51 protein-coding genes and 2 riboswitches (1 of these 53 cut by a window edge) are annotated in these 56,303 nt (G+C 73.0%); of the genes, 33 read left to right on the top strand and 18 right to left on the bottom strand.

Going from position 1 to position 56,303, the window contains the following annotated elements; all coding sequences use genetic code 11:
- Positions 1–247: 247 nt before the first annotated feature.
- The gene (locus J5Y04_RS06825; protein WP_209410913.1) at positions 248–853 is read left to right on the top strand and encodes a DUF1326 domain-containing protein; all 606 of its coding nucleotides are present in this window, start codon (positions 248–250) and stop codon (positions 851–853) included.
- Positions 853–1,626, top strand: a complete 774-nt coding sequence (locus J5Y04_RS06820) for a DUF2182 domain-containing protein (RefSeq protein WP_209410912.1) — start codon at positions 853–855, stop codon at positions 1,624–1,626. The genes J5Y04_RS06825 and J5Y04_RS06820 overlap by 1 nt, the downstream gene beginning before the upstream one ends.
- Before the next feature lie 248 nt (positions 1,627–1,874).
- On the opposite strand, the gene J5Y04_RS06815 is transcribed toward J5Y04_RS06820, so the two are convergent.
- Complete coding sequence (locus J5Y04_RS06815; protein ID WP_209410911.1) at positions 1,875–2,261, bottom strand: VOC family protein; 387 nt, start codon at positions 2,259–2,261, stop codon at positions 1,875–1,877.
- Positions 2,262–2,801: 540 nt separating this feature from the next.
- Here J5Y04_RS06815 and J5Y04_RS06810 point away from each other — a divergent pair.
- Entirely contained in the window at positions 2,802–3,527 is a 726-nt protein-coding gene (locus tag J5Y04_RS06810) for a dienelactone hydrolase family protein (protein ID WP_209410910.1), read from the top strand.
- Between the two features lie 165 nt (positions 3,528–3,692).
- On the opposite strand, the gene J5Y04_RS06805 is transcribed toward J5Y04_RS06810, so the two are convergent.
- From J5Y04_RS06805 to J5Y04_RS06785, 5 genes are all read right to left on the bottom strand, one after another.
- Positions 3,693–4,694 (bottom strand): STM4011 family radical SAM protein, encoded by a 1,002-nt coding sequence (locus J5Y04_RS06805; protein ID WP_245204377.1) that lies wholly within the window; start codon positions 4,692–4,694, stop codon positions 3,693–3,695.
- A complete protein-coding gene (locus J5Y04_RS06800; RefSeq protein WP_209410909.1) occupies positions 4,691–6,025 on the bottom strand; it encodes an STM4012 family radical SAM protein in 1,335 nt (444 codons plus the stop codon). Before J5Y04_RS06800 ends, J5Y04_RS06805 begins: the two co-directional genes overlap by 4 nt.
- On the bottom strand, positions 6,022–6,954 hold the full coding sequence (locus tag J5Y04_RS06795; protein ID WP_209410908.1) for an STM4013/SEN3800 family hydrolase: 933 nt from the start codon (positions 6,952–6,954) through the stop codon (positions 6,022–6,024). Before J5Y04_RS06795 ends, J5Y04_RS06800 begins: the two co-directional genes overlap by 4 nt.
- 86 nt (positions 6,955–7,040) lie before the next feature.
- On the bottom strand, positions 7,041–8,273 hold the full coding sequence (locus J5Y04_RS06790; RefSeq protein ID WP_209411095.1) for an STM4014 family protein: 1,233 nt from the start codon (positions 8,271–8,273) through the stop codon (positions 7,041–7,043).
- A gap of 181 nt (positions 8,274–8,454) precedes the next feature.
- Positions 8,455–9,408, bottom strand: a complete 954-nt coding sequence (locus J5Y04_RS06785; RefSeq protein WP_209410907.1) for an STM4015 family protein — start codon at positions 9,406–9,408, stop codon at positions 8,455–8,457.
- Positions 9,409–9,808: 400 nt separating this feature from the next.
- On the opposite strand from J5Y04_RS06785, the gene J5Y04_RS06780 reads away from it, so the two are divergent.
- Both J5Y04_RS06780 and J5Y04_RS06775 read left to right on the top strand, forming a co-directional pair.
- Positions 9,809–10,639, top strand: coding sequence for a MerR family transcriptional regulator (locus J5Y04_RS06780; protein WP_209410906.1), 831 nt, complete (start codon positions 9,809–9,811; stop codon positions 10,637–10,639).
- Positions 10,636–11,880 (top strand): glycosyltransferase, encoded by a 1,245-nt coding sequence (locus tag J5Y04_RS06775; RefSeq protein ID WP_209410905.1) that lies wholly within the window; start codon positions 10,636–10,638, stop codon positions 11,878–11,880. Before J5Y04_RS06780 ends, J5Y04_RS06775 begins: the two co-directional genes overlap by 4 nt.
- Before the next feature lie 311 nt (positions 11,881–12,191).
- Here the strand turns inward: J5Y04_RS06775 and J5Y04_RS06770 are convergent, their stop codons facing one another.
- A complete protein-coding gene (locus J5Y04_RS06770) occupies positions 12,192–12,401 on the bottom strand; it encodes a hypothetical protein (RefSeq protein ID WP_209410904.1) in 210 nt (69 codons plus the stop codon).
- 221 nt (positions 12,402–12,622) lie between these two features.
- On the opposite strand from J5Y04_RS06770, the gene J5Y04_RS06765 reads away from it, so the two are divergent.
- On the top strand, positions 12,623–13,381 hold the full coding sequence (locus tag J5Y04_RS06765; protein ID WP_209410903.1) for a class I SAM-dependent methyltransferase: 759 nt from the start codon (positions 12,623–12,625) through the stop codon (positions 13,379–13,381).
- A 96-nt stretch (positions 13,382–13,477) separates the two neighbouring features.
- Here J5Y04_RS06765 and J5Y04_RS06760 read toward each other — a convergent pair whose 3' ends face one another.
- Positions 13,478–14,002: a winged helix-turn-helix domain-containing protein gene (locus J5Y04_RS06760; protein WP_307852969.1), complete on the bottom strand. Its 525-nt coding sequence runs from the start codon at positions 14,000–14,002 to the stop codon at positions 13,478–13,480.
- Between the two features lie 57 nt (positions 14,003–14,059).
- Between J5Y04_RS06760 and J5Y04_RS06755 the strand changes: the two genes are divergently transcribed.
- The gene (locus J5Y04_RS06755) at positions 14,060–14,974 is read left to right on the top strand and encodes a S41 family peptidase (RefSeq protein WP_209410902.1); all 915 of its coding nucleotides are present in this window, start codon (positions 14,060–14,062) and stop codon (positions 14,972–14,974) included.
- Positions 14,975–15,322: 348 nt separating this feature from the next.
- Here J5Y04_RS06755 and J5Y04_RS06750 read toward each other — a convergent pair whose 3' ends face one another.
- A complete protein-coding gene (locus J5Y04_RS06750) occupies positions 15,323–17,059 on the bottom strand; it encodes an amidase (protein WP_209410901.1) in 1,737 nt (578 codons plus the stop codon).
- Positions 17,060–17,201: 142 nt separating this feature from the next.
- Here J5Y04_RS06750 and J5Y04_RS06745 point away from each other — a divergent pair, with 142 nt between their 5' ends.
- The 7 genes from J5Y04_RS06745 (at position 17,202) to metE (ending at position 27,273) form a co-directional block, all read left to right on the top strand.
- Positions 17,202–17,924 carry a TetR/AcrR family transcriptional regulator gene (locus J5Y04_RS06745; protein ID WP_209410900.1) on the top strand — a complete coding sequence of 241 codons (723 nt, stop codon included), beginning with the start codon at positions 17,202–17,204 and terminating at the stop codon, positions 17,922–17,924.
- A gap of 391 nt (positions 17,925–18,315) precedes the next feature.
- Positions 18,316–18,507, top strand: a riboswitch (cobalamin riboswitch).
- A 201-nt stretch (positions 18,508–18,708) separates the two neighbouring features.
- Positions 18,709–20,208, top strand: coding sequence for a CoA-acylating methylmalonate-semialdehyde dehydrogenase (locus J5Y04_RS06740; RefSeq protein ID WP_209410899.1), 1,500 nt, complete (start codon positions 18,709–18,711; stop codon positions 20,206–20,208).
- The gene (locus tag J5Y04_RS06735) at positions 20,205–21,353 is read left to right on the top strand and encodes an acyl-CoA dehydrogenase family protein (RefSeq protein WP_209410898.1); all 1,149 of its coding nucleotides are present in this window, start codon (positions 20,205–20,207) and stop codon (positions 21,351–21,353) included. Before J5Y04_RS06740 ends, J5Y04_RS06735 begins: the two co-directional genes overlap by 4 nt.
- A complete protein-coding gene (locus J5Y04_RS06730; RefSeq protein ID WP_209410897.1) occupies positions 21,353–22,426 on the top strand; it encodes an enoyl-CoA hydratase/isomerase family protein in 1,074 nt (357 codons plus the stop codon). The genes J5Y04_RS06735 and J5Y04_RS06730 overlap by 1 nt, the downstream gene beginning before the upstream one ends.
- Positions 22,423–23,307, top strand: coding sequence for a 3-hydroxyisobutyrate dehydrogenase (gene mmsB / locus J5Y04_RS06725; RefSeq protein WP_209410896.1), 885 nt, complete (start codon positions 22,423–22,425; stop codon positions 23,305–23,307). The genes J5Y04_RS06730 and mmsB overlap by 4 nt, the downstream gene beginning before the upstream one ends.
- Positions 23,304–24,077, top strand: coding sequence for an enoyl-CoA hydratase (locus tag J5Y04_RS06720; protein ID WP_209410895.1), 774 nt, complete (start codon positions 23,304–23,306; stop codon positions 24,075–24,077). The genes mmsB and J5Y04_RS06720 overlap by 4 nt, the downstream gene beginning before the upstream one ends.
- 494 nt (positions 24,078–24,571) lie before the next feature.
- Positions 24,572–24,793: riboswitch (cobalamin riboswitch) on the top strand.
- A gap of 164 nt (positions 24,794–24,957) precedes the next feature.
- Positions 24,958–27,273: a 5-methyltetrahydropteroyltriglutamate--homocysteine S-methyltransferase gene (gene metE, locus J5Y04_RS06715; RefSeq protein WP_209410894.1), complete on the top strand. Its 2,316-nt coding sequence runs from the start codon at positions 24,958–24,960 to the stop codon at positions 27,271–27,273.
- A gap of 119 nt (positions 27,274–27,392) precedes the next feature.
- Here metE and J5Y04_RS06710 read toward each other — a convergent pair whose 3' ends face one another.
- Complete coding sequence (locus tag J5Y04_RS06710; RefSeq protein WP_209410893.1) at positions 27,393–27,650, bottom strand: hypothetical protein; 258 nt, start codon at positions 27,648–27,650, stop codon at positions 27,393–27,395.
- Between J5Y04_RS06710 and J5Y04_RS06705 the strand changes: the two genes are divergently transcribed.
- The 4 genes from J5Y04_RS06705 (at position 27,637) to J5Y04_RS06690 (ending at position 31,282) form a co-directional block, all read left to right on the top strand.
- Positions 27,637–28,146, top strand: a complete 510-nt coding sequence (locus J5Y04_RS06705) for a hypothetical protein (RefSeq protein WP_209410892.1) — start codon at positions 27,637–27,639, stop codon at positions 28,144–28,146. The genes J5Y04_RS06710 and J5Y04_RS06705 overlap by 14 nt on opposite strands.
- A 330-nt stretch (positions 28,147–28,476) precedes the next feature.
- Positions 28,477–29,961, top strand: coding sequence for an APC family permease (locus tag J5Y04_RS06700; protein WP_209410891.1), 1,485 nt, complete (start codon positions 28,477–28,479; stop codon positions 29,959–29,961).
- Complete coding sequence (locus J5Y04_RS06695; RefSeq protein WP_209410890.1) at positions 29,958–30,395, top strand: hypothetical protein; 438 nt, start codon at positions 29,958–29,960, stop codon at positions 30,393–30,395. Before J5Y04_RS06700 ends, J5Y04_RS06695 begins: the two co-directional genes overlap by 4 nt.
- 530 nt (positions 30,396–30,925) lie before the next feature.
- Positions 30,926–31,282 (top strand): STAS/SEC14 domain-containing protein, encoded by a 357-nt coding sequence (locus J5Y04_RS06690; RefSeq protein ID WP_209410889.1) that lies wholly within the window; start codon positions 30,926–30,928, stop codon positions 31,280–31,282.
- Between the two features lie 126 nt (positions 31,283–31,408).
- Here the strand turns inward: J5Y04_RS06690 and J5Y04_RS06685 are convergent, their stop codons facing one another.
- Positions 31,409–31,903 carry a DUF1269 domain-containing protein gene (locus J5Y04_RS06685; protein WP_245204374.1) on the bottom strand — a complete coding sequence of 165 codons (495 nt, stop codon included), beginning with the start codon at positions 31,901–31,903 and terminating at the stop codon, positions 31,409–31,411.
- 231 nt (positions 31,904–32,134) lie between these two features.
- Between J5Y04_RS06685 and J5Y04_RS06680 the strand changes: the two genes are divergently transcribed.
- From J5Y04_RS06680 to J5Y04_RS06650, 7 genes are all read left to right on the top strand, one after another.
- Positions 32,135–33,070, top strand: coding sequence for a RimK family alpha-L-glutamate ligase (locus J5Y04_RS06680; RefSeq protein ID WP_245204373.1), 936 nt, complete (start codon positions 32,135–32,137; stop codon positions 33,068–33,070).
- A 38-nt stretch (positions 33,071–33,108) separates the two neighbouring features.
- Positions 33,109–33,933, top strand: coding sequence for a glutamate racemase (locus J5Y04_RS06675; protein WP_209410888.1), 825 nt, complete (start codon positions 33,109–33,111; stop codon positions 33,931–33,933).
- Positions 33,934–34,709: 776 nt separating this feature from the next.
- Entirely contained in the window at positions 34,710–35,882 is a 1,173-nt protein-coding gene (locus J5Y04_RS06670; RefSeq protein WP_209410887.1) for a magnesium and cobalt transport protein CorA, read from the top strand.
- Positions 35,883–36,300: 418 nt separating this feature from the next.
- Positions 36,301–37,770 carry a hypothetical protein gene (locus J5Y04_RS06665; RefSeq protein WP_209410886.1) on the top strand — a complete coding sequence of 490 codons (1,470 nt, stop codon included), beginning with the start codon at positions 36,301–36,303 and terminating at the stop codon, positions 37,768–37,770.
- A gap of 142 nt (positions 37,771–37,912) precedes the next feature.
- Complete coding sequence (locus tag J5Y04_RS06660; protein ID WP_245204372.1) at positions 37,913–39,364, top strand: MFS transporter; 1,452 nt, start codon at positions 37,913–37,915, stop codon at positions 39,362–39,364.
- A gap of 173 nt (positions 39,365–39,537) precedes the next feature.
- Positions 39,538–40,146 carry a TetR/AcrR family transcriptional regulator gene (locus J5Y04_RS06655; protein ID WP_209410884.1) on the top strand — a complete coding sequence of 203 codons (609 nt, stop codon included), beginning with the start codon at positions 39,538–39,540 and terminating at the stop codon, positions 40,144–40,146.
- A 116-nt stretch (positions 40,147–40,262) separates the two neighbouring features.
- The gene (locus tag J5Y04_RS06650; RefSeq protein WP_209410883.1) at positions 40,263–40,475 is read left to right on the top strand and encodes a hypothetical protein; all 213 of its coding nucleotides are present in this window, start codon (positions 40,263–40,265) and stop codon (positions 40,473–40,475) included.
- A 10-nt stretch (positions 40,476–40,485) separates the two neighbouring features.
- On the opposite strand, the gene J5Y04_RS06645 is transcribed toward J5Y04_RS06650, so the two are convergent.
- Positions 40,486–40,878 (bottom strand): hypothetical protein, encoded by a 393-nt coding sequence (locus J5Y04_RS06645; protein WP_209410882.1) that lies wholly within the window; start codon positions 40,876–40,878, stop codon positions 40,486–40,488.
- 216 nt (positions 40,879–41,094) lie between these two features.
- Here J5Y04_RS06645 and J5Y04_RS06640 point away from each other — a divergent pair, with 216 nt between their 5' ends.
- From J5Y04_RS06640 to lepB, 3 genes are all read left to right on the top strand, one after another.
- Positions 41,095–41,334 carry a hypothetical protein gene (locus J5Y04_RS06640; RefSeq protein ID WP_209410881.1) on the top strand — a complete coding sequence of 80 codons (240 nt, stop codon included), beginning with the start codon at positions 41,095–41,097 and terminating at the stop codon, positions 41,332–41,334.
- A gap of 535 nt (positions 41,335–41,869) precedes the next feature.
- Positions 41,870–42,604, top strand: a complete 735-nt coding sequence (locus J5Y04_RS06635) for a helix-turn-helix domain-containing protein (protein ID WP_209410880.1) — start codon at positions 41,870–41,872, stop codon at positions 42,602–42,604.
- A 53-nt stretch (positions 42,605–42,657) separates the two neighbouring features.
- Positions 42,658–43,677: a signal peptidase I gene (gene lepB, locus J5Y04_RS06630; protein ID WP_209410879.1), complete on the top strand. Its 1,020-nt coding sequence runs from the start codon at positions 42,658–42,660 to the stop codon at positions 43,675–43,677.
- 134 nt (positions 43,678–43,811) lie between these two features.
- Here lepB and J5Y04_RS06625 read toward each other — a convergent pair whose 3' ends face one another.
- Positions 43,812–44,639: an alpha/beta fold hydrolase gene (locus J5Y04_RS06625; protein ID WP_209410878.1), complete on the bottom strand. Its 828-nt coding sequence runs from the start codon at positions 44,637–44,639 to the stop codon at positions 43,812–43,814.
- Between the two features lie 449 nt (positions 44,640–45,088).
- On the opposite strand from J5Y04_RS06625, the gene J5Y04_RS06620 reads away from it, so the two are divergent.
- Positions 45,089–45,355: a hypothetical protein gene (locus tag J5Y04_RS06620; RefSeq protein ID WP_241002314.1), complete on the top strand. Its 267-nt coding sequence runs from the start codon at positions 45,089–45,091 to the stop codon at positions 45,353–45,355.
- A gap of 169 nt (positions 45,356–45,524) precedes the next feature.
- A complete protein-coding gene (locus J5Y04_RS06615; RefSeq protein WP_209410877.1) occupies positions 45,525–45,893 on the top strand; it encodes a hypothetical protein in 369 nt (122 codons plus the stop codon).
- A gap of 248 nt (positions 45,894–46,141) precedes the next feature.
- Here the strand turns inward: J5Y04_RS06615 and J5Y04_RS06610 are convergent, their stop codons facing one another.
- Positions 46,142–46,834: a hypothetical protein gene (locus tag J5Y04_RS06610; protein ID WP_209410876.1), complete on the bottom strand. Its 693-nt coding sequence runs from the start codon at positions 46,832–46,834 to the stop codon at positions 46,142–46,144.
- 333 nt (positions 46,835–47,167) lie between these two features.
- Between J5Y04_RS06610 and J5Y04_RS06605 the strand changes: the two genes are divergently transcribed.
- From J5Y04_RS06605 to J5Y04_RS06595, 3 genes are all read left to right on the top strand, one after another.
- Positions 47,168–48,361 (top strand): PLP-dependent aspartate aminotransferase family protein, encoded by a 1,194-nt coding sequence (locus J5Y04_RS06605; protein ID WP_209410875.1) that lies wholly within the window; start codon positions 47,168–47,170, stop codon positions 48,359–48,361.
- A gap of 624 nt (positions 48,362–48,985) precedes the next feature.
- On the top strand, positions 48,986–50,188 hold the full coding sequence (locus J5Y04_RS06600) for a hypothetical protein (protein ID WP_209410874.1): 1,203 nt from the start codon (positions 48,986–48,988) through the stop codon (positions 50,186–50,188).
- A gap of 51 nt (positions 50,189–50,239) precedes the next feature.
- A complete protein-coding gene (locus tag J5Y04_RS06595; protein ID WP_209410873.1) occupies positions 50,240–52,447 on the top strand; it encodes a tetratricopeptide repeat protein in 2,208 nt (735 codons plus the stop codon).
- A gap of 182 nt (positions 52,448–52,629) precedes the next feature.
- On the opposite strand, the gene J5Y04_RS06590 is transcribed toward J5Y04_RS06595, so the two are convergent.
- From J5Y04_RS06590 to J5Y04_RS06575, 4 genes are all read right to left on the bottom strand, one after another.
- Positions 52,630–53,955 (bottom strand): MAB_1171c family putative transporter, encoded by a 1,326-nt coding sequence (locus tag J5Y04_RS06590; protein WP_209410872.1) that lies wholly within the window; start codon positions 53,953–53,955, stop codon positions 52,630–52,632.
- Complete coding sequence (locus J5Y04_RS06585) at positions 53,948–54,325, bottom strand: hypothetical protein (protein ID WP_209410871.1); 378 nt, start codon at positions 54,323–54,325, stop codon at positions 53,948–53,950. Before J5Y04_RS06585 ends, J5Y04_RS06590 begins: the two co-directional genes overlap by 8 nt.
- 267 nt (positions 54,326–54,592) lie before the next feature.
- Positions 54,593–55,009, bottom strand: a complete 417-nt coding sequence (locus J5Y04_RS06580; protein ID WP_209410870.1) for a helix-turn-helix domain-containing protein — start codon at positions 55,007–55,009, stop codon at positions 54,593–54,595.
- A gap of 239 nt (positions 55,010–55,248) precedes the next feature.
- A protein-coding gene (locus tag J5Y04_RS06575) for a penicillin-binding transpeptidase domain-containing protein (RefSeq protein WP_209410869.1) crosses the window boundary here: on the bottom strand, positions 55,249–56,303 show its 3' portion. Its footprint extends 805 nt past the window's final position; the window shows 1,055 of its 1,860 coding nt (coding positions 806–1,860); its start codon lies beyond the right edge, outside the window — the gene reads right to left on this strand; the stop codon is at positions 55,249–55,251.

Raw genomic sequence — 56,303 nt, 5'->3', positions numbered from 1 at the left:
AGCCGGCCCGCCGCGCGACCGGACCCGGGGATCCTGCCGGCGGCCGGCCGCGTCGGCCTCGACCTGCTCCGCCTGCCGATCCGCCATGCGGGCCGAACGATGTCACGGCCAGTCACGGCCCCGCGCAAGTGGATCAAAAGCGCTTGTCACAACGCCGTCAAACTGACCGCGCGCGTTGCCGGGTGATCGTCGAGGGCGGAGAATGGAGTAGCAGACGTGTGCCTCAGCCTCAGGAAGGGAGCTTCCGATGGCATGGCGTATCGAGGGGACGTATTTCGAGAACTGCAACTGCAACATGGTGTGTCCCTGCTCAACCTCCGGCCTCACGGCTCCGGCGGACTACGACCGCTGTCGGGTCGTCCTGGCCTTCCACGTCGACTCCGGCCAGGTCGACGATGTCGACGTGAGCGGCCTGACGGTCGCCGTCGTGGGGGATACCCCGCAGCTCATGAGCGAAGGCAACTGGCGGCTGGGCATGATCATGGACGAGGCCGCCTCGCCGGAGCAGGCCGAAGCGCTCGGGGCGGTCTTCTCCGGTCAGCGCGGAGGCCCGATGGCGGACCTCGGACCGCTGGTCGGCGAGATGCTCGGGCTGGAGGTCGCCCGGATCGACTACGCCGATGACGGCCGGAACCACCGCGTGACGATCGGTGACGCGATCGACATGGAAGTCGAGGACTTCGTCTCCCCACTCGACGCGACCGGAAAGGGCGTAAGGGTCAGCGGGGTCGGATTCCCTGCGGACACCCTCGCGGCCGGAGTCGCGACGCGGTCGAGGGTGAACGCCTTCGGCCTTGAGTTCGGAAACGAAGGGAAGAACGCCTTCTCGGCACCGTTCTCCTGGGCGGCCTGATGTCGCCACCGCTCGCTCGACGGGTCGTCGTCCCGGCGAGCTGGGCCGCGCTACTGGCTGCGGCGGCGCTGGCCTGGGTTCTGACGGTCCGCACCTCGTCCGGCATGGCGGCCGAGCCGGGCACGATGGGGCGCGACCTGTGGGGATTCCTGGTCCTGTGGGGGCTGATGATGGCCGCGATGATGCTCCCCGCCGTCACGCCCGTCGTCTCGTTGTACCTGCGGACCCTGCGCGCCAACTCGACGGGTTGGACGCGTGCCGGCCGCAGCACCGGCCTGGTCGTCGGCTACCTGTGCGCGTGGGAGGCCTTCGGGGTGGCCGCGTTCGGCGCGGCCTGGGCGGGCGGCGAACTCGCCGCCAGGGCGCCCAGCGCAGCGACCTGGGCCGGAGCCGTCCTGCTGGCGGGGGCCGGCCTGTACCAGGTGACTCCGCTCAAGGACCGCTGCCTGAGTCACTGTCGCTCCCCGGTCGGTTTCCTCATGCACTTCGGCGGCTACTCCGGGCGGCTGCGTGACCTGCGCGTCGGCCTCTACCACGGCGGTTACTGCGTCGGCTGTTGCTGGGGCCTGATGGTCGTCCTGATCGTCGTCGGCGTGATGAACCTCGCCTGGATGGCCGGTCTGGCCATAGCCGTGTTCCTGGAGAAGACCTGGCGCTACGGCAAGGCGTTCAGTCTCGCGCTGGGCGTCGCCCTGATCGTCTACGCCTGCTTCGTGCCCTGGAACCCGAGCCTGATCCCAGGACTGCACATGGCGTCGACCATGCCCATGTGAGCGACGCTTCGCCAGGAAGCCAGGAAGAAGGCCTCCCCGGCCGGAAGGGGCGGCGGGGGCCCGGCGGTAGTGGGCGTGGCGGAGCGGGCACCCACGCGCCGGGTCGTCCTGTGCCGCACTGTCCACGCGCCGGGCTGTCCACGTGTCGGGGCAGTGCTGCGCCGGGGTGGTCCCGCGGTGGACGGGACCGCCCCGGCGCGCGGGCGTGCCGTGGTGGGTGGATGGGTGCTACGTGGGGCAGGTGGCTCCTACGTGGTGGTCCGCTCGTTCACGCAGAGGATGTTCCCTTCGCTGTCCTTGAACCAGGCCGCGCGCATGCCCTCGGCCTCCGCGACGCCGTTGACGGTCTTCAGCCCCGGAAAGTCGTACTCCTCGAACGTGACGCCGCGACCGCGCAGCGCCGCCATCTCGGCATCGAGATCCGCGACCTTGAAGCTCGCCAGCGTGTGGGCGGCCTGTCCGGCGCTCGGCGTCTCGTAGAGGCCGAACTCCGTTCCGCCGCATTCGAAGGTGAGGTCCTGCGCAGTCTCCTCGCTGAGTTTCAGGCCGAGCGTGTCCGTGTAGAACCTCTTCGCCCGGGCAATGTCGGCGGCCGGGATGATGGCCACCAGCGGTGCGTCTCCAAGCATTGCCATCGCCTCCTCCTCTCTCCAGGCTAGGGACCTCGGTGCGGGCGCGCGCGCCTGGACGAGCGGTGACGTTCGGACCAGTGACGCGAAGGCACCCCGGCCCATGCGTGCCGGTGGCAGGATCCGCCGCGTGATCGAGGAGAAGGCCGACGCGCTCGCGCAGCTGATGGACGGCTACCGGGCGATGCCGTTCCCGCCCGGGTCCCGCGGCCTCGACAACGAGGACCAGGACCTGGTCGTGCTCGACGCCGACACCGCCGGGGAACGTCCGCCCGGTGGATCCGTCGGCCCCGATGTCCGTTCCGGAATCCGGCAGCCACGGCCCGGCCGAAGCGCGTGCCGGCGCTCCCGCCCCGTTGCCCTTGCCTTGCCGTCCTTGCCGTCCTTGCCGTCCTTGTCTCGTTGTCCTCGCCGAGGTCTGAACCCGCCAGGAGCTGGGGAGTTGCGCGGCTTCCCGGCGCCAGCGCCGGGGCCCGGCGTCCGGGCTGTTCCGCCGAGGGCGAAGACCGGCCCGAACGGGCCCGGCAGTCACTACGGTCCAGTCCCATGACGACGGTTACTACGCGTACGGTCGAGTACCCGGCCGACGGACTGACGATGATCGGGCACCTGGCGCTGCCTGCCGGTGTCGACCGCAGGCCCGCAGTCCTGATCGGACCCGAGGGGCCGGGCCTGAACGACTTCCAGCGTCGCCGGGCCGACGCCCTCGCCGAACTGGGCTACGTGGCGCTGGCCTTCGACATCAACGGCGGGCGCTGGTTCACCGACCCGCAGGAGATGCTGGCGCGGGCGATCCCCCTGCTCGCCGACCCCGGCCGGATGCGGGGCATCGGCCACGCGGCCCTCGACGTGCTGCGCGCCGAGCCGCGGACCGACCCCGGCCGGATCGCCGCCATCGGCTACGGCACCGGGGGCGCGATCGTGCTGGAACTCGGGCGTGACGGCGTCGACCTGCGGGCGATCGGGACGGTCAACGCACTGACCACGGGTCGGCCGGGCGAGGCCGAGCGCATCCGCTGTCCCGTGTGGGCCGGGGTCGGATCGGAGGACCCGATCATGCCCGCCGGGCAGCGGGACGCCTTCGCCGCGGAGATGCAGGCCGCAGGCGTCGACTGGCGTCTCGTGGTCTACGGCGGAGCCCTGCACGCCTTCCACCACCCGCCGGTCGACCAGAACGTCGTTCCCGGCGTCGGCCACCACCCGCAACACGCCCGACGGGCCTGGCGCGACATCGTCGGCCTGCTCGCCGAGTGCCTGCCCGTGACGGAGTGAGCCGGAGCGCCAGGACTGCCGTCCTCCTCCGTGAATTCGCGGCAAGGGGGCCGAGACGCCGGTCGGTCGCTGCCGGGCATGCTCCACCGCGAGGAAGGCGAAGGCGAGAACCTCAGGTTCGTCTACGACCGGTAGGACCGGTCCCGCTCGCGCAGCGCGGAGGCCTCACCAGTCGTGCGGCACCCGTTCCAGCACGCCCCCGGCGAAGACGTCGTAGAGCGGCAGTGTCTCCAGGTGCACGTAGCCGATGTGGCAGTCGCAGACCGGCAGCGGGCAGGGCCGGGCGCGGAGGTGGGGGCGGTACGAGCCGTCGTAGAGGTTGCCGAGCACGTCGCGGACGAAGTGGCAGCGACGGACGGTGCCCTCGCCGTCGACCGAGAGCACGGACTCGCCGGTGCGGCAGGGCCGGCCGGCGCTCGGGTGCGCGTGGCGGCTGTAGCCGAAGTGCGGGTCGACGGCGTGCCAGTCGGCGGCCTCGGTGTCGGTGTAGGTGAGGCCCTCGGCGGCGTTGATCCACAGGTAGACGGCGGGGGAGAGTGCGGCCCGCAGCCGGCGGGCCTCGGCGAGGTGCTCGGGCCGGCCGACCACGCCGACGCTGTACCGGACGCCGAGCCGGTCGAGTGCACGGCACCGGGCGAGGAAGCGCTCGTAGCCGACCTGGCCGGGGTGGTACGTCACCCAGAGGGCCAGGGAGGTGAGGTCGGCCTCGGCCAGCCAGTCGGTGCGGCAGCTGAGATTGGTCTGGATCGCCACCCGCCGCACGTGTGGCAGGTGGCTCAGTTCGACCAGCGCCCGCCGGTACCAGGAGCGCACCAGCCCCTCGCCCCAGGGGGTGAACAGCAGCGACAGCGTGTCGCCGGTGCCGCCCCGGCCGGCGGCCCAGCCGGTGAACCGTTCGAGCGCCGTGCGGTCGGCCCGCAGCTGCTCGGGGGTGTCGCGCCGCTTGGCGAACGGGCAGTACGGGCAGTCGTAGTCGCAGGAGGAGAGCGGGCCCCGGTAGAGCAGGGTCAGATCGAGCCCGCCGTCCGGTACGGGACGCGGGGCCGGGGCCGGGGGCGTCGTCGGGGCCGGAGTTGGGGCCACGGTCGGGGTCGGGCTCGGGGCCAGTGTCGGGGACGGGACGGGGGCCGGACGGGGGCCGGTGGCGGGCATGCCGAGGAAGGTCATTTCACCTCGTATTCGGCCATCAGGCGCTGCACCTCGGGCGAGAACAGCATCGGCCCGGCGAGGTCCGAGTGCGCCAGGCCCTCGGGGGAGAGCACCAGCCGCAGCGGGTCGGCCGCCAGCCAGCCGCGGGCCTCGAACTCGGCCAGCTCGGCCGGGAAGTCCTCGGCGGGCGTGGAGCCGAACCGGGCCCGGTACTCCGCGACCGGCATGCCCTCGGCCTGGAGGAGGGACTGGACGAGGTGCCGCCGCCGCGCCTCCTCGGGCGTCGTGTACCGGCCGACCTCCGCGTGGTGGAAGTCCTCGGTGGCCACGTAGTCGTCGATGATGCCGCGCACCTCGGTGGCGTTGACCGCGTAGTCGAAGGAGTAGTGCAGTCGGGAGGTGTACGAACGGGCCCCGCATCCGAGGCCGACCATGCCGTCGGTCTGACAGGCGTACTCGCCGCCGCCGGCCTGCGGGGAGGCGGCGCGGCGGAACATCCGCATCGACACCTGCTGGTAGCCCTGCGCGAGCAGGTGGTCCCGGCCCACCCGGTAGAGGGCGAGCCGCCGGGCATCCCAGGCGGCCGGGCTCTCCTGTTCGCCGCGCCGCGCCAGGCCGGTCAGCGGGCGGACGTACAGCGGGTAGAGGTAGAGCTCCTCGGGCTGCCAGGCCAGGGCGGCGTCCAACGAGCGGAGCCAGCCGGCCTCGGTCTGTCCGTCGATGCCGTAGATCAGGTCGATGTTGAGGACGGGGAAACCGGCGGCGCGGATCCGGCCGAGGGCGGCCTCGACCTCGGCACGCTTCTGTGGGCGGACGGCGGAGCGGGCCTCCGCGTCGTCGAAGGACTGCACGCCCAGGCTGAGCCGCGTGGCGCCCCGGGCGGCCAGCACCTCCAGCCGGTCGGCGGTGGCAGTGGCCGGGGACGCCTCCACGGAGAGCGGTATCGCCCGCAGGTCGGCGCCCATTCGCTGCTCGGCGATGTCGCAGAGCCGCTCCAGCTCGCCGGCGGTCAGATAGGTGGGTGTGCCGCCGCCGAACGCGGCGAGCGCGAACCGGGCGTCGCCGTCCAGCGAATCGCGGAGTGCGGCGCCCTGCCGGTCGAGCGCGTCCAGGTAGGCGGTGGTCAGGCCCTCGGGGCTGCCGATGCGGGTGAACAGGTTGCAGAACCCGCAGCGGACCTCACAGAACGGGACGTGCAGGTAGAGCGAGAGCGCGTGCTGCGGCTCACCGGCCCACAGCTCGCGCAGTGCCGGGCGCTCCGGCAGCCGCCGGTAGGCGGTCTTGTGGGGGTAGGCGTAGACGTACGACCGGTAGGGCGACTCGGTCGGCCGGGCGGGTGCCGTGGTCATGCGGTCTCCTCCTCTGCGGTGGCGGCAGGTGTGCTGCCGGCTGGTGCGGCGACGGGAGGAGTACTGCCGGCAGGAGTGCCGCTCGCAGGTGCGGCGTCGGCTGGTGCGGCGTCGGCAGGTGCGGTGCCGGCGGGGATGGTGAAGTGCGCGTACGGGACCGTCCAGACCACCTCGTGGCCGATCCGGTGGCCGGTGTAGCCGTCCTCCCCGTACGCCGTGCCGTGGTCGGAGCAGACGATCGCGAAGCACGGCCGGCGGGCGCTCATGGCCGCGAAGAGCCGGCCGACGTGCGCGTCCACGTACTCCAGGGCGGCCGCGTGGCTCTCGCGGGAGTCCCCGTGTTCGCGGGTGGCGCCCGGCAGGTGGAACCAGTTCGGCTGGTGCAGCGCCGAGACGTTGACGAACAGGAAGAGGGGCTGCCCGGCCGGCTGCCCGGCGGCGACCTGCTCGGCCCGGGCCACCTGCGCCTCGAAGGAGACCGGGGACGGCACGCCCATGTCGGGCGCCCAGTGACTCTCCTGGAACAGCCGGGGCAGCACGGACCCGAGCGGGCCCTGCTTGTTGAAGAAGCCGACGCCGCCGATGCAGACCGTCCGGTACCCGGCCGCGGCCAGCGCGCCCGGTAGGTCGGGCGCGTCGAAGACCCAGGTCCGCGGCGCGGTCGTCTCCGAACCGGCGAACCGGGCGGCGAACAGGCGCGGATGCGGCCCGTCCGGGGACGCCGGCGTGGGGAGGAAGCCGGCCAGGATGGCCTGGTGCGCCGCGTACGTGAAGCTGCCGGGCGAGTGCCGGCGCTCCCAGCGGCCGCCGGGGAGGAAGGCGGCGAGGTTGGGGATCCGCCCGGCCGCGGCCAGTTCCTCCGCGACGTCGAAGCGGAGCGTGTCGAGCGTGACGAGCAGCAGGTCGTGGCTGCCCACGACGGCGTTCATGTCCGGTGCCGTCGCGGGTGTCGTCGCCGTCGCCGTCGCCGGGGGTGTGGGCGTGGGTATGGGCGTGGGGCCGGGGTTCTGGTGGTTCATCGGATCGGTTCCAGGGGTGCGTGGTCCGTCGGCCCGGGGCGGCCGTCGAGATGGTGGGGGTGGGGAAAGCGGAAGGCGTCGGGGTGGAGGGCGGCGAGCTGGGCGGCGTAGGTGTCGAGGCCCTCGGCCGGGCCACCGGGCAGACCGGTCAGGTTGGGCAGCAGGTCGCCGAAGGCGTTCACCTCGCCGACCAGCGCGCGGCGCCAGCCGGCGGTGGGCAGCACGTCGACGCCGACCATGCGGGCGTTCGGGAAGCATGCGGCCGCCCGCTCCGCCGTCTCCAACAGGACGGGCCAGGCCGTACCGGCGGCCTCCCGGGCGAGTGCGAGGCTTCCGCGGGCGCCGCCCAGGTGGAGGTTGGTCATCGGGTGAGCGGCGCTGGTGCGCACCACCGCGTGGGTGGCCCGCCCGGCGATCACCACGACGCGGAGGTCCGCCGAGCGGCCCGACTGGGAGGCCTTCGGGATCCACTGCTCGACGTGCAGGCCGTCCGGCGCGAGCCGGTCGACCAGCTCGGCCACCCGCCGCTCGTCCCGGTAGCGCCGGACCCGCAGCGAGTTGTGCAGCTGTCCGCCCGCCAACTCGACCGGGGTCGTGGCCAGGACCTGCCCGCGGGGCCCGAACTCCAGCGCCACCACGCCCGAGGCCGAGGAGCCGTGCGAGGGCTTGACGAACACCCGGCGCAGTCCGGCCGCGCGCAGCCGCTCCCGCAGGTCGTCCCAGCCGCCGACGGCCGCACCGGCGAGCGCCCGCGGCACCGGCACCCCGGCTGCCGCCAGCAGTGCGTGCGCCCGGCGCTTGTCGAACATCACGGCGATCTCCTCCGGATCGCCGAGCAGCCGGACGCCCGGCACCCGGGCCAGCCCGCGCAGGGCGTTCATCAGGCCGTCGTACCAGGCCGCGCCGCCTTCCACCCTGGTCGGCGCGTAGGTGAAGCCGAGTGCCCGTCCGCGCAGCAGCTCGTCCACGGCCGCGTCCTCGCCGGGCGACTCGATCCGCACCACGCTCTCCTCGGGCAGGTGGTACGTGCCGCGCAGCACGTCGATCCACGGCAGCACGGACGGCTCGGGCAGCCCGGCCGCCCGGGCCGCCGCGGCGAACAGCGTGACCCGCCGGTGTCCCGGGTTGCCGAGCACCGTGAGCTGCCGGGGCGCCGGCTGTCCGCTCCCCGGCCGTGCGGCCGTGCGCCGCGTGCTCACGGGTTGCCCGGTCAGGGGCTGTGTCGTCATGTGGTCCGTGGTGAGGTGTCCGGCGGTGATGTGTTCGGTGCTGACGTGCTCAGCGGTGATCCGTCCGGCCGTGATGTGTTCCGTGGTGACGTGCTCAGCGGTGATGTGTCCAGCGGTGATCTGTTCGGTGCTGACGTGCTCGGTGGTCGCCTGCCGCACGGCCATCGGGGCCTCGCCCCGTCTACTCGGCGACGGCGACGTACCGCCACTGGTCGTCCGGATTGCCGGGCTCGGAGAGGTCGAGCGCGACACCGGGCAGCGCCTGGCGCAGGCGCTGCTGCGCCGCCTCCGTCAGGTAGTGGTGGTGCAGGTCCAGCGCCTTGAGATGGGTGAGCGGCTGCCCCTCCAGGAGGGCATCGGCACCCTTGTCGGTGAGCACGCCCATGGAGAGGTTGAGCGACTCCAGCCGGGCCACCACCGGGGCGTGCGCGACCGCGGCGGCGATGTCGTCCTGCGCCTCGCTGTCCTGGAGGCCGAGGTGGCGCAGCGCGGGGAACCGGGAGCCGTCGAGGAAGGGCGCGTAGTCGGCCGGCGTGGAGTCGCCGCCGTACATTTCCACGCCCAGCCAGAACTCCAGCCGCTCCAGCGCGGGGAACTCGCTCTCCGCGACCGCCCGGAGCACCGCGGCCGGCAGACCGCCCGACTCGAACCGCAGTGCCCGCAGCCGGTCGTGGCGCAGCGGCTTGAGCGAGACGCCCTCGCCCTCGACCGTCTCCCCCGAGGCGCCGCGCACCACCAGTTCCTCCAGCTGGGGGAAGGTCGTCAGCACCGGAGTGACGTCCACCATGTCGATCCAGGAGATCTCGGACTCCTCGTACGTGATGTCCCCGATGAAGAGCGCGCGCAGGGCCGGCAGCCGCCCGGCGGCGGCGAGGACGGCCGCCAGCGGCCCGGCGAAGCTGTCCGGCCCGTCCACCGACCACTCGCCGACGACGACGGCGGTGACGCGCTCGGTGTCGACCGTGTCGAGGAAGCGCTGCCACTGCTGCACGAAGCTCATCGGCGAGTCGTACTCGACGCCGATCTTCCAGGCGACCGCCGCCGGATCGGGCAGTGCGGCTCCCTCCTCGACGGCCGGGACGAAGGCGAGGACGGGGAGGCCGTGGAACTGTTCGACGTGCTTGCCGACGGTCATGCGCTGCTCCTTCGGTGGGTGGACCGAACAACTGTCTACCAGCCGGGTCGGACAATCCGGCAGCGGGGTACATACCGGGCGCGTTGCCGGGGCGGCGGGGGCGACCGGGAGGCGCGCGACACGGGCCGGACCACCCGCCGCAGCACGGGGCCTGAGGGTCCGGCGGCAGAGGGGGTGCGAGGTGGTGCGAGTTGGTGCGAGGCGGGTCGTGCCCGCCGGCGCTCAGGCGCGCCGTCCGCGCCGGTCGTGCCGCTTCACGCCCCAGTCCGCGCCGGCCGTTATGCCCCCGTCCGCCCCGGTCGACGCACCCCGGCCTGCGAGGCTTGACCCTTACCCCACGTCAGGCCGGACCGTGGGGCACGTCACGGCAGTGCGGTAACACGGGTACGAGGTGGGACGGATGAGTTGGTCGGTCGGGCAGGTTTCCGGTTTCGCCGGGGTCACGGTGCGGACGCTGCACTACTACGACCGGTCCGGGCTGTTGTCGCCCAGTGAACGCAGCCAGGCGGGCTACCGCCGCTACAGCAGCGCCGATCTGGCCAGGCTCCAGCAGATCCTCTTCTACCGGGAGCTCGGCTTCCCGCTCGACGAGATCGCCACCATCCTGGCGGACCCGCAGGCCAACGCCCTCGGCCACCTGCGGGCTCGGCGCGAGGCCCTGGCCGAGCAGATCACCCGGCTGCAGAAGCTCGTCGAGGTCGCCGAACGGGCCATCGAGGTGCAGCGCACGGGGGTCGAACTGACCCCCGACGAGCGGTTCGAGGTGTTCGGGGACGTCGTCTTCGACCTGAGCTACGCCACCGACGCCCACCTCAAGTGGGGCGGGCACGAGGGTCATCAGGAGGCCCTCGCCCGAGCAGCCGGGCACTCCAAGGAGGACTGGCGCCGGCTGATGGCCGAGGCCGCCGCCTGGCGGGGGCAGCTCCTGGCGGCGTTCGCGGAGGGTGCTGCCACCGACAGCGAACGGGTCCTGGACCTTGCGGAGGAGCACCGGCAGCACATCAGCCGCTGGTTCACCCCCTGCCCGCCCGAGATGCACTGCCGGATCGCCGACGACTACGAGGCGGACGCCCGGGCCTTCGCCCTGGTCGTCCCGCCGGCGGACCAGCGGCCCGGCCTCGCGTCCTTCCTCCGCGCCGCCATCGGCGCCAACGCCCGGCGCCTCAGCGAGGGCGGCGCGCCGAACCTCCCCGACGGCGGCGCCCCGAACCTCCCCGGGGGCGAGCGGTGAAGATCCTCATCACAGCGGCCGGTTCGCACGGCGATGTCGCCCCCTACACGGGCCTCGGAACCCGTCTGAGCGCGGCAGGCCACGACGTGGCCCTCGCCGCGCCGGAGGGCTTCGCCGCCCTGGTGCGCGGGAGCGGTCTCGACTTCCGCCCGCTGCCGGCCGATCCCCGGGCGACACCGGCAGGCGGCAGGGGCGCCGGTGACAAGGGCGGTGGCGGCAGGGGCTCCTCCCTCATGGCCAGGGCGGCCGCCTTCGTGGACAGCCTCGGCGACGGGCTCGTCGACGCCGCCGCCCCCGGCGTCGACCTGCTGCTGCTCTCCACCACCACCGCCCCGCTCGGCTGGCACCTCGCCGAGTCCCTGGGCATTCCCAGCCTCGGGGTCTACCTGCAACCCGTGCTGCCCACCGGCGAGTTCCCTCCGGTGGTCGGCGGCACGCGGTCGCTCGGCCGCTGGGGCAACCGCACGGCCGGGGCGCTCGGCCAGCGCGTCGTGGACCGCCTGCACACCGGCGCGGCCCGCAGGCTGCGTGAGCGCCTCGGCCTGCCGGCCCTGGCGCAGAGCATCCGGCGGCGCCGTCAGGAGCAGGCGGACTGGCCGGTCCTGCACGGTTTCAGCCCCACCCTGGTGCCCCGTCCGGCGGACTGGCGGCGAGGGCTGCAGGTGGTCGGCAACTGGTGGCCGCACGAGCCATCGGGCAGCCAACTCCCGCCCGAGGTAGAGGACTTCCTCCTGGCCGGGCCGCCACCGGTGTTCATCGGCTTCGGCAGCATGGCCGCCGGGCACGGGGAGCGGCTGAGCGAGTTGGCCGTCCAGGCGCTCCGGCGGGCGGGGGTTCGAGGTGTGCTCCAGTCCGGCTGGGCCGGTCTGGCCGCCACCGGCGACGACGTCCTGACCGTCGGCGAACTCCCGCACGCCCAGCTCCTCCCGCGCACCGCCGCCGTCGTCCATCACTGCGGCGCGGGCACCTCCGCCGCCGGCCTGCGTGCGGGTGTGCCGACGGTCCCCGTCCCCGTGACGGCCGACCAGCCCTTCTGGGCCGCGCGCCTTTCCGGCCTCGGCGCCGCCACCGCGCCCGTGCCGTTCGCGGGGCTGACGGCCGACCGTCTCGCAGCGGGCATCCGCCGGGCGGTCGAGGACGCGTCCTACCGTGCGCGGGCGCGGGTCGCCGCCCGCGCGATGGCGGACGAGGACGGCGCGGCGCGCGTCGCCGAGGCGGTCGCAAGGCTCGCCGGGGGGTGACTTGCGGCCGGCGTGCCCGCCGTCCCGCGCAGCCCGTCGTCCGTCGGAGCGGGGAGGCGCGCCGACCTCGCCGTAGTGGTGATGCGGTCGGCCCCGCGGAACCGGGCGGGCTCGGACGGCTGGTCCGGACGGCGGGTCCGGACGGGTCCTGGCGACGCTTCCCGGGGCGGCCTCTCGGGCCGGGCCCGGCGGGGGCGGCCGCGGAATCCAGGCCGCCCGACACGCTGGTGCGTCGACCTGTCGGCGCCGTGCGCGCGCATGCCACACCGCCCGCGCCGGAGGGGGCGCGGGCGGTGGATGGGCGGCAGCGGTCAGGAGAGCTGGTTGCTGTTGAAGGAGCCGACCACGTTGTCGCCGCCGACGTTGAAGATGTCGCCGCCGGCCAGCTGGTTTCCGGTGCCGATGACGGTGATGGTCGTGGTGGTCACGGTCGGGCCGTCGGCGAAGGCCTGGGCCGGGACGGCCGTCGCGGCGCCGACGGCGGCGAGGAGGACGGCGAGGGTGCGGGCGGTACGGTACATGGCATAAGTCCCTTCGTAGACCAACTTGCCCTTGCACACTAGGGACCGTCGGCGCGGTCCTCGGGGGAATGTCACCCGAACGGGGTGGGTTGCGTGTCGTCCCGGATCGTCGGCGGTTGACGGGGGCTCGCCCCGGGCGCCGCGGCACCGTAAGGGGTGTGACCTGGCACCCCGCAGAAAACCGCTTGGCCGGGGTGGCGGCCGGCCGGGATGATGCGGTTATGTCGCGTACGTTCGAAGACTTGATTGCCGAGGCCGAGGCGGTGTCCGTCGACGGCTGGGACTTCTCCTGGCTGGACGGGCGGGCCACCGAGGAGCGGCCGTCCTGGGGGTACCAGCGGCTGCTGGGGGAGCGGCTGGCGACGGCCTCGGCGGCGTTGGACATCCAGACCGGCGGCGGCGAGGTGTTGGCCGGAGCCAGGCCCGCGGGATTCCCGCCGGCCATGGTCGCCACCGAGTCGTGGCCGCCGAACATCGCCAAGGCGACGCGGCTGCTGCACCCGCTCGGCGCGGTCGTGGTCGCGGATCCGGACGAGCCGCCGCTGCCCTTCGCGGACGAGGCGTTCGACCTGGTGACCAGCCGTCACCCGGCGACCGTCTGGTGGGCGGAGATCGCCCGCGTGCTGAAGCCCGGCGGCACGTACTTCGCGCAACACGTCGGGCCTGCCTCGGTGTTCGAGCTGGTCGAATACTTCCTCGGGCCGCAGCCCGAGGCGCGGGAGGGCCGTCACCCCGACCGGGAGAGCGCCGACGCACGGGCGGCCGGGCTGGAGGTGGTGGACCTGCGGTCCGAGCGGCTGAGGGTGGAGTTCTCCGACATCGGGGCGGTGGTCTACTTCCTGCGCAAGGTGATCTGGATGGTGCCGGGCTTCACCGTCGACGCCTACCGTGACCGGCTGCGCGAGCTGGACGCCCGGATCCGCGCCGAGGGCCCGTTCGTGGCCCACTCGGCGCGCTTCCTGATCGAGGCGCGCAAGTAGATCGACTGATCCGGCGGCCGCACCGTGCAGATTTGGAAGAGTTGAGGGAAGCCTGGAAGGGTCGGCCGGCCGTACCTGTCCGTCAGCGGGCCGACCCTACGCCCCGGCCTGCTGGTAGAGCGTCACCAGGAGGCCGTGCACCGGTTCGCCCTCCGGATCCTCCTCCGTCTCGTCGACCAGTGCGGCCAGCGCCTCGGCGAGCCGCGCTGCCTTGGCCGGGCTGAGTCGGAGGTGGCGCAGTGTCAGGAGGTGGTCGGTGGGGGAGCGGCCCAACTCCTGGGCGATGGCGCCGAGTAGTGCGGCCGTGCCCTCGGCCTGCGGTTCGGTGACGAGGAGCCGCTCGGCGGTTCGCCGGTAGTACTTTTCTGTGCCGCCGCGCACCTGTCGTGTTCCCGCGTCCTGTATCAGCCCTGCCTCGCTCAGCACCCTGAGGTGGTGGGAGATGCTGCCCTTGTTCGCTCCCAGCTGCGCGGCGAGCCGGCTGATCGTCGACGGCTGGGTGCTCAGGGCGAAGAGCAGACGCTGGCGCAGGGGGTGGGCGAGTGCGGTGTGCTGCAGAGGCGTGCTGATCCGCTGGACGTCTTCGTGCGGTTGCGGTTGGGGTTGCAGTTGATTGCTCACCAGATCAAGCGTTAAGTGTGTTTGACGCTTTGACAAGTCGCTGGTCTACTCCCTCCCATGACCTCCACCATATCGCCGCCCCCTGCGTTGGACGCCGTTGCCCTCGTCGAGTCGATCGCCGACCTGGTCGGCGGGAACTACGTCTTCCCCGACGTCGCCCGGCAGCTGGCGGACCTGCTGCGGCGTCGCAGTGCCGAGGGCTCCTACCGGGCCGAATCCGCCGAGGAGTTGGCCGAAGCGGTCACCGCGGACCTGCGGTCCGTCAACGGCGACCTGCACCTGGCCCTCAAGTACCACGCCGTGCCGGTGCCGCGTGAGCGGGGCGCGGCGGCACTCGCCGCGATGCGAAGGGAATTCGACGCCTCCCTGGGCGGCGTTCCGCGCGTGGAGCTCCTCGACGGCGGCGTCGCGGTGCTGGAGATCGCGCCCAAGATGTTCCCGCTGGACTGGGCGGCGCAGCCCCTGACCGCGGCGCTCTCACTGGTGGCTCCCGCCCGCGCCCTCATCCTGGACCTGCGCCGCAACACCGGTGGCGATCCGGACACGGTCGCCTTCGTCTGCGGCTACCTGCTCGACGGCCGCACCCACCTCAACACCATGCTCTCGCGGCAGGGAGAGCTGGCCGAGCAGTCCTGGACGCCCCCGTTCGTCCCGGGAGCCCGCTTCGGCGCCGACAAGCCGCTCTACGTGCTGACGAGCGGAAACACCTTCTCCGCGGCCGAGGAGCTCGCCTACGACCTGCAGCAGCTCGGGCGCGCCGAGGTCGTCGGGGAGGACACCCGGGGCGGCGCGCACCCGCGCGAGGGCTGGACGGTGCACCCGCACCTGGAGCTCAGCGTGCCCGTCGCCCGCGCGGTCAACCCGGTCTCGGGCACCAACTGGGAGGGCATCGGTGTCCGGCCCGATGTACCGTGCGATGCCGAGGCCGCGCTCGACCGCGCACTGTCCCTGGCCGTGGCGCGCTTGACCTGAAGTCCTCCCTTCCCCGTCTCGGCCCCCGGGAAGCGGGTGCGGATCACCGATGACTTCGGTCAGCAGGTTCAGATGAGCACCGAGCAGTTCCGCGACTTCGTCGAGCAGGCAGAGCGGGGGCTGCTGGACCGGGCCCCCGCATCCCGAGAGGCCCCGAATCCGTAGCGGATTCACAGCCTCGGTGCAGGTTGCGGGCTCACCGGGCATCGACGTGCTCTCGGTGGTAGCGCCCCGAGCCCTGCCCCGTGCGCGCGCTGGGCGGCCGCGCGGGGGCAGGGCTGCTGGTGGCCGGCCGGTGTCTCGTCGCACCGGCCGGTCCTCGTGTCCGACCCTCCGGACACCCTCAGGTCATTCCGACGCCAGCCGCGGCGTGCGGAGCGGCTCCGTGCGCCGGTTGCCGGTCGCCTCGAAGGCCGCGGCGAGGGCGAGCAGGGCGTTGTCGTCGTAGGCGCGGCCCGCGAAGGTCAGCCCGACGGGCATGCCGGTGTCGGTCATGGTGCCCATGGGCACGGTCACCGTCGGGATGCCGAGGTGGCGGGGCACCAGGTTGCCGTTGGCGACCCAGACGCCGTTGCGCCAGCCGAGGTCGGCGGAGGCCTCGTTCACGTCCATGTCCGCGGGGCCCACGTCGGCGACCGCGGGGAACACCACCGCGTCCAGGCGCAGGTCGTCCATCCACAGCTCCAGGTCGACCCGGCGGGTCTCCTCCAGCCCGCGAAGTCCCTCTTCGAGGTGGGGCATGTCGGTGAAGGAGGCGTACGGGCGCTCGCGCACGAAGCGCGGGTAGTCGCCGATCGTGTCGTCGAAGCCGGCGTAGCGGTCGGGGAGTTCGCCCGGGTGCTTGGGGAAGATGCGGTCGCCGTCGACCTCGGTCAGGGTGGCGAGCGCGGGGTCGCCGTTGGCCCGCAGGAAGTCGTCCCAGGCCCAGGCGGAGAGGTCCTCGATCTCGACCCTGAGGAAGTCGCCGCCGACCAGGCCGCGGGTGGGCAGCGAGGGAGCGGTGGGGCGGTCGGACTCGTAGTTCGACACGACGGGGAAGTCGACCTCGACCACCTCGGCGCCGGCGGCCTCCAGGTCGCGGCGCGCCGCCTCCCACCGGGCGATCACCGAGGGGCGGGTCTCGATCCGCCGGCCGGTCTGGCCGCCGATGCCGCCGTCAGGGTTGGTCCCCGCGCCGGGGTCGGCGTTGATGTACATCCTGGGGACGCCGACGCGCTTGCCGGCGAGCGTGGCGTGCGCCGTCGCCGCGTCCGCGGGAGCGAGTGCCGGGTACGAGGCGGGGCGCACCTGCGACGGTGCGGGCAACGGGATCCACGGCTGCGCGCGCCACAGGTCGCCGCGGGTCTCCGGGTCGTCGGCCACGATGACGTCGAGCAGTTCGAACAGGTCGGCCATGGTGCGGGTGTGCGGGACGACGACGTCCATGGTCGGGACGAGCGGCCAGTTGCCGCGCACCGAGATCACGCCGCGGCTGGGGGTGTAGGCGCACAGCGCGTTGTACGAGGCGGGGGCCCGGCCCGACGACCAGGTCTCCTCGCCGAGGCCGAACGCCCCGAACGACGCCGCGGTCGCAGTGCCCGAGCCGTTGGACGAGCCGGAGCCGTAGGCGCTGGTCAGCCAGTCGGCGCTGTACGGGCTCTCCGCGCGACCGTACACGCCGCGCTGCATGCCGCCGTTCGCCATCGGCGGCATGTTGGTCAGGCCGATGAGCACGGCCCCGCCCGCGCGCAGCCGCTCGATGGCGAACGCGTCGCGCTGGGCGACGAGGTGTTCGAACGCCGGTGAACCGGCCGCCGCCGTCAGGCCCTTCGCGAGGTAGCTGTCCTTCGCGGTGTACGGGATGCCGTCGAGCGGGCCGAGCGTCTCGCCGCGCGCGCGGCGGGCGTCGGAGGCCTCTGCTTCGGCGCGGGCGTCCGGGTTCATCACGACCATCGCGTTGAGTGCGGTGGCGGTTCCGGGTCGGTCGTACGCGTCGATGCGCGCGAGGTACGCGTCGAGCAGGGCGACCGCGGTGGTCTCGCCCTTCTCCAGCGCCGCGCGCAGGTCGGCGATACAGGTCTCCACAACGTCGAATCCGCGCGTCATGCGGGTGCCTCCTGAAGGGTGGGTCGGACAGGCGAACCGCTGGGCGTCGGACCGCGCACACGCGGGCTTCGGGCTCCAGTCGCACTGTCTAGATTTTCAGTCTAGACTACGGATCTAGATCCCCAGAAACCGAGGTGAGGCCATGCCGACGCCAGAGAACGAGCCCACACGGCCGCAGTCCCGCCCCTCACCGAAGAACGCGATCGGGCCCGCGCCGAACGCGGAGTCCGGGGCCACCCCGCAGCCGGCTCTGGCCTCGGTCGACCGGAAGCGTCAGCCCACCGGCGACGAGGCGCGGGGACGGGCGATGCGGGCCGCGATCAGCGCCATCGCCGAGAAGGGCCCCGCAGCCGTGCGGATGTCGGACATCGCCGCGCGGGCCGGCATGAGCACCGGGCACATCCTGTACCACTTCGGCAAGAAGGACCGCCTCCTGCTCGAAGTCCTCGCATGGAGCGAAGCGGACCTCGTGACCCGGTTCCAGCAGGCCGCGGACCAGGCCGCCTCCCCCTCGGAGAAGCTGGCACTGTTCGTCCGCTTCTACCTGCCCCGCCACCAGGGCGACGAACGCTACGCGCTGTGGACGCAGGTGCTGGCCCAGTGCCACGACGACGCCGGCCGGCAGCTTCTCACCGCACTGTCCGACGCCTGGGAAGAGCGCCTGGAAGCCATCCTTCTCGAAGGCCGGGCCCTGGGGCAGTTCGCCGACGTGGATCCGTCCGAGTTCGTCATCAGGGCCGTGGCCATGCTCAACGGGCTGTCCGGAGACGTGATGTTCGGACGCCCGCGCTGGCAGCACGCCTCCGCGCACACGTTCGCCCTTTCCGCTCTCGAGCGGGAACTGCGGCCGACCAGTCAGGCGTGACGGGCCGACGACGGAAACGCGGCCCGCTGGATCGACGAGAGCGCGGCCGGCCGGCCCGAGCCCCGGCACCCGGCCCCGACCCTCACCCTTACTGAGGCCGCCGCCGACGGTGACCACCCGGCGGCCGCACCGCCGGCGCGGCGCCCGGGCGGGTGGAAGAGCCCAGCCGACCGGGCGCGCTCATGAGCCGGGTGGCGGGCCGGGGCATGCGTCCGGGGGCCGTCTCGGCCGAGCGGGTCGAGGGGGGCGGCATCCATCCCGACGGCACGTCAGGCTGCCGCCAGGGGCCGTGCCCACCTGTGCTCCGCGTCGATCGCACCACCCGCACGGTGCTCGGCGCAGTGGGATCCCGAGGGCGCGGCGCGGCGCGAACCCGGACCTCTGGACTTACTAGGACGTCCAACTATATGGTCGACGACAGGTCCGCGGTGTCAGGGAAGCCGGTGTGAGTCCGGCACGGTCCCGCCACTGTGACCGGGGAGTTCGTCCTCGCAGATGAAGGCCACTGGCAGCCAGCCGGGAAGGCCCGGGGGCGCGCGGTGATCCGGGAGTCAGGATACCGGCCGCGGGTGGTTCGTGTTTTCCACGAGGATGGAGACGACACGCATGACTCCGGGCTGCTGTTCCCGTTCCGCTGCCGTGCTGCCGACCGTCAGGTGCCACCGCGCCTGACGGTAGGTCAGCAACGCCATTCCGCGACGACGCATGACCGTGCGCCCGATCGCCGGCGATGGCGCTGCTCTCCATTCCTCCTCTCCCCACCCCTGTCGAGAGAAGGAACCCGATGGTCCGAGAACTGACCCACTTCATCGCCGGCAAGCGCACCGCCGGCACGTCCGGCCGCTTCGGCGACGTGTACGACCCCAACACCGGCCGGGTGCAGGCCCGGGTGCCGCTGGCCGACCGCGCCGAGGTCGAGGCGGTGATCGCCGACGCCGCGCAGGCCCAGCCCGCGTGGGCGGCCTGGAATCCCCAGCGGCGGGCGCGCGTCCTGCTGCGCTTCCTCCAATTGGTCGAGCAGGAGAAGGAGGAGCTGGCCAGGCTGCTCTCCGCCGAGCACGGAAAGACCGTGGCCGACGCCCACGGCGACATCCAACGCGGCCTGGAGGTCGTGGAGTTCGCCGCCGGGATCCCGCACCTGTTGAAGGGCGAGTTCACCGACAACGCCGGGACCGGCATCGACGTGTACTCGATGCGCCAGCCGCTCGGCGTGGTCGCCGGCATCACGCCGTTCAACTTCCCGGCGATGATCCCGCTCTGGAAGGCCGCGCCCGCGCTGGCCTGCGGCAACGCCTTCGTCCTCAAGCCCTCCGAGCGCGACCCCTCGGTGCCGCTGCGGCTGGCCGAGCTTTTCCTGGAGGCCGGGTTGCCGCCGGGCGTGCTCAACGTGGTCAACGGCGGAAAGGAGGCGGTGGACACCCTGCTGGAGGACCCGCGGGTGGAGGCGGTCGGCTTCGTCGGATCCACCCCGATCGCGCAGTACGTGTACGCGACGGCCGCCGCCCACGGGAAGCGGGCGCAGTGCTTCGGCGGTGCGAAGAACCACATGATCGTGATGCCGGACGCCGACCTCGACCAGGCGGCCGACGCGCTGATCGGAGCCGGCTACGGCTCGGCCGGTGAGCGGTGCATGGCGATCTCGGTGGCCGTCCCGGTGGGGGAGGAGACCGCGGACGCCCTGGTGGCGAAACTGGTCGAGCGGATCGCCGCACTGAAGGTCGGGCGCTCGGACGACCCGGCGGCCGACTTCGGGCCGCTGGTCGGGCGCGACGCCCTGGACCGGGTGCGCGGCCACCTGGACCTCGGGGTCGCGGAGGGAGCCGAACTCGTCGTGGACGGGCGGGACTTCCGGCTGGAGGGCCACGAGGACGGCTTCTTCCTCGGCGCCTCGCTGTTCGACCGGGTCACGTCGGACATGCGGATCCACCGGGAGGAGATCTTCGGGCCCGTCCTGACCGTGGTGCGTGCCGCCGACTACGAGGAGGCTCTGCGGCTGCCCAGCGAGCACGAGTTCGGCAACGGTGTCGCGATCTACACCCGGGACGGCGACACCGCCCGGGACTTCGCCCGCCGGGTGAACACCGGCATGGTCGGGGTCAACGTGCCGATCCCGGTGCCGATCGCGTACCACACCTTCGGCGGCTGGAAGCGCTCCGCGTTCGGCGACCTCAACCAGCACGGGCCTGATTCGATCCGCTTCTACACCCGCACCCGCACCGTCACCTCGCGCTGGCCCTCCGGGGTCAAGGAGGGCGCGAGCTTCACCATGCCGACGATGGGATGAGCGCCGTGCACGACCTCACCGAGGATCAGCGCGCCATCGCGGACACGACGACGGCCTTCGCCCGCGAGCACCTTGCCCCGAACGCGGTCGCGTGGGACCAGACCAAGCACTTCCCCGTTGACGTGCTTCGCAAGGCGGCGGATGTCGGCCTGGCCGGCGTCTACGTCCGTGAGGAGTCCGGTGGCTCCGGACTCACCCGCGCCGACGGCGTCCTCGTCTTCGAGGCGCTGGCGACCGGCTGCCCGTCCATCGCCGCCTACCTGTCCATCCACAACATGGTCGCCTGGATGATCGACCGCTACGGCGACGACGCCCAGCGCGCCCGCTGGCTGCCCGGCCTCTGCGCGGCCGAACAGCTCGGCAGCTACTGCCTCACCGAGCCCGGTGCGGGCTCGGACGCCGCGGCACTGACCGCGCGGGCCCGCCGGGACGGTGACCACTGGATCCTCGACGGCGTCAAGCAGTTCGTCTCGGGTGCGGGAGCCTCGCAGGTGTACGTGGTGATGGCCCGCACCGGTGGACCGGGGGCAGGCGGGGTCTCCGCGTTCGTCGTGGAACGCGACGACCCGGGGGTCTCCTTCGGGCCGAACGAGAACAAGATGGGCTGGAACGCCCAGCCGACCCGCCAGGTGCGGCTGGACGGTGTCCGGCTGCCCGCCGACCGGCTCCTCGGGGCCCGGGGCGAGGGCTTCCGGATCGCCATGAACGGGCTGAACGGCGGCCGGCTCGGCATTGCCGCCTGCTCCCTCGGCGGCGCGCAGGACGCCCTGGAGAGGGCCACCGGCTACTTGGCCGATCGCGAGGCGTTCGGCGCCCGGCTGCTGAACGCCCAGGCCCTGCAGTTCCGACTCGCCGACATGGCCACCGAGTTGGAGGCGGCCAGGTCGCTGCTCTGGCGGGCCGCGACCGCCCTGGACCGGGGCGATCCCCGGGCGCCGCAGCTGTGCGCGATGGCCAAGCGCTACGCCACCGACACCGGCTTCGAGGTCGCCAACGCCGCGCTCCAACTGCACGGCGGCTACGGCTACCTGGCCGAGTACGGCATCGAGAAGATCGTCCGCGACCTGCGGGTGCACCAGATCCTGGAAGGAACCAACGAGATCATGCGCGTCATCGTCGCCCGCGGCCTGACCGGAGCCGCGTGATGACCGGGAACGCCGTCGACGAGGTCCTCGTCCAGCGCGAGGGCAGGGCCGGCCTGATCGTCCTCAACCGCCCCGCGGCCCTGAACGCCCTCACCCACGGCATGGTGCGGAGGATCTCCGAAGCCCTGGACTCCTGGGAGGAGGACGAGAGGGTCGAAACCGTCGTCGTCACCGGCGCCGGCGAGCGGGCCTTCTGCGCCGGCGGCGACATCGTCGCCATCCACCGCGCCGCCACCGGCGGCGACCCGGGCGCCGTCGAGGAGTTCTGGCGGGACGAGTACCGCCTCAACGCCCGGATCGCCCGCTACTCCAAGCCCTATGTCGCGCTCATGAGCGGCATCGTGATGGGCGGCGGGGTTGGCGTTTCCGCCCACGGCAGGGTCCGGATCGTCACCGAGACTACGCGCATCGCCATGCCCGAGGCGGGCATCGGCTTCGTTCCGGACGTGGGTGGCACCTACCTGCTCGCTCTTGCACCGGGCGAGTTGGGCACCCACCTCGCCTTGACCGCGGGATCCGTCGGTGCCGCCGACGCGCTGCTGTGCGGGCTCGGCGACCACTTCGTCCCTGCCGAGCGGCTGGCCGCGCTGCTGGACGACCTCGCCGAACTGCCCGTGCACGATGCCCTCGAACGGCACGTCCAGCCGGCGCCCGCCGGTGTGCTGGAGGGACAGCGGGCGTGGATCGACGGCTGCTACGCGGCGGGCGCCGTCGAGGAGATCCTCGGCCGGCTGCGGGAGAGCGGCGAACCCGAGGCGAAGAAGGCCGCCGACCGGATCGCTGCGAACTCTCCTGCCGCCGTGAAGGCCACGCTGGCGGCCCTGCGCCGGGCCCGGGCCCTCGGCCCGCTGGAGGCGGTGCTCGACCAGGAGTACCGCACCTCGTGCGCGGCCCTCGCCACCGCCGACCTGGCCGAGGGCATCCGGGCCCAGGTGATCGACAAGGACCGTTCCCCGCGGTGGAGCCCGGCGACGCTCGGCGCCGTCGAACCCGCCGCGGTGGCCCGCTACTTCGCCCCGCTCGGCGAGCGCGAACTCGGCCTCGCCGCCACCACACCCCTGGAGCGCTGGTGACCCACAGCATCGGATTCGTCGGACTCGGCAACATGGGCGGCCCGATGGCCGCCAACCTCGTCAGGGCCGGCCACCGGGTGACCGGCTACGACCTGGCGGAGCACGCCCGGGAGCGCGCTGCCGGAAACGGTGTGGCCGTGGCCGGCTCGGCGGCGGAGGCGGTCGGCGACGCCGACCTGGTGATCACCATGCTGCCGACCGGGCGGCACGTCCTGGACGCGTACCAGGAGCTCACCGCCGTCGCCCGAGGCGCGCTGTTCGTGGACTGCTCCACCATCGCGGTCGGGGACGCCCGGGTGGCCGCCGACCTCGCCCGGGTAGCCGGACACCGCGCCGTCGACGCACCGGTCTCCGGTGGCGTGGCCGGTGCGGAGACGGCGGGCCTGACGTTCATGGTCGGCGCCGACGACACCGACTTCGCCGACGCCGAACCGGTGTTGGCGGAGATGGGCCGCCGGGTCGTCCACTGCGGAGCGTCCGGCGCCGGGCAGGCGGCGAAGATCTGCAACAACATGATCCTGGGCATCTCCATGATCGCGGTCGGCGAGGCGTTCGTCCTCGGGGAGAGCCTCGGTCTGAGCCACCAAGCCCTGTTCGACGTGGCCTCCACCGCCTCCGGGCAGTGCTGGGCGCTCACCAGCAACTGTCCGGTTCCCGGCCCCGTTCCGACCAGCCCGGCGAACCGCGAGTACGCGGCCGGGTTCGCCGCCGCGCTGATGGCCAAGGACCTCAAGCTCGCCGCCGACGCGGCCGGCTCCGCCGCCGTTCCGGCCGAACTGGGCAGAAGGGCAGCCGAGTTGTTCGCCTCCTTTGCTCAGGGCGAGGCCGGCGGTCTGGACTTCTCCGCCATCATCACCACCCTCCGGGAGGATTCCGCATGACGTACGAGACGATCCTGGCCGAGCGCAAGGGCCGGGTCGGGCTGATCACGCTCGACCGCCCGAAGGCGCTCAATGCGCTCAACACCCTCCTGATGAACGAAGTCGTCGCAGCGGCGGCGGAGTTCGACCGGGACCCGGAGATCGGCTGCCTGGTGGTCACCGGCTCGGAGAAGGCCTTCGCGGCCGGCGCCGACATCAAGGAGATGCAGTCCCTCGACTTCGTCGACGCCTACCTCGGCGACTGGTTCGCCGCCTGGGACCGCTTCGCCGCCCTGCGCAAGCCCGTCGTGGCGGCGGTCGCCGGCTACGCGCTGGGTGGCGGCTGCGAGTTGGCGATGATGTGCGACATCCTGCTGGCGGCGGACACCGCGCAGTTCGGTCAGCCGGAGATCAAGCTCGGCGTGATCCCCGGCATCGGCGGCTCGCAGCGCCTGACCCGGGCGGTCGGCAAGGCGAAGGCCATGGAGCTCTGCCTGACCGGCCGGATGATGGGCGCCGAGGAGGCCGAGCGGGCCGGCCTGGTCTCCCGGATCGTCCCCGCCGACCAGCTGACGGCCGAGGCCCTGGCCACCGCCGATACCGTGGCCGCGATGTCCACCCCGGCGGCGGTCATGCTCAAGGAGAGCGTCAACCGCTCGTACGAGACCACGCTCGCCGAGGGCGTCCGGTTCGAACGGCGGCTGTTCCACGCGACGTTCGCCACGGCGGACCAGAAGGAGGGTATGGGGGCCTTCGCCGAGAAGCGCCCGCCGTCCTTCATCCACCGCTGACAGTCCGCGCGGGCGCCGCCCCTCGCCCGGGGCGGCGCCCACAGGTCGGTCGGCCGATCGCCGAAGCAGGTAGGTGTCCGCGATCCAGCCCTTGCTTTCGTGGGCCGACTTGTGCAACTCGCCGATCCGCGGAGCGACTTCGGAGGGCAGTCCGGCGACCAGGATCTCGTCGGGGGTGCCGGGGTGGGCGCCGTGGCGGATCTCCCTTCCCTCGGGGTCGATCCCGGTGAACGCGGCCCGGCCGTCGAGCGTTACCACCGTGTCGTCCACGTCCTCGGGGAACCCCTCGGCCAGGCGGCGGCCGGTGGTGATGTACATCGCGAGGCCGGCCCGGGCCCGCCGAGGACGTGCGAGGGTCCGTGCGGAGGCTGTGCGTTGTCCTGATTGACAGATGTCGGGCCGGTCCACGCACCGTGCGACATCACCGAGCCGCGGTGGAGTCTCATCATGCGGACACGTTCCATGATTCCGCGTCAGTACCGGCTGCTTGCACATAAGCTGACCGGGCAGCTGGTTCGCCCTGTCCGCCAGGCAGGCGCGTCGCAAGAGGGAACCCGGTGGGAATCCGGGACTGCCCCGCAGCGGTGAGTGGGAACGAACGCCGTCATACGCACTGGGCCCGGCCGGGTCTGGGAAGCGACGGCCAGTAGGTGTCCGCCCTTGACGGGCGGCCGTGCCCGCGAGTCCGAAGACCTGCCCGCTGCCCGCACGCGACCGTTCGCGCGCGGCCATCCCGGTGACCTCGTGGGCGGGTCGGCGTACATATCAGGCGGGTCCGGCGCTTTCGCACGCGCTCACGGCCCCGCCCGGTTCGTCATCCCTTCGCGCCTTCGTCCCGTCCCCGGGGACCACAGGAAACAGGCTCGCGAAGGAGAGTCCCTTGACAGCGAAGTCCGCAACCGCGGCAACCCGGGCCACCACCCACGGCCACCCCCGCCAGGGCCGCAACCGGGAGCTCAAGAAGGCCGTCGAGGGCTACTGGAAGGGTGCGGTCACGGCCGACGCCCTCCTCGCCACCGCCGCCGACCTGCGCCGGGAGAACTGGCAGCAGCTCGCCGACGCCGGTATCGAGGAAGTCCCCACCGGCGACTTCTCGCTCTACGACCACGTGCTGGACACCACGGTTGCCGTCGGCGCGATCCCGGCCCGCCACCGCGCCGCGGTCGACGCCGACCCGCTGGACGGCTACTTCGCCATGGCCCGCGGCACCCAGGAGGTCGCGCCGCTGGAGATGACCAAGTGGTTCGACACCAACTACCACTACCTGGTGCCCGAACTCGGCCCGGAGACCGTCTTCGGCGCGAACCCGGCCAAGCAGGTGGCCGAGCTCCGCGAGGCCGTCGCGCTCGGCCACACCGCCCGCCCGGTGCTGGTCGGTCCGATCACCTACCTGCTCCTCGCCAAGCCGGCACCCGGCGTGGCCGAGGACTTCCAGCCGCTCACCCTGCTCGACCGGCTGCTGCCCGTCTACGCCGCACTCCTCGCGGACCTGCGCGCGGCCGGCGCCGTCTGGGTGCAGCTGGACGAACCCGCGCTCGTCCAGGACCGCACCCCGGCGGAGCTGAACGCCGCCGCCCGCGCCTACCGCGACCTCGGCGCCCTCGCCGACCGGCCCAAGCTGCTCGTCGCGAGCTACTTCGACCGCCTGGGCGAGGCGCTGCCCGTGCTCGCCAAGGCGCCGGTCGACGGCCTTGCACTGGACTTCACCGGTCCGGCCGCGGCCAACCTCGACGCCCTCGCCGCCGTCGGAGGACTCCCCGGCAAGCGCCTGGTCGCCGGCGTGGTCGACGGCCGCAACATCTGGATCAACGACCTGCAGAAGTCGCTGGCCACCCTGGCGACCCTGCTCGGCCTCGCCGGCCGGGTCGACGTCGCGCCGTCCTGCTCCCTGCTGCACGTCCCGCTGGACGCCGCCGCCGAACGCGACCTCGACCCGCAGATCGCCCGCTGGCTCGCGTTCGCCCGCCAGAAGGCCGGCGAGACCGCGCTGCTCGCCCGCGCCCTGCGCGAGGGCACCGACGCGATCACCGCCGAACTCGCGGCCAACCGTGCCGACCTCGCCTCCCGGGCCGCCTCGTCGATCACCCGCGACCCGGCCGTCCGCGCCCGCACCGCCGCCGTCACCGAGGCGGACACCCGCCGCGCCCAGCCCTACCCGCAGCGCGCCGAGGCCCAGCGTGCCCGCCTCGGGCTGCCGCTTCTTCCCACCACCACCATCGGATCCTTCCCGCAGACCACCGAACTGCGCCTCGCCCGCGCCGACCTGACGGCCGGGCGGACCGACGAGGCCACCTACCGCTCTCGGATGGAAGCCGAGGTCCGCGAGGTCATCGCCTACCAGGAGAAGGCCGGCCTGGACGTCCTCGTCCACGGCGAGCCCGAGCGCAACGACATGGTCCAGTACTTCGCCGAGCAGCTCACCGGGTACCTGGCCACCCGGCACGGCTGGGTCCAGTCGTACGGCACCCGCTACGTGCGACCGCCGGTGCTCGCCGGCGACATCTCCCGCCCGCACCCGATGACCGTCGACTGGTTCCGCTACGCCCAGGAACTGACGGACCGTCCGGTCAAGGGCATGCTCACCGGCCCGGTCACGATGCTCGCCTGGTCCTTCGTCCGGGACGACCAGCCGGTCGCCGTGACCGCCTTCCAGGTCGCCCTCGCCCTGCGCGACGAGGTCACCGACCTGGAGGCCGCGGGCGCCGCCGTCGTCCAGGTCGACGAGCCAGCCCTGCGCGAGACCCTGCCACTGCGGGCCGCCGACCGCCCCGCCTACCTGGACTGGGCCACCGGGTCGTTCCGGCTGGCCACCTCGGGCGTCCGCGCCGACACCCAGATCCACACCCACATGTGCTACGCCGAGTTCGGCGCGATCATGACGGCCATCGACGACCTCGACGCGGACGTCATCTCCCTGGAGGCGACGCGCTCCCACATGGAGGTCGCCGGTGAACTGGCCGAGGCCGGCTACCCGCGCGAGGTCGGCCCCGGCGTGTGGGACATCCACTCCCCGCGCGTCCCGAGCACCGAGGAGGCGGTCTCCCTGCTGCGGGCCGGCCTCGCGGCGATCCCGGCCGAGCGGCTGTGGGTCAACCCCGACTGCGGGCTGAAGACCCGCGGCTGGCCGGAGACCCGGGCCTCCTTGGAGAGCCTGGTCGCCGCCGCCCGCCGCCTGCGGGAGGAACTCGCCGGCTGACGCGCCGGTGCGGGACCACGAGGGGCGGGCACGGTGGCACGCACCGGCCCGCCCCGGTGGCCCGCTCATCGCCGAGGATCTCGCCGTTGCTCCGGCGGCCGACCGGATGACTTCCGCTGTCACTCCCTGGTAGCGGCCGCAGCCACACCGAAGGTGAGCGCGCCCGTCAGTAGCGCGAAGGCGAGCGCGAAAGCCGCCCACTGCCCGATGGAGTCGACCTGGTCGCCGAGCCCGAGCAGCTGCCAGGCGGTGTCCCGCAGCGCCAACGAGACCGGCAGTGCCAACGCGCCCGCGGTGGTCGCGACCCGGGCGGCCCGTCGCGTTCTCGACGCGGGAGGAGGCGCGGCGAACCACAGGACGCTGTTGCAGATCATCACGAAGGCGAAGGTCTGCACCACCCCGCTGCTGCTCGGCATCGCCCTGATAGCACCCCGGCCCCGGCCCACGCTGAGCGCCGCGATCACGCTGCCGGGCTGGGCGCTGCGCCGCCTCGCCGGACCGACGGTCCTCGGCGCCGCCGTGGTCGTCCTGGTGCACGGCGGGTTCGACGCGGACGCCTCGCCACCCACCCTGCGCACCGCAGTGCTCACCGCCTGGTGGATCGCCCTGGGCCTCGGCGCGATACAGATCCCCCGCATCTTCACCGGCGTCGGCGCCGACGCTGTCGTGCCACCCGGCACCGGCCGCCTCCGCGCCGGTGTCTGGACCCTCGCCGGCGCCAGCGCCACCGGCGGCGCGACCATCCTCGGTCCCTCGGTCACCGGTGACGGCTTCCACCCGCTCGGTGTCGGCATCGGCGTGGGCCTGTTGCTGCTGACGGCGGTGTGCGCGGGCACTCTGCGCGACCTGCGCGACCTGTCGTCTGCGTCGTGAGCCGCACGGCACCGGCCTGATCGCGGCTCGCCTGTTCTGACGCCTCGACGTCCGTCCGCTGCCGGCCACCGGGCTGTCCGGGCGCGGAGGCCACTGGCCTGCTCCGTGGGACAGCTCTGACGTCGTCCTGAGCGTGCGGGCACGGTGTCATCGGTGATCGGCAGAAGCCCGGCGAACGTCATGTCATTCGCCGGCCGAGCCCGATGGAGTGCGGCCAGCCGGCGGAACGGCTGCCCCGATGGGCGTAGGCCGGCGCGCGTCGGCCACGGAGGGTGACCAGTCTGGAAGTGGTGCACCGAGGCGCCGACGGGCAGAGCGAGGAGACATCCGATGAGCACCGTGGACGTGCCAGGCGGTGATGCCGGCCGAGCGGGCGGCACACGGGCGGCCAGTGCGGTTCAGGTCGGGGCCGGGTCGAACAAGATCACCTGGCTGACGCTGGCCTTGATGACGACCAGTTCGGTCGCGAGTCTGAGGGCCGCGCCGACCATGGCGGTGTACGGCCTGGCCTGCGTGTTCCTCTACCTGCTGCCCGCCGTGGTGTTCCTGCTGCCCACGGCGCTGGTGTCGGCGGAGTTGGCGTCCGGGTGGACGGGCGGGGTCTACAACTGGGTGGCGCAGGGGCTGTCGAAGCCGCTGGGGTTCCTGGCCGTGTGGTGCCAGTTCGCCATGACGATCTTCTACTACCCCAGCCTTCTCGCCTTCGTGGCCAGCACGATCTCCTACGTGATCAACCCCGCGCTCGCCAGCAACGGGGTCTACACCGCGATCGTCATCGTGGTCCTGTACTGGACCGGCGTCTGGGTGTCCTCCCGCGGTACCAACGCCGTCGCGGGCCTGGCCTCCTGGGGCCTGATCATCGGAACGCTGATCCCCGGCGCGCTGCTGGTCCTGCTCGGGTTCGTCTTCCTCGGACAGGGCAACCCCTCGGCCGCGCCGATGGACGCCTCCCACATCTTCCCCCAGTGGACGGGCATCGCCAGCCTGGTGCTGATCGTCAACAACTTCCTCAGCTACTCCGGCATGGAGATGAACGCCGTCCACGTCAACAAGCTGCGTGACCCTGCCAAGGAGTTCCCGAAGGCGATGTTCCTGGCCATGGGCATGGTCCTGCTGATCTTCATCCTGCCCGCCCTCGCCATCAGCTGGGTCATCCCGGCCGACCAGCTCAGCCTCACCGCCGGCGTCATGCAGGCCTTCGACGCCTTCTTCCAGTACTTCCACATCGGCTGGCTCGTCCCGATCGTGGCGGTCGCCCTGTGCTCCGCCTCCCTCGGCGGCATGCTCACCTGGCTCGCCGGCCCCTCCAAGGGCCTGCTCCTGATCTCCCGCCAGGAGGGCTACCTCCCGCCCTTCCTGCAGAAGCTCAACGCCCACGGCATCCAACAGAACATCCTCGTCACCCAGGGCCTCCTCACCACGGTCATCGCCCTGCTCTACGCACTGATCCCCGACGTCTCCAGCGTCTACTGGATCTTCTCGGTGATCACCACCCAGGTCTACCTGATCATGTACCTCCTGATGTTCCTCGCCGCCATCCAGCTGCGCCGCAAGCAGCCCGACCACCCGCGCGGCTACCGCGCACCGCTGCTCACCACGATCTGCGTGGTCGGCTTCGTCTCCTCGGCGCTGGCCATGGTGATCGGATTCGTCCCGTCCTCGCAGTTCGGCGGCAGTAGCGTCTGGGCCTACATCGGCATCGTCGGCGGCGGCCTGCTGCTCCTCGGAGTCGTGATCCCGTTCTCCTTCCTGAAAGCGCGCAAGCCGAGCTGGCGCCAGCCCGACGCCGACACCACTGAGGAGGCGGTGGCATGAGCCCGACCCGGATGGCATCCCAGCACCGCTGGATCTACATCGGTGCGATCGTGGTCCTGGTCGGCATGATGATCGTCGGCCTGCTCACCTACACCCAGCAGAAGGCCACCAACGAGGCCTACCGGAAGGCGAACCAGCTGAACGACGCCCTGGTCGCCAAGGGCTTCGCCTCCCGCAACCCCCACAACATCGCCCTGACGCTGGGTACCGACGGCGGAGCGGTCTGCAACCGACCCAACTCGGACCTCCGGCAGGGACTGTGGCTCGCCCAGCTCACCAACGGGGCGGGCGGCCCCGGCATGCGCCCGGTCATCGTCGACCGCCAGATCCTTGAAGCCGGCGCCGAGGTGATCAAGGTCTACTGCCCGGACAAGCTGGACGACTACCAGAAGCAGATCAACGACCTCAAGACCTCGGACGTCATCAATGACTGACGGGACCAGCGGGACGGGCGCATCGGTGGGACGGAGGACGGCGGCATGAACGCCGCCGTGGGCATCCCGACCGCGACGACGGTGCTGCGGGGCCCGGCGGGCGTCGTGGTCACCGTCTCCTCCCTGACCTGCGACCGACCGCCGCCCCCTGGGGCGCGCGCGGTGGTTCGATCCCGCTGTGCAGCGTCCTCGCCGCCGCCCTCCCCGACGCCGAGCTGACCAGCAGGCCGGTGGCAACCACAGGGACCATGGTGATCTGATCAGGTCGAGCAGGTCCCGGGGCCCGTTCCCGACGCACGTGACGAATGGTCACTCCTGCGACGGGCTCGTCGTCTCGCTCGATCTCGTGGCCGCCGCGGCCTGAACAGAGCTCCGGCAGCGTCCATGCGGGGGCTCCGGGCGGTTCGTCCGTGCATTGCGTGCTGCGGTTCCCGGGGGACGGCAGTGTGTCCTGCCGGTTGCTCCCGCCGAGCCGGGCGACGATGGTTGCCGTTTCGCCGCAGAAGAGGAGCCGCAGAAGAGGAGATGCCGTGATCAACCGATTGGGCGACTTGCCGGCAGGGGTGGTCGGGTTCGAGGCCGGCGGAAGGCTTTCGGCAGAGGATTACCGTGATGTCGTGCTTCCGGCCGTGGAGAGTGCAGCGGAGGTAGGCGAGGTCCGCTTCCTGATCGTCATGCACGACTTCCAAGGCATGTCGGGTGGGGCCCTGTGGCAGGATCTCAAGATCGGATTCGGGCACGTCCGGGCCTGGAAACGTATCGCCCTGGTGACCGACATCGATTGGATGCACCACATGACGGGCCTGTTCGGGTGGATGACGCCGGGGGAGACGAAGTCGTTCACGCTCGAGGACCGGGAAGCGGCGGTCGAGTGGGTGCTGGGGTGATCCGCCTGTCCTGACGACCGGGCCGGAAGGATTCGTCGTGGCGGATGAGCCCGACCCGGCCCGAGCCAACCCGGGCTGCCCAGCCGCCACCCGAACCGGACGCCGGGCCTGGGCAGGTCGGGTTTCTCACTCGCCTTCGGTGAACGCTTCGCGCAGCCGCGCCTCCTCGTCCGCCGAGAGGTTCGTCTCCAGGAGTTCGGCGTGCCGGCCTTCGAACGCGGACCTGACGCGGTCGAGCACGGCGTCCGAACTGAGGACGAACAGTGCGGAGGTGCCGGGTGTCACCTTCTCCCGCACCTGCCTGATGAAGTCGTCGTCGATGCCGAGGTGAGCGAGGTGACCACCCAACGCGCCGCCGGCGGCACCCATCGCCGCCCCGAGAATGGGGACGAAGAAGATCATTCCGAGGAGGAAGCCCCAGAAGGCGCCACCCACGGCACCCATGCCGGTCATGTCGCTCAGGTGGCGGGTCCTGGGTTTCCTGGCACCGTCCGGCCAGGTGATCACCGCTCCGTCCTGGACCTTGATCAGCTCCTGGTGCTGCAGCTCTTTCAGGGTGCCGAGAGCTTCATCGGCTCCGCTCGCGGTGGGAAAGCGCCATACCGTCAGGGTCGCCATCATTGCCTCCGATCGCAGGGAATTGCACGACAGCCCCATCGTCGGCCCGGGCCCCGGGCGTCGCCACGCACGGCCACCGGACGAGCGACCCGGAGCCACCGGACATATCTGCGTGGCCCTTGACGCCGCGCACAACGCGCAGGCCGCAGACCGGTCGGGTTCCGGCCACTCGCCGCCGGAGCGGCGGATAACGCGTTCTTGCCGGTACGGGAGGCGCAGCGGTTCCATGGCCGCATGGGTCCCCACGAGCTCGTCCTGATGACCGACCACAGCTCGACCGAGGGCAGCCGGGAGACCCTCTCCACCGCCGTGCGGCTGCTCACCGGCCGGGTGCCCGTCCACCTCGACGCGCGGCACTTCATGAGCGGCGGCACCGGGCGGATCAGCAACGCGGGGCCGGGCGGCGCGGTGCGCCTGGAGGTGCCCGCCGAGGGCGTCGCGGTGACGGCGGAGGCGGTGCTCGTCTACGAGATCCCGCCGCACCGGCGCCGCGACTTCGAGCCGTGCCAGCGGCGGCTCCGCGCATTCGGGGTCCGCTCGCTCGGAACCGACGCCGAGGCGTGGCGGGCGGCCACCGAGAAGGACCGCACCGTCGAACGGTTCGCGCGCGACGGCATCCCGCAGATGCCCACGATCGCGCTCTCCCGGCCGAGTCCGGAGGCCGCCGTCGAGGCCTTCGACCGGCTCGGCGGCGACGTCTGGGCCCGGCCGACCGTCGGCATGGGCGGCAACGACGTCTTCCACCTCACCACCCGCACCCAACTCGCCGCAGCCGCGGACCACTACGCCGCGGCGGGAGCCGACTGGCTGCTCGCCCGCGACGCCGGGAACTTCACCGCCGACGGCCGGCGTCACCAGTACCGGGTGGTGGTGCTCGCCGGGCGGGTCGTCCGCGCGGTGGAACACGTCCAGCCGGACCCGGACGCGCCGTGCAACGAGTGCCAGGGCGCCGTCTCCACCCTGCTGACGGAGGCCCGACTCCCGGCCGGGCTGGCCGAGTTAGCGGTGTCCGCCACGAAGTCCCTGGGACTCCCGCTGGCCGGGGTGGACCTCGCGGCGGAGAACGGCGGGGTGGTCTTCGAGGTCAACGTCCACCCGGTGTTCGGCACCGCCGGCGGCCTGGAGACGGTCGCCGTCCCGTACGCCGCCGCCCACCTCGCCCCGCGGTAGCGGCGCCCGGCCGGAGGGCGGCTGGTACGTTCCCCTCCATGACAGTGGCATTGATCGACTCCGGATTCGGCCTCCTGCCCACCGCCGGGTGGCTTCGGCACCTCGCCCCGGAGCTCGATCTGCTTCTGCTCCTGGATCCCGAGGGCGCCCCCTGGGGCCCGAAGACCGCCTCCTTCGTCACGGACCGCCTGCTCACCGCCGCCCAGCTGGCCACGGAGCGCGGCGCGGAGGCCATCGTGGTCCCGTGCAACACCGCCACCGTCACCGCGATCGACGCCCTGCGCGAGAGGTTCGAGCCCCGCGTTCCCGTGATCGGGACCGTCCCCGCGGTGAAGCCGGCCGCGGCAACCGGCCAGAACCTCGCCGTGTGGGCGACCGTCCGTACCACCGAGAGCGACTACCAGCACCGTCTGATCGCGGAGTTCGCGAACGGCACGCCGGTCGCGCGAATCGCGTGTCCAGGCCTGGCCGAAGCGATCGACCACGGTGACATGACTGCCGCAGCAGAGGCGATCGCCGACGCGGCCGAGCGAACCCCCCGGGACTGCGACGCCGTGGTGCTCGGATGCACGCACTACCCCCTGGTGGCTCCGGAGATTCTGCGGAGCCTGCCCGCCGGAACCACCCTGTACGACAGCGCGGAGGCAGTCGCCCGCCAAGCACTGCGACGACTGCACCGCACCCGGGAAGCGGACGGCGTCCTGGGCTCCATCGACGTGGTACTGAGCGGTCGCCCCGGCCACCTCCCGACAGGCGCGCACGCCTATCCGGTGGGGCGCGCCCTGGCCGCCGCGGCGCGAGTACCCCGCGAAGCTCTCATCTCCGCGACGACCCGCGCCTCGGTGGCTGCGCCGGCTTTCTGAGCGAAACCCCCGCCCTGTTCGCGGCGTGCCGCTCTGCGCGAGCACCCGTTCCGTCACGTGATCAGGGCCCGGCACAGGCCTCGGAGTTGCCGCCGCGACGGCGGGCGGCGCGGACGGGAGGCGGAGTTGTCACCACGACGGCGGGCCGTGCAGACGGGAGGCGGAGGGCGGACGGGCCACGTAGCGGGAGAACGAGGGGGAGCCGGCGGGAGGGACCACGCCGGAACGGGCGGCGGCCGGGTACCGGGCCTGGGGTAGGGTGCTGGATGCGGGCCTCGACGCCTTCCACGACACCGCCCAACACGGCCCGGTACCGCCCGACACCGTTCGCGAGGGCGGGAAAGCGGCGGGAGGACGGGGGAGAGCGGGGCGCGAGTCACGCGCCCGGCCAACCCCTGGAACGGCTCGGCCGTGGGAGGCCCATGCGGCAGCCGGCCGTGCCATGCCCACCGGGCTGGTCCCTCGCCGGCGGCCAGGTGACGGCGACCCGGTGTGCGGGTGCCCGACGGCGAGGAGGTGAGAACTGTGGAGTGCAGTAGTCCGGGTCGAAGTCGGCCCCGCCCCAGGATGTCCCCCTCGTCCTCCGGCACCCGGCACCCCTCCTCCCGTTCCGCTCCCGCCTTCCGCCGCCCTACCGCCCGTCGCTGACACCGGCGGGCACCGCCGGGCGGCCGGGCGCCGTGCGCGGTGGAGGACGGCCGGGAGCCTCCCTGCCTGCCCCGCCCCGGAGCCCCGGTCCCGGGAGCGGTGGACACCGAACCGTGGAGGTACCCGCCATGTCCGACTGGCGTGTGCGCGCCGTGCGCGCGAGCAAGCGTCCGTTCTCCCGCCCCAGCCTGGCCGCGGCCCGCGCCGGTGACGCCCAGCCGGCGCCCGAGCACTCGATGGACCCCCGGCACGAGCAGCCCACCGAGCCGGTGACGCTGGAACGTTCCGTCGTCGACGCGGCGGTCTACCACGACGGCCACCGGGTCGGGGAGCCCGCCGGACTGGCCGACATCTACCGCCAGCTGCCCGGCAAGCCCGGCACGATGGCCTGGATCGGGCTGTTCCGGCCGGCGGAGGCGCAGCTGCTGGAGGCCGCCGAGCGGTTCGGCCTGCACGAACTGGCCGTCGAGGACGCCATCGTCGCCCATCAGCGCCCCAAGCTGGAGCGCTACGGCGACACCCTCTTCGTCGTGCTGCGCGCCGCCCGGTACCTGGACGACGTGGAGGAGGTCGACTTCGGCGAGATCCACCTCTTCGTCGGCCCCGACTTCGTCCTCACCGTGCGCCACTCGCAGGCGCCCGACCTGTCCGCCGTACGCCGCCGGCTGGAGGCCGACCCGGAGCTGCTCGCGCTCGGCCCCGAGGCGGTGCTGTACGCCGTGCTGGACGCCGTGGTTGACGGCTACGCGCCGGTGATCGCGGGGCTCCAGCACGACATCGACGAGATCGAGACCGAGGTGTTCGGCGGCGACCCGCAGGTCTCCCGGCGCATCTACGAGCTCTCCCGCGAGGTCATCGAGCTCCAGCGGGCCACCCGGCCGCTGCTGGAGATCATGAAGAGCCTGGAGGCCGGCTTCGGCAAGTACGGCACCGACGACGAGCTCCAGCGCTACCTGCGCGACGTGGCCGACCACGCCACGTACGCGGCCGAGCGGGTGGACGGCTTCCGGCAGATGCTGCAGAACATCCTCACCGTCAACGCGACCCTGGTCTCGCAGCGGCAGAACGAGGAGATGAAGCAGCTGGCCGAGGCCGGGCACGTACAGAACGACGAGATCAAGAAGATCTCCTCCTGGGCGGCCATCCTCTTCGCGCCGACCCTCATCGGCACCGTTTACGGCATGAACTTCGACACCATGCCGGAGCTGAAGTGGGCCTTCGGGTACCCGTTCGCGATCGCCATGATGGCGCTGGTCTGCACGGGGCTGTACCTGGTGTTCAAGCGCCGCAACTGGCTCTGACCCGGGGGCGCCGCCGGGTGCGCGGCCCGCTGGGCCCTGCTCCTGCCCGTACTCCTGCCCCTGCGCCTGCCCCTGTTCCCGCCCCGAGCCCTTGCCGTCGGCATCCTGACGGGGATCGGCTGCCGACGCGGTGACGCGCTGGCGCGGTGACGCGCTGGCGCGCGTCAAGAAGGCGTCAAGACCGCTGCCCGGCCGCGTCAAGGACGCGTCAGGGACGGCCTCACCCCCCGAGGCCGGGGCATAGCGTCGGCGCTGAGGAAACGGTTCCGCTTTCGCTCTGTGGGGGAGCGAGGGCGGGACCGTTCTACGGGGAGGGGGACGCGCGGCCATGGCCACGGCGGATTCGGGTACAGCAGGTTCGGGTACAGCGGGTGCGGATACGGGCGTCGGTCCGGGCAGGACGGGCTCACCGGGGGAGGTGGAGCCCGGACCGGCGGTTCCCGCACCGCGGGCCGGGGCCCTGGCGCGCGTCCTCCCGCTGCCCATCGGCCGGCCGACGCGCTGGAGCACCCCGCGCCTGGTCCGCGCCCTCACCGCGCTGTGTCTGGCCGCCCTCCTCGCCGCGGGAACGGCGGCCGCAGGTGTGCTGACCGGTGCCCGCGCCGACACCGATGCCATCGGCCACCGGGACGCCCGGCAGGCGGCCCGCGCGGCCGACCTCTACTTCGCGCTCAGCGACCTGGACGCCCAGGCCGCCAACCTCCTGCTGCTCGGCGCCGACCCGGACTTCTCGTCGCTGCGCCGCCAGACGCTCGACAGCTACGAGCAGCGTCGTGCCCAGGCCGACGCCGACCTCCAGCAGGCCGCCGAGGCGGCCGCCGGCGACCCGGCCGGACAGCGTGCCGTACAGACCGTGCTCGGCCAACTCGGAGGCTACGAGGCGCTGGTGGCCCGCGCCGAACTGCTGGAGGAACAGGCCGGTGCCCCGGCCGGGCAGCCCTCCGCGGCCGCGCTGGACGCCTACCGCCAGGCCACCGACCTGCTGCGGCAGCGCCTGCTGCCCGCCGCCGACGAGGTCGGCGCGGCGAGCGGCGCCACCGTGGACCGCGTCTACGCCGGGGGCCGCGACGGCCTCGCCACCGGGTGGTGGTGGCTGCTCGGCACCGGCCTGCTCGCGCTGGCCGCCCTCGCCGGACTCCAGCGCCTGCTCGCCGTCCGTTACCGACGCCTGGTGAATCCGCCGCTCGCCGCCGTCACCCTGCTGACGGCCGTGGCCCTGGCCGTCGGCCTCCACCTGGTGACCCGGGCCGACGACCACCTGGTGGTCGCCAAGAGCAACGCCTACGACTCGGTGATCGCGCTCAGCCGGGCCCGTGCGGTCGCGTACGACCTGAACGCGGACGAGAGCCGCTACCTCACCGACCCGGCCCGCGCCGCCGCCTACCAGCAGAGCTTCCTGGACAAGACCCAGGCCGTCGCACGGGTCGACGGCGCCACGCTCGCCGACTACAACGCCCGGCTGGCCACCGCGGCGGGCCGCCACCGCGCCGACCACGCGGTGGTCCCGTTCGGAGGCTTCCTCGGCACGGAGCTCCGCAACATCACCTTCCCGGGCGAGCAGGAGGCCGCCGAGCGGGTGCTCGCGGCGTTCCAGGCGTACCAGCTGGACGACCGGCGGATCCGCGAACTGCGCGACGCCGGGCGGCTGAAGGAGGCGGTCACGCTCAACACCGGTCTGGCGCCCGGGCAGTCCAACTACGACTTCGAGCGGCTGGGGCGCGCGATCGGCGACACCATCGACGTCAACACCCGGGCGATGGACGACGCCGTCGCGGCGACCGACTCGGACCTCGACACCACCACGGCCACCCTGGGCGCGCTCGCCCTGGCGATGGCGCTCGCCCTGACGGCGCTCGGTGTCCGCCCGCGGCTGCGGGAGTACCGGTAGGGCGGCCGGCTGGGCGGTGAGTAAAACTGAACAAAGGTGTTCGACTTAGTGCGTCGACTCCGGCTAACCTAACCCGAACATGACTGTTCGAGTTAGGGGGCTCTTCATGCACGGACCCAGGCACGAACCCACGCACGGACCCATGCACGCAGCCGCGCACGGACCCACACCCGCCCACGCCGGCCCCGCCACCGGTCCGGGGCGATGGCGGGCGCTCGCGCTGCTCTGTGCGGCCCAGTTCATGCTGATCGTCGACGTGACGGTGGTGAACGTCGCCCTCCCGTCGATCGCCGAGGACCTGGCGCTCGGACGTTCCGGTCTGACCTGGGTCGTCGCCGCCTACGCGCTGACGTTCGGCGGGCTGCTGCTCCTCGGCGGCCGGCTCGCCGATCTGCTGGGCCGGCGACGGGCTTTCCTGGCCGGGCTGACGGTCTTCACCGCTGCCTCACTGCTCTCCGGGCTCGCCTGGACCGGCGGCGTGCTGATCGGCGCCCGCGCCGCCCAGGGTGTCGGCGCCGCGCTGCTCTCCCCGGCGGCCATGGCGATCATCACCACGACCTTCCACGGACCCGAACGCCACCGGGCCCTCGGCATCTGGGGTGCGATCGGCGGCAGTGGGGCGGCGCTCGGCGTGCTGCTCGGCGGCGCCCTGACCGACGGGCCCGGCTGGGCCTGGATCTTCTTCGTCAACGTCCCCGTGGGGCTCGCCGTCCTGGCCCTCCTGCCGCACCTGGTCCCCGCCCCGGCCCCCCGTCGGCCCGGCGACCCCCGGCCGCCCGCTCTCGACCTCCCGGGCGCCGTCGCCGGGACGGCCGCCGTGGCCCTGCTCGTGTACGGCCTGGTGCACGCGGGCGAGGCGGGCTGGCGCAGCCCCGGCGCACTCGCCCCGCTGGCCGCCGTCGTGCCCGTTGCCGCCGCGTTCGTGCTCGTCGAGCGCAGGGTGCGTCAACCACTCCTCCCACTCCGTATTCTGACGGATCGTCAAATCGCGGGTGGAACGGTGCTCATGCTCGCCGCCTCCAGTCTGCTGCTCGCCGGTTTCTTCCTCTCCTCCTGGTACGTGCAGCACCGGCTCGGCTACACCCCGCTCGGGACGGGGCTGCTCTTCCTCCCGGCCGCCGTCGGGACGATCGTCGGCGCCCACGGTGCGGCCCGTGCCCTCGGCCGGTTCGGCTTCCGGCCGACCGCCGTGACCGGGTTCGTCGTGGCGGGAGCGGGGGCGGCGCTGCTGGCCCGGCTGCCGGGCGGGGGCAGTGCGGCGGTGGAGTTCCTGCCCGGGTTCACGCTGCTGGCGGCAGGGCTGGGCGCCGGATTCGTCAGCGCCACCACCACGGCGACGAACGGCGTCGGGCACGGCAACGCCGGGCTGGTCTCCGGTCTCGTCAACACCGGCCACGAACTGGGCGGCGCCCTCGGTGTGGCACTCGCCTCGGCGCTCGCCGGGCCGAGCCTCGCTGGCACCGGCGGCATGTCCGGTTTCCGCACCGCCTTCGCGGCCGCCGCGGTCGCCGCCCTCGTCACGGCGGTCCTCGCCCTCCGGCTGGTGCCGCCGGGCCGGCCGGAGGCGACCGACGGCCCGGTTATCGCCCACTGATTCCCGGTGTTCGTCAGCTGGAGCCCGGGGTTTGGCCGCTGACCCCGGTGTTCGCCCGCTGACCCCGGTGTTCGGCTGTCGGCCCCACCAGGCCGCATTGGGCTCCACCGGGCCCGATCCGGCCCGGATCGGGCACCGGCCGGGCGTGGCCGGACCCCGCGTAGGCTGCCGCCATGACACCGACCGACAGCCCGCGCCGCACGCCGACCGCACGGCGCGCCGACGCGGAACGCAGCATCACCGCGATCCTCGACGCCGCCCTGGTCTGCTTCGGCCGCAGCCCCGACGCGACGATGACCGAGATCGCGAAGGCGGCGGGCGTCGGCAGGGTCACGCTGTACGGGCACTTCAATTCCCGCGAGGCCGTCCTGGACGCCCTCCTGGAACGGACCCTCGCCGAGATCGACGCCGCCGCCGACACCATCGGCCTGGAGACCGGCCCGGCGGCGGAGGCCCTGGGTCGGCTCCTCGGCACACCCCGGCTCCTGGAACGCTTCTCGGGCCTCCACGCCGCCGCCGTCCGCCACCTCGGCCCGGAGGACGTCCGGCGCCGGCACGACCCCGTCCTCCAGCGCCTCGACCACCTGATCGCGCGCGGCCAGGACGAGGGCGCCTTCCGTCGCGACCTCCCGCGCCCCTGGCTCATCACCAGCATCTACGCCCTCGTGCACGCCCTCATCGCCGAAGTCGAGGGCGGCCGCGTGCCGGCCGAGGACGCGGCCGCCACCCTGACGTCGACGGTTCTGGGCCTGCTCGCCCCCTATCCGCCCGAGCGGCGGTAGCGGGCACGGTTGCCGGCCCGTCCTGGGTCACAACTCGGCCTCACTGTCCGCCTGTTGGCTGGCGCCTGCACTCCGGGGCCGGGATGCTCGGTGGACCGGGGGGCGAGGGGGCGGCCGTGGGGGAGTACGAGGAACGGGCCCGGGGCGGCGCCGGACGGTGGCGGCTGCTTCTGGGGATGATCGCCGCGGCCGCGGCGATCGGCGGGCTGCTCGGCGGTGCGGTCAGCCTCTTCGTCTACCTGTTCACGGACTGGTTCGACCCGATCGCCGAGTTCGCCCACGACCACTGCATCCGCGTCTGGGGCGGCGGCTGCCGGCGTCAGCCCTGAGGCGGCCGCGCTACCCGGCCACCTCGGCGGTCAGGCGGGCGTACTCGGCCTCCGGATCGCGTTGCGCCCGGTAGGTGAAGTGCAGCCGAAGGGTGCCGTCCGCGCCGGCGAGGGTGGCGAGCGGGGCCGTGCCGGCCGGCAACAGCCGAGCCGCCGTCCACTGTTGCGCGAGGACGGCCAGCACAGTGGCGTCACCGGCCCCCGCGTGACCGGCCCGGGCGTCACCGGTCGTTGCGATCCAGGTGGCCCGCCCGCCGGCGATGGTGGCGAGGTAGCCGGTGGTCAGGACCTCGTCGAGGAGCCACCGGAGGGAGGTGCCGTCCGGGACGTCCCGCGTCCCGGCGTGCGGCGCGTACGTGTCGTCGCCCATCGCGACGCTGTCCCTGGTCAGTTGGACTCTCATGCTGGCAAGCATAGAGAGGCCCCGCAGCCCCGGCCGGAGGTGCAGGGTGCTCTGCCGATCGGGGCATGGTGCGTGTGCGGTGGGCGTGTTGGCTTCCGGGCCATGGGATCACGTGGGGTTCACGGAGCGGCGGCGCAACGGGCGATCGAGGGGTGGCGGGAGCTGGCGGGGTCCGGCCTCGGGTCGGCGGACGGGTTCCGGACGGCGGACCAACTCTTGCGCGGGGCAGTGGAGTTCGACGCCGTCTGCTGGCACACCGCCGAGCCGGCGACGGGACTGGTCAATTCGGTGCGCAGCGACGACCTCAACCTTGACCGCTTCGAGGACGCCGTCCGGCTGGAGGTCTGGGCCGACGACCTCGCCACCTTCCCGAAGATCCGCCACAGCGGTGCCCGGGCCGAGACGCTCAGCCGGGTGACCCGGGGCATGGCCCGAGCACAGCGTCCGCTTCCGTGAGCAGATCGCCCGGGCGGGACTCGGCGACGAGCTGCGCGCGGTCTTCGACGCTCACGGCGGGATGTGGGGCTGCGCCGCGTTCATGCACGCGTCGGACCGGGGGCCCTTCCTCGGCGGACAGCTCGAAGTTGCCGAGGCAGCAGCCCGACACCTCGGCAACGCGCTGCGCACCGGCCACCTGCCGGGTGCCGGCACGGCGGCGGCCAAAGGCGGCGGATGTCGCGGGCCCGCCGAGCACGGCGACGGGCCGCAGGGAGGTCGGACCGACGGCGGCCGGCGCGACTGCGGGCGGTTCGGCGGAGGCCGGCACGGCGCTGCGGGGCGGGCGGGCCGATGCCGGGCCGGCCGTTTTGGTGCTCGGCGGATCTGAAGTCGGTGTTCGCCCAGGCGGGCGTGGCCGGCCGCCGTGAGCTGATCGCCCGGATCATGCTGGCGCGGCGAGCACTGAGGAGGGCCCTGTCTGGGGGCCGGGGCGGCCCCCGCCCGGGTGCTGCCCGTTTGACAAACCGGCTTGCCGGAGCGGCAGATGGAAGGCATGGCCCACCCTCACCACAGCCGCGACCGTGCCGCCGCCAACGTTGCCAAAGCCGCCGACGCCGCCGGCGACGCCAACGCCAAACCCGCCGCCGCCGAGGCCGACGTAAGCGCCGAGGTCACTTCCGGCGCCGACGCCTCCGCCGGCGAGGAGCTCTCCACCGTCCTGGACGCGGTGGGCCCCCGGCTGCGGGCGCTGCGGCGTGAACGGGGCACCACACTGGCCCGGCTGAGCGAGGCCACCGGGATCTCGCTCAGTACCCTCTCCCGGCTGGAGTCCGGCCAGCGCAAGCCCACCCTGGAACTGCTGCTGCCACTGGCCCGGGAGTACCGCGTCCCGTTGGACGAGCTGGTCGGAGCCCCGGCCACCGGTGACCCGCGGGTGCACGCCCGCCCGTTCACCCGGGGTGGCCAGACATTCGTCCCGCTGACCCGCCACCTGGGCGGACTGCACGCCTACAAGCAGATCATGCCCCCGGGCTTCCGGGCCGGCTCCGAGCTGGAACCCAAGGTGCACGAGGGCCACGAGTGGGTTTACGTGCTGGCGGGCCGACTGCGCCTGCTGCTCGGCTCGCAGGACCTGGTGCTCACGGCCGGCGAGGCGGCCGAGTTCGACACCCGGATCCCGCACGCCTTCGGCAACGCCGGGCCGAACGCGGTCGAGTTCCTCAGCCTGTTCGGGGCCCAGGGCGAGCGCATGCACGTCCGGGCGCGGCCGGGAACCTCCGATCGTTAGCTGACAGCGGGGTTCCGTACGGGCCCCGCCAGGCCGTCGGGAGGGGCCCAGGGATGAGTGGCGAGAACACTGCGGAGACCGGCGGGGTGGGCGCGGCGGGCGGCGCGGCGGCGACCGCGGACGGGGCGGTTTCGCAGGGCGGCGGGGCGGGGCTGGAGGCCGGTGCGGAACCGGGGGTCGATGCCGAGGTGGAGGCCGGCGGGGAGCCGGAGGCCGGGAGGCAGCGCAGGAAGCGCCCGTTCTGGCAGGAGCTGCCGATCCTGGTGTTGGTCGCCCTGGTGCTCTCACTGGCCGTCAAGACCTTCTTCGTGCAGGCCTTCTCGATCCCCTCGGGCTCGATGCAGCACACCCTGGAGAAGAACGACCGGGTGCTGGTCGACAAGCTGACCCCGTGGTTCGGCGCCAGGCCCGAGCGCGGTGAGGTGGTGGTCTTCCGTGACCCGGGCGGCTGGCTGGAGACGGCGCCGGAGGAGTCCGGCAACTCCGTCGTACGGGGTGTCAGGAAAGCACTCAGCCTGGTCGGCCTGATGCCCTCGCAGGACGAGAAGGACCTGATCAAGCGGGTGATCGCGGTCGGCGGGGACACCGTCGAGTGCAACGCCGGCAGCCCGGTGAAGGTGAACGGCGTGGCGCTGGACGAGCCGTACGTCTACCCGGGGGCGACCCCCTGCGGCGATTCGCCGGTGGGAACGGTGAAGGTCCCCAAGGACCGGATCTGGGTGATGGGCGACCACCGCAACAACTCCCGCGACTCCCGCTACCACGTGAACGAGCCCGGTGGCGGCTTCGTCCCGGTGGACAACGTGATCGGTCGTGCCTTCGTCGTCGCCTGGCCGGTGAGTCACTGGGACACCCTGCCGGTCCCCGACACCTTCGACCGGAAGGCCCTCGACGACCAGGGGGCGTTCGACAACCGCCAGGCGCAGGCCGGGGCGGGCGGCCCGGTCGGGGCGGACGGGGCCGACCCGCGGGAGGAGCTGCCGGCACCGGAGGCGGCCGCGCTCGCCACCGTCGTCCCGCTGGCCCTCTGGCAGCGCCGCCGCGGCGCCCGGCGGCCGGAGCCGCGGGGGTAGGCGCGGGGGTAGGCCGTCCGGGCGGCGGATGCCCCCGGAGCCGGGCGGTACGCCGTTCTGAGTTCCTGCCGGCCGGGGGCCCGACGGGGCGGGTTTCCCCGCGGGAGGGGCGGAGCGGACCGTCCAGGGTCGGCTCAGGCCTTGAGGAAGTCCAGCAGGTCCGCCTCGAACGCGGCCCGGAACTCGCCGTACAGCCCGTGCGGCGCACCGGGGTAGACCTTGAGCACGTTGTCCGGGATCAGCCGGGCCGTCTTCAGGGCGGCGGCCGCGATCGGCACGATCTGGTCGTCGTCGCCGTGGGCGATCAGCACGGGGACGTCGATCCGCTTGAGGTCCTCGGTGAAGTCGGTCTCGGAGAACTGCCGGACGCACTCGTACGCGCCGCGCGCGCCGACCTGCATGCCCCAGAGCCAGAACGCCCGGCGGAGGCCCTCGGCGCCGGAGAGGTCGGCGCCGGGGCGGTTGAAGCCGTAGAAGCTCTCGCTGAGGTCCCAGTAGAACTGCGAGCGGTTGCCGTCCACCCCGGCGCGGATGCCGTCGAACACCTCCAGCGGGGTGCCTTCCGGGTTGCCCGGGCCCTGGAGCATCACGGGCGGGACGGCGCCCAGCAGCACCGCCCTGGCCACCCGGGCGGTGCCGTGCCGGCCGAGGTAGCGGACGACCTCGCCGCCGCCGGTGGAATGGCCGACCAGGACGACGTCACGCAGGTCGAGCTGCTCGATCAGCTGGGCCAGGTCGTTGGCGTACGTGGCCATGTCGTTGCCACGCCAGGGCTGGTCGGAACGGCCGTGTCCGCGCCGGTCGTGCGCGATGGCGCGGTAGCCGTTCTCGGCGACCAGCCGCATCTGCTCGTCCCAGGCGTCGGCGTTGAGCGGCCAGCCGTGGCTGAAGACGACCGGGCGGCCGCTGCCCCAGTCCTTGTAGAAGATCCGGGTGCCGTCGTTGGTCGTGATGGTGGGCACGGTACTCCTGTGCGCGAGAGGGGCTGGTGAGGGCGGCGCCGGTGCGGCCGCCTGTTCCGTACGGCACCGACGTTAGGCCCGGCAGGGGCCGGGCGCACCGGGAAACGGTGAGTCGGCCCCGTGTCTGCGGGAGTCGGGAGGCCGGACGCGGGAGGCCGGGGTTCGGGCGCGGGGGCCTGGGGCCGGAGTCGGGAGGCCGGGTTCAGCGGCCGGATCCCACGGTCTGGGAACGGTCTGGGAACGGTCGGGGCCGGGCGGGCCGGAGGGGCTGGGCGGGCCGGAGGGGCTGGGCGGGCCGGACGGGTGGGGCAGGGACGGGGTGGTCGTGCCGGGTTCCGGTCCGCTGGGCTCTACACGACTGTAGAGTCGGGCGGGTGAGCTGTACGTCCGGTCGCGCGGCCGTCCCGTTGCGGGGGCCGGCGGCCTGGTCCGGAACGGGAGGCGGAACCGTGGTGGAGAGTCTGCGCAGTCCGGTGCGGGGCGGCGAGCGCGGTGAAGGCCCGGCGGTCGCGGAGGCGGACGTCGAGTGGGTCAGTCAGCCGGTCGAGGTGCACTACGGCGACGGCAGATGGGCGCTCGGCCGGGTCAGCGGCTGGTGGCAGGACGCGGCCGGGGCGCGCTGGTGCCGCTTGCGGGTGGCGCGGAGCGGATCCCCGGCCCGCTGGGAGCCGTTCGATCCGGCCCGGGTGGTGCTGCTGCCGGCCGGCGGGCTCTGAGCCCGGGGGTGCGGGCGGGCCGCCGGCCTGCACCGGCTAAAGTTCTACGCGTCTGTAGAACTTCGGTGGGGGACGCCGCTTGCCGTTGACGGACCGCCACCTCCGGGCCGGGCGCCGGGAGGCGGCGGTCCGGTCGCGCGCGCCGCCCGCACCCGGAACGAGGAGCACGATGTCGCACCGGATCGCACGTTTCCTGGCGGCCGCCCTGGTGGCCCTGATAGCCCTGCCCGCCATGGTGGGTCTGGGCGCCACGACGGCGGTGGCCGCGCCTCGGGCGGCCGTGGTGGCGGTCACCGGAGCGTCTGCCACCAGCGTTCAGGCCACCACCGTCCAGGCCGCCGCTGCACAGGCCCCGGCGGTCGACCTGGCGGCGGAGGGCGTGGTCCGGAAGCAGGCTGCCGAGAAGAAGAAGAAAGGATTCTTCGCCAAGCTGGGCAAATTCCTGCTGGTCGTGGTGATCCTGATCATCCTCTTCGTCGTCCTGTTGATCGTCGGGATCGTCTACGCCGCCAAGCGCATCTTCGCCCGACGCCGCTGAGTGCTCGTCACCACCGGGTCCGGCGCGCTACGACCGGGTCCGGCGCGCGACGTCCAGCATCCGGTGATGGTCGGCCGCCTTGGTGCGCACCGGCACGGCCGACGAGAGCCCGGGGACGCCGGGCCGGTGTCACTGAGCCTCCTGGCACTCCGGGCCCGCCGACGTGCGGTCCCGGAGCTCTGGCCCTGGACTTGCGGCCCCGGACGTGCGGTCCGCCAAGGTCCGGCCCCGGAGGTGCGTCGGGATGGTCAGGCGACGTTCGTGTCCGGGGCGGCGAAGGTCTCGGCCGGGCCGAAGTCACTGAAGACGTACCTGACGACCGTCCTCGCGCCGTCCAGGACCACGCCCTGCTCGACGTAGCGGGTGCGGCCCTGGGCGTCGATCCACTGATCGAGGTCGAATCCCGGGACACCCTTGGACTTCAACGTCTGGTAGAGCGCCGGCAGGACCCCGGCGCCCTGTTCCAGGTCCAGGTGTCCCGAGAGGTGGAAGACCGGGACGCCGTCCCGGTGCTCCATGCCCTTGCGGGCGGCGGGTCCCTGGGCGAGCAGCAGCGGGGTGAAGCCCGTGAAGTCGATCTGCGCGGGGCCGGCGGGCCGCGGAGTCCTCAGCCACTTGCCGGTGGCGTCGTGGCCGCGGACGTACTCGGCGTCGGCGGTGTCGACGAACTCCAGGGTGCTGCCGTCCGGGGCCTTCTGCTCCCGGTGGCCGGTGTACACCGTGTTGAGGTTCTGGCGCGCTGTGAGGCTCGTCCCGCTGGGCCCGCCCGTCACCGCCACCGAGACCGCGTACGGATCCTTGCCCGCCTTCGTCACGGCCTGCGCCGGGTCGAAGGCATCCGGCGCGGCGGCCGGCGAGGACCCGCCCGTGCCGGAGCAGCCGGTGAGCACGGCCAGGGCGGCAGCGGACGCGGCCACGGCCGTGGGAATGCGGCGACGCATGGTGGAGTGACTCCTCGCAGGACGACTTCGGTCGGCCAGAGCCTCCCACAGGTCGCACCCCGGCCACAGGGGTTTGTGCAACCCGCACTCCGGCCACCGGGGTTCGTGCAACCCGCACCCCGGCCACAGGGATTCGTGCAACCCGCACTCCGGCCACAGGGGTCTGCGCAACCCGCAGGCCGGGCCGGGAGGACGGAGGCCGGTGCCGGTCGTGGACGACCACGTCATGCCCCGGGGCCGGGCCGGCTCGCCCCGCTCGCGAACCGCCGTCCGGTCCACCTGCCCGGGATTGGCCCTGGCAGTCGTGGCGCGGGCCCGTCGACGATGGAGGGCATGAGTGACTTCCCCGGCGCGCTGCGCCCCGAGAGCCGGACCGTCCACCCGCCCGTCCAGGAGGTGACCGGAAGCCGCCCGCTGGGGGTGCCGCTTCACCAGGGCCACCTGTTCGCCTTCGAGGACTCCGACTCGCTGGTCCAGGCCTTCGGCGCCCCGGACCGGGCGTTCTTCTACAACCGGTTCGGCAACCCGACGGTCCGTTCGCTGGAGAGTGCGGTGGCCGGCCTGGAGGGTGGCGCCGGTGCGATCGCCACCGCCTCCGGCATGGGTGCGATCAACACCGTCCTGCTCGCCCTGCTGCGCTCCGGCGACCACGTGATCGCCCAGCAGAGCCTCTACGGCGGCACCTTCGCGATGCTCGCGGACCTCACCCGCCGCTGGGGCGTCGAGGTCACCCACGTCCGTGGCGACGACCCCGCCGAGGTGCGGGCCGCGCTGCGCCCCAACACCCGGTTGCTGCACCTGGAGACCATCTCCAACCCGACCACCCGGGTCACCGACCTGCCCGCCCTGCTTGCCGTCGCCCGGGAGGCCGGGGTGGTGGGCGTGGTCGACAACACCTTCGCCACTCCGCTGCTCTGCCGGCCCGTCGAGCACGGCGCCGACATCGTGATCCACTCCGCCACCAAGTACCTCGGCGGCCACGGCGACGTGCTGGCAGGCGTCGCCGTCTTCGCCGACGACGAACTGCACCGCACCGTCTGGCGCTACGCCACCGAGCTGGGCGCCTCGGCCGACCCGTACGCGGCCTGGCTGACGCTGCGAGGGATGCAGACGCTGGCCCTGCGGATGCGCCGTCACTGCGAGACGGCGCTCGACCTGGCCGGCCGGCTGGCCGCGCACCCGGCGGTCACCGCCGTGCACTACCCGGGTCTGGCCGCGCACCCCGACCACGAGCTGGCCCGCCGTCTGCTGCCCGGGGGACACGGCGGGGTCCTGGCCTTCGACCTTGCAGGCGGCCGTGAGGCGGCCCGCGGCCTCACCGAGTCGGTCCGGCTCGCCTCCCTCGCCCCCTCCCTGGGCGGCGTGCACACCCTGATCATCCACCCGGCCAGCACCTCGCACCGCCAGCTGGACGACGCGCAGTTGTCCGCCGCCGGCATCGGCCCCGGCACCGTCCGTCTCGCCGTGGGCATCGAGCACCCCGAGGACCTCTGGGCGGACCTGGAGCAGGGGCTCGCCAGCCTCTGAGCGATCCGCCGCCGGGGCGCGGGGGCCGGTCCGAGGACCACCCCCGCGCCCCGGCGGCGTGTCCGGCCCGCACTGCACCCCGGAAGACCCCGAGCCAGCGTGGAACATCATGCGGCTCGCATTCATTTCAGTTTATGCCTCACCGACTGTGACCGACCCACTCCGGGCCCCTTCGTCGAGTGGCTTCGCCCCGAGAAGGCGTCGGGCTGATCGTCGATGCTTCGTCAGCAATGCTCTGACCTGGGGTAATAGTCGACCGGTCCGGCGGGCTCCAGGTTTGATGATCCGATCCATTGACACGGTCACCACACCTTCCCCACACTTGCTGCATCGCCAAGCTGGTGTGGATAGCCCCAAGAGGCTCATTCATACCAGCAGATGGCGCGCTGTTGATGACCAGTCATACAAGGAGGTGTGTTGCCATGAAGAAGATCGTCGTCCGCAAGGCCGGCCCGGTTCGCCTGACCAGCGCGGCCCGTGCGCTGTACCTGCCGTGGTCCTGCGCTGTGCAGAACTGACCGATCCTCCCGGGCAAGGGGGACCGCGGTGCCGGCCGGACGCAGCAGCGGCGGCCGGCACCGCTCCACCCCCTCGCCCCTCCGTCTACCTCCCGCAGGAGGATCCGTGCACTCCTCCACGGACAGCAGCCCCACCGCCCCGGGCCTCGACCTGGACCGGCCGGTACCGCTTCGTCAGCTCGTGTACCTGCCGGAGGCCGACGAGGTCACCATCGGCAGCCCGGAGACCGACACCTACGCCGTCTTCCCGGCCGACGGCGCCGAACTGGTCCGGATGCTCGCCGAGGGCCTCACGCCCCGCGAGGCCGCCGAGCGCTACCAGACCGTGCACGGAGAGACCGTCGACATCGCCGACCTCGTCGAGGCCCTCGTGGAGCTCGACCTCGTCCGCTCCGACGGCGAAAAGGCGGGACCGGCCGCGCCGGTGCGCTGGCAGCGACTGGGCCAGGTGGTCTTCAGCCGACCGGCCCTCGTCGGCTACGGACTCGTGACGGCCCTCGCCGTGGCCGAGATGGTCCGGGTGCCCGAGCTGGTCCCGCGCGTCGACAACCTGTTCTTCAGCTCGTACTACACCCTCGTCGTGCTGATGCTGTTCATCGGCCAGGTGCCGCTGCTCGCGCTGCACGAGGCCTTCCACGCCCTGGCCGGCCGTCGGCTCGGCCTGCGCTCGCGTCTCTCCATCGGCCGCCGCCTGGTCTACCTGGTGCTGGAGACCTCCCTCGACGGGCTGGTCAGCGTGCCGCGCCGACAGCGCTACCTGCCCATCATGGCGGGCATGATCGCCGACGCCCTGGCGATCGCCGTGCTCACCCTGATCGCCGACGCGACGCGCGGCACCAACGGGACCGTCGCGTCGCTCTGTCTCGCGATGGCCTACGCCACGGCACTGCGGCTCGCCTGGCAGGGTTTCTTCTACCTGCGGACCGACATCTACGTCCTGCTCGGCACCGTCCTGGGCTGCGTGAACCTCCACGCTGCCGCAACCGACGTGCTGCGCAACGCCGTTCGGCGCACCATCGGGCGGCCGCCGCTGGACCTGTCCGTCCACCACCCGGTCGACCGGAAGGTCGCGCGCTGGTACGCCTGGCTGATGCTCGTGGGCTACGTGTTCACCCTCACGATGTTCGCCGGTGTCGTCGTCCCGACGGCCTACCGCCTCCTGCACGACATGTGGCTGCGCCTGACCGGCCAGGCCTCGCCGGCCGGCCGGCTCGACTCGCTCGCCCTGATGGTGCTCAGCCTCGCGCAGACCGTCGCCGTCGTCGTGCTCGCCGCCCGCGAGCGGCGCGCGGCGGCCCAGTCGGCCTGACCCCCGAATCCTCCCTCCTCCCCTGCGCCCCGCGCGAAAGGCAGCTGAGTCATGGCCGAGCACCGCCACCACTGGGTCCGCGCCACCGGGCGCCGCGCCCGCGTCGAAGCCCGCGAGCGGCTCGACCTGCCGCCCGCGCTCGCCGTGGTGAACGCCAACCGCCGTCTGCGCGGCCCCTACACCGCCGTCGGCTCGATCCTGCGCGGGATCGTCCCGGACGCGCTCGCCCGCTGCCCCGAGGCCGTCGCCGAGCACGACATAGAAATCCTCTCCACCACACCGGAGCTGCGCGACCTGGTGCCGGCCACCCGCGAGACACTGACCTCCCTGGCGGTGCCCAAGGAGCGCACCCGCTTCTACTCCGCGCTGCGCACACTGCGGATCGCCCACGGCCTCGTCGAGTTCCTGGAGGCGTACCTGCGCGCGGTCGGCCCGCGCTCGCTCGTCGTCGACGACGCCCACCGGGCCGACCCCAGCGACGGGGAGTTCCTCGCCGTCCTGCTGCGACGTGTGGATCCGCAGCTGCTCACCGTGGTGGTCACCACCGGCACCGAGCCGCTGGAGCGTCCGGCCGGTCCCGGCCGCGAGGACCTGCCGACCGCACTCGCCGCCCGGTGCACGGTGCTCGACGCGCAGGACGAGGCCGCGACGGGCGCGGGAACGGCAGCCGAGGGCCTGCCGGCCGGCGCCGTGCCGGGCCGCGGCTACATCGACGGCGACGGCATCGGCGACGACCCGGACGAGCTCGCCGCCTACCTGAGCCTGCCGCCGGCCGAACGCGCCCGGCTGCACGACCTGCGGCGGGCGGAGCTGGAGACGGCCGGGGAGTCCTCCCTGCGCCTGGGGGCCATCGCCTGGCACGCGGAGCACGGCAGCGATCCGTCCGGGGCCGGGGCCGACATCCTGCGCCACGCCCTCGACCACTGCATGGACCTCGGCTTCTACCACGCCGTCCTGGACCTCGGGGAGCGTGGCCGGCGGCTGGTCACCCACGAGAGCAGCCCGACCCACTGGTGGGCCTTCACCACCAAGATGACCACCTCCTTCGCCGCCCTCGGCCTTGCCGATCAGGCGCTGCCGCTGTACGACGAGGCCCGCGCGCTCAGCACCTCGCCCGAGGTCCACATGCAGGCCGCGTACGCCACGGCCATGCTCCACACCCGCCACTTCGGCGCCGACCGGCGTGACCACCAGTTGGCCCGGGCCTGGGTCAACCAGGCGATCGCCTTCGCCCGTTGGCACCCCGAGCCGAAGGAGCGGGAGGCGCGCGTGGTGTTCAACCGCAACGGGCTCGCGCTGATCGAGGTCCACCAGGGCCGTCTGGAGGCGGCGTTGGAGTTGCTGGACGGCTGCATCGCCCGGCTCGACGAGACGCTGGAGGACCACGAGCACGCACTGCACCGCTCCGTGCTGCGCTACAACCGCGCGCAGGTGTACGCGGGCCTGGGCCGACACGACGAAGCCGTCGCCGACTACACGGCGGTGATCGAGTGCGACCCCAACTACGCCGAGTACTACTTCGACCGGGGCATGCTCTGGCGCGACCTGGGCCGGCCGGAGCAGGCGCTGGCCGACTACGACCACGCCATCCGGCTCTCGCCGCCCTTCCCCGAGGCGTACTTCAACCGGGCCGACGTCCTGGCCGAGCTCGGCGACACCGAGGCGGCGGTGGCGGACTTCGGCTACGTCCTCCAGCTCGACCCGGAGTTCGGCGACGCCCGCCTCAACCGGGCCGCACTGCTCCTCGAAGCCGGTGAGCACGAGCTCGCCTGGGACGAGGTGCGGGCCGGGCTCGCGGACACTCCGGCGAGTCTGCAGCTCCTCTGCATCAAGGGACAGCTGCTGGTCGCCGACGGTGACCTCGCGGCGGCGTCCGACGCCTACGAGGCCGCACTCGCCGTCGACCCCGAGTACGCCCAGGCGTGGGCCCTGCTCGGTGAACTCCGCTACCAGGAAGGCGATCTGGACGCGGCCGGCGCCGATCTGGCACGCGCGGTCGAGCTTTCGGCGGAGCCCGGCATCCAGTTCAACCTGGCCGTGGTCCACCACGACGCCGGCCGCTTCGGTGAGGCGCTGCGACTGCTCGACGAGGTGCTCGGCTCGACCGAGGACGTCGACGCCCGGTTGCAGCGGGCCCGTTGCCTGATCGGGCTCGACCGGGCGGACAGCGCCAGGGACGACCTCCTCGCCTGCCTGAAGGCCGATCCCGAGTCCGCCGAGCAGGTGTACGAGCTGATGCCGGAGCTGGCCCGCGCCTGAGCCGGCCCGCGGCTGAGCGGTCGCCTCCGCTCCGCCGGCCCGCGGACAGCCGCCCCGCCGCCTCGCCGGGCAACCGCTTCGCCGGGCCGCCGCCCCGCCGCCCCGTCGCCTCGCCGCCCTGTCGGTCCCGCCACCCGCGGGGCCGACGGGGCCGACGGGGTCGGCGGGGCGGCTCTCGGGCGTCAGTGCCGGACCGCGGCGCGGCCCAGCTCGCCGCGCACCCGGCTGCGGACGTGGGCCACGGCGGGTGAACCGGTGTAGGCGGCAGCCACCTTGACCAGCCACGCCGCCTCCTCGCCGATGTCGGCCACCACCGGGTGGGGCACGCATCCCTCGCCCGGGCCGATGGGGAAGCGGTGCCCGGCCCTCGCCGCCTCCAGCGCGGCTGCGAGGGCCGCCGCCTCGACCACGGCCGCCAGTTCCTCGGCGTCGGCGGGTCCGACGGATCCCATGACCTCCCCGACCCAGAGCGGCACCCGGGGATGCAGATGGGGGCGGAGGGAGAGCTGACCGTCGCGGATCTCGATGATCCGTCGGTACAGCGCGAAGTGGATGTCGCGCCGCCGGCCGGCCCCGCGGCCGAACGGCCCGAACGGTCCGAGGGACCCGAACGGCCCGAGGGACTCGAACGGCCGGAAGGACCCGAACGGGCCGAGGGATGCGACCGGCCCGAACGGCTGCGCCGGGGTCACGAGTTCGATCTCCGGGAGCACGGAGTGTACCGCCGACCACAGGGGGTCGAGCCTGCGGTGGTCCCGCCAGGCCCGCACGCGTCGGCCCCAGTCCGCCCAGGCGGACGCGGTCGCACCGCCGAAGCCGAGCACGATGCAGACCACGGCCGCCAGCCCGGACACCCCGCTGTCCGCGCCGGTCTCACGGCCCGAGGTGAGGATGTCCGCCATGTCCTGCAGACAGCCGGCCGTCCACAGCAGCCCCGCCAGCGCGCTGCCGGCCATCAGGCGCAGTCCCAGCCGGAGGACGCCGGGTGGCGAGTGCCAGGCGCAGCGCCCGATCAGGAACCCGAAGACCGCCAGGCACCACGCGGTGTGGACGGCGAAGAGCGCGACGTACCCCGCCAGGAGCGGCCTGTCCGCGCTGCCGACGGTGACGGTCGTGCCGTCACTGACGGGCGAGGCGACGAGGAAGCCGACAGTGCCCAGCAGGACTGTGGCGCCCGTGAAGGCGGTCTGCCGCCGCACCGCGCCCCGCGCTGCCGCGGACGCCCAGGTGGCGTACGCCATCATGGCCAGCGCCCCGGACGACGCCACCTTCAACTGGTCGGCCACCAGGGTGAGAAGGGCGGGTTGGGGCAGCACGCCGGCCAGGGCCGAGGCCGTGGCCGGGGCGTTCACCGCCATTCCCGCCCCGAGCAGCGCGCCGCAGGCGTAGCCGTAGTGGAGCGCGGGGTCGGACCGGCGCCCCCGGTCCGTCCGGATCTTCCAGAGCGTGCTCAGCAGGGCGACCGCGGCGGCGAAGTAGCTCGCGGCACTGGCCAGGTGGTCAGCCACGGCGCGCCGCTCCGCGTCGCAGCGGCCGCCCGAAGACCTGCCGTAATCGCACCATCTGGTCGGTGAGTTGGCCGGTCGTCGTCGGCCGTGGTCGCTGCAGGGCGCGTTGCAGGGCCAGCGAGGCGACGAGCTCCGCCTCCTGCTCCTGCCGCTCCGTGTATACCGAGCGGCCGAGCACCCGGCGCACCAGTTCCTCGGACAGCTGGGTCGTCAGGGCCTGGGACACCACCGTGCTCACCCTGGAGTCGGAGCCGCCGGTGTGCCCGCAGAGCAGATGGCCGATCTCGTGCAGCACGATGTGCTGTTGGTGCAACGCCGTGGTGTCGACCGGATATCCGATGTAGTCCGCGCGGTCGGTGCTGATCAGCACGCCGCAGGGCGAGTGCTCCGAGCCGGAGAGCGGGACCAGTTCGATGGGCCTTCCGCGCAGCCGGGAGAGCGACTCGGTCAGCGCCGGGATGCCGAACGGTTCCGGAAGCGGTATCGAGTCCGCGACCCCCCGACATCGTTGCCAGAGCCCATGTTCAACCCCACCCGGATACCCCACGTTTCTCCCCCTGGCGTTCGGTCGCCCCCGCCGGGAGGTGATACTACAAACGCGGAAACGCGGAGGGAATCCGCTTCGTACGGTAGGCCGCTACCTGCCACCGGCCTCGCGGCGGGCGATCGCCTCGATCATGTCACTGATCGTGCCGAGTCCCTCGGGCGAGAGGGTCACCGCGCGCAGGGCCACATCCCGTACGCCCGCGTCGCGCAGCGCGCCGAGCAGCGCCAACTCCTCGGCGATCCGGGCACTTTGCCGGTCGTCGAAGAAGTACGTGGGCGGTACCTGGAAGAACTGCGCCAGCGCTTCGAGGTGACGCTTCGTGGGATTGTCCCGCCGTCCTGTCCGCAGCTGCCAGAGGTACGTCGCCGAGAAGCTCTCCCCGGTCGCCTCGCGACAGGCCCGGGCCACCTCCTCGTGGCTGTACTGCTCGCGGTCGGGACGGCGGACCACGTCGAACAACCGGTCCAGCTTCGCTGCGAGCGTGGACGCACCGGAGTCGTCGGGCACGGCACACCTCTTCTCTCACCCCGTGCGCACGCTTCGTGCGTGCGCGTATGGAACACTCGCGACCGGTGTCTGATTCTAGTTGCTCCGCCGAAGAGGTGGTGGTCGCGGGTCGGCCGCGATCCGGTTGCGACAGTGAAAGGCACCATGCGCAGGGCCGCAGGGCCGCAGGGCCCGAGAACCGCAGGGTCGCAAGGCGGGGCCGGTGGACGATCGACCGTCAGCCCCGGTGCCCCAGGCCGTCAGCCCTTGCCGCCGGCCCTGAGCACCTGGGCCGCGGCGACCCCGGCCGCGCTGTTGCCGTGGCCGCCGCCCTCGACCTCGGCGGCCACCGCGAGGTCCCCGCGGTACGCGATGAACCAGCTGTTGGTGTTCCTGCCCGCGCCGGCCTCGACGGTGCCGGTCTTGGCGCCGATCTGGCCGGTCAGCCCGGACATGGGCGCCCGGGCGGTGCCCTGGGTCGCGGTCTCCGCCATCATCGCGCGCAGGTCGCGGGCGACACCCGGGGGGAGCTTCCCGGGCGCCGTCACCCGCTTCGCGTCCTCCCGCAGGACGGGCTGGCGGAACGTTCCGCTCTGCACGGTGGCGGCGACCGAGGCCATCAGCAACGAGTTCACCTGGATCTGTCCCTGGCCGATGTACGTGGCGGCCGCCTCGTCCTTGTTCTTCGGCACCGGGATGGTGGCATCCCTGCTGCCGATGCCGATGTGCCACTCCAGGCCGAGGCCGAACTGGTCGCGGGCGACGCTCGGCACCGTCCCGAGCTGGAGCTTCTCCAGGCCCTTGTCGATGAAGCCGGTGTTGCAGGAGTGCGTGAAGTCGTCGGTGAGGGTGTAGCCGGGGAAGTTCCCGGGCTCGTCGTTGTGCCAGAGGCGCGGGGAGTTGGTGGTCTCCTTGCACGGCACCACGGTGTCCGGGCGCACCCCGGCCTCCAGCAGGGCGGCCGCGGTGATCACCTTCATCGTGGAGCCGGGCGCCTGCCCGCCCCCGACGGCGCGGTTGAACTGGTCCTTGGAGGAGTACGCCATCGCGAGGATGTGGCCGGTGCTCGGTTGGACGGCGACCAGCGAGGCCGGCTTCCCGCCCGCAGACTGCTGCTTCACCGCCTCCTCGGCGGCCTGCTGGAGGTCGGCGTCCAGCGTGAGCCTGATCTCCGGCGCGCTCGGCGGGGCGAGGACGAACAGCTGCTCCGGCGGCTTCCCGGTGCCGTCCAGGATCACCACGGCCTGACCGGTGACGGCGGTCGCGCCGTCGGCCGGCCGGATCTCGGGCAGGACGGTCCTGAGGGACGGGAACG

Source organism: Kitasatospora sp. RG8, assembly GCF_017813315.1.
Lineage (GTDB): Bacteria > Actinomycetota > Actinomycetes > Streptomycetales > Streptomycetaceae > Kitasatospora.
The sequence above is the reverse complement of the archived record's forward strand: the minus strand, read 5'-3'. Positions and strand labels throughout refer to the sequence as shown.

Bases quoted from the DNA above. Each gene is read 5' to 3' on its own strand.
- J5Y04_RS06765 (WP_209410903.1), top strand. From the start codon at position 12,623: ATGTCGCGTACGTTCGAAGACTTGATTGCCGAGGCCGAGGCGGTGTCC.
- J5Y04_RS06825 (WP_209410913.1), top strand. From the start codon at position 248: ATGGCATGGCGTATCGAGGGGACGTATTTCGAGAACTGCAACTGCAAC.
- J5Y04_RS06660 (WP_245204372.1), top strand. From the start codon at position 37,913: ATGCACGCAGCCGCGCACGGACCCACACCCGCCCACGCCGGCCCCGCC.
- J5Y04_RS06655 (WP_209410884.1), top strand. From the start codon at position 39,538: ATGACACCGACCGACAGCCCGCGCCGCACGCCGACCGCACGGCGCGCC.
- J5Y04_RS06780 (WP_209410906.1), top strand. From the start codon at position 9,809: ATGAGTTGGTCGGTCGGGCAGGTTTCCGGTTTCGCCGGGGTCACGGTG.
- J5Y04_RS06720 (WP_209410895.1), top strand. From the start codon at position 23,304: ATGACGTACGAGACGATCCTGGCCGAGCGCAAGGGCCGGGTCGGGCTG.
- J5Y04_RS06635 (WP_209410880.1), top strand. From the start codon at position 41,870: ATGGCCCACCCTCACCACAGCCGCGACCGTGCCGCCGCCAACGTTGCC.
- J5Y04_RS06790 (WP_209411095.1), bottom strand. From the start codon at position 8,273: ATGACGACACAGCCCCTGACCGGGCAACCCGTGAGCACGCGGCGCACG.
- J5Y04_RS06605 (WP_209410875.1), top strand. From the start codon at position 47,168: ATGAGTGACTTCCCCGGCGCGCTGCGCCCCGAGAGCCGGACCGTCCAC.
- J5Y04_RS06745 (WP_209410900.1), top strand. From the start codon at position 17,202: ATGCCGACGCCAGAGAACGAGCCCACACGGCCGCAGTCCCGCCCCTCA.
- J5Y04_RS06675 (WP_209410888.1), top strand. From the start codon at position 33,109: ATGACAGTGGCATTGATCGACTCCGGATTCGGCCTCCTGCCCACCGCC.
- lepB (WP_209410879.1), top strand. From the start codon at position 42,658: ATGAGTGGCGAGAACACTGCGGAGACCGGCGGGGTGGGCGCGGCGGGC.
- J5Y04_RS06805 (WP_245204377.1), bottom strand. From the start codon at position 4,694: ATGACCTTCCTCGGCATGCCCGCCACCGGCCCCCGTCCGGCCCCCGTC.
- J5Y04_RS06685 (WP_245204374.1), bottom strand. From the start codon at position 31,903: ATGATGGCGACCCTGACGGTATGGCGCTTTCCCACCGCGAGCGGAGCC.
- J5Y04_RS06785 (WP_209410907.1), bottom strand. From the start codon at position 9,408: ATGACCGTCGGCAAGCACGTCGAACAGTTCCACGGCCTCCCCGTCCTC.
- J5Y04_RS06730 (WP_209410897.1), top strand. From the start codon at position 21,353: ATGACCGGGAACGCCGTCGACGAGGTCCTCGTCCAGCGCGAGGGCAGG.
- J5Y04_RS06595 (WP_209410873.1), top strand. From the start codon at position 50,240: ATGGCCGAGCACCGCCACCACTGGGTCCGCGCCACCGGGCGCCGCGCC.
- J5Y04_RS06800 (WP_209410909.1), bottom strand. From the start codon at position 6,025: ATGACCACGGCACCCGCCCGGCCGACCGAGTCGCCCTACCGGTCGTAC.
- J5Y04_RS06645 (WP_209410882.1), bottom strand. From the start codon at position 40,878: ATGAGAGTCCAACTGACCAGGGACAGCGTCGCGATGGGCGACGACACG.
- J5Y04_RS06750 (WP_209410901.1), bottom strand. From the start codon at position 17,059: ATGACGCGCGGATTCGACGTTGTGGAGACCTGTATCGCCGACCTGCGC.
- J5Y04_RS06795 (WP_209410908.1), bottom strand. From the start codon at position 6,954: ATGAACGCCGTCGTGGGCAGCCACGACCTGCTGCTCGTCACGCTCGAC.
- J5Y04_RS06610 (WP_209410876.1), bottom strand. From the start codon at position 46,834: ATGCGTCGCCGCATTCCCACGGCCGTGGCCGCGTCCGCTGCCGCCCTG.
- J5Y04_RS06615 (WP_209410877.1), top strand. From the start codon at position 45,525: ATGTCGCACCGGATCGCACGTTTCCTGGCGGCCGCCCTGGTGGCCCTG.
- J5Y04_RS06810 (WP_209410910.1), top strand. From the start codon at position 2,802: ATGACGACGGTTACTACGCGTACGGTCGAGTACCCGGCCGACGGACTG.
- J5Y04_RS06740 (WP_209410899.1), top strand. From the start codon at position 18,709: ATGGTCCGAGAACTGACCCACTTCATCGCCGGCAAGCGCACCGCCGGC.
- J5Y04_RS06670 (WP_209410887.1), top strand. From the start codon at position 34,710: ATGTCCGACTGGCGTGTGCGCGCCGTGCGCGCGAGCAAGCGTCCGTTC.
- J5Y04_RS06755 (WP_209410902.1), top strand. From the start codon at position 14,060: ATGACCTCCACCATATCGCCGCCCCCTGCGTTGGACGCCGTTGCCCTC.
- J5Y04_RS06815 (WP_209410911.1), bottom strand. From the start codon at position 2,261: ATGGCAATGCTTGGAGACGCACCGCTGGTGGCCATCATCCCGGCCGCC.
- J5Y04_RS06770 (WP_209410904.1), bottom strand. From the start codon at position 12,401: ATGTACCGTACCGCCCGCACCCTCGCCGTCCTCCTCGCCGCCGTCGGC.
- J5Y04_RS06680 (WP_245204373.1), top strand. From the start codon at position 32,135: ATGGGTCCCCACGAGCTCGTCCTGATGACCGACCACAGCTCGACCGAG.
- J5Y04_RS06735 (WP_209410898.1), top strand. From the start codon at position 20,205: ATGAGCGCCGTGCACGACCTCACCGAGGATCAGCGCGCCATCGCGGAC.
- J5Y04_RS06820 (WP_209410912.1), top strand. From the start codon at position 853: ATGTCGCCACCGCTCGCTCGACGGGTCGTCGTCCCGGCGAGCTGGGCC.
- J5Y04_RS06700 (WP_209410891.1), top strand. From the start codon at position 28,477: ATGAGCACCGTGGACGTGCCAGGCGGTGATGCCGGCCGAGCGGGCGGC.
- J5Y04_RS06695 (WP_209410890.1), top strand. From the start codon at position 29,958: ATGAGCCCGACCCGGATGGCATCCCAGCACCGCTGGATCTACATCGGT.